We start from the raw sequence: 57,256 nt of genomic DNA on the forward strand, positions 1-57,256 counted from the left end.
TGGCCAACGGGTGCAGCATGCGGTATTTGGCGAAGGTGTGATCCTCAACTTCGAAGGCTCCGGCGCCCAAGCCCGGGTCCAGGTCAACTTTGCCGAAGGCAGCAAGTGGCTGATGCTCGGTTACGCCAAGCTCGAAGCGCTGTAACGCAAAAAATCCTGTAGGAGCGGGCTTGCCCCGCGATGCAATGTGACTTGCACGCCGCAATCGCGGGGCAAGCCCGCTCCTACAGCGTATTCAGATCATTCAGGCAAAAGCTGGAAACATTATGGCGCTGGTCATGTGTCCTACAACCTGTGCACCATGACGCGCGTGCAATCCACAAAACGGGAATACCCTTCTATGCAACGTTTTCTTAGCATCGCTTTGGCGCTGTGCATCGGCCTGACGATGAGTCTCGACGCCAACGCCAAACGCTTCGGCGGCGGCAAGAGCTCGGGCGCCGCGCCGACCCACCAGACCCGTCAGGCGGCCCCGGCTACTCCGGCTGCCTCGCCAACTGCGCCAGGTCGCGCACCTGCCGCTGCCAGCGGTGCTTCGCGCTGGCTCGGCCCCCTGGCCGGTCTCGCCGCCGGTGGCCTGCTGGCCTCCATGTTCATGGGCGACGGCTTCCAGGGCATGCAGATCTTCGACATCCTGATCATGGCGCTGATCGCCTTCCTGGTGTTCCGCTTCATTGCCGCCCGTCGCCGCAAGCAGCAGCCACAAATGGCCGCCGCCGGCCACGCGCCTTTCCAGCGTGAAGTGCACCAGCCTGCCCAGTCGTCGATCTTCGGTGGTTCGGCTGCACCTGCCGCCGCCCGTCCGGTGATCAACGCCCCGGCCTGGTTCAACGAGCAGAGCTTCCTGGCTGCTGCCCGCAACCACTTCCAGTCGCTGCAGCAGCACTGGGATGCCAACGAAATGGACAAGATCGCCGAGTTCGTCACCCCGCAGATGCTGCAGTTCCTCAAGCAGGAGCGTGCTGACCTGGGTGATGCATTCCAGTCCACCTACATCGACGACCTGAACGTGCAGCTCGACGGCGTCGACGACCGCGCCGACAAGACCATCGCCACCCTGACGTTCAGTGGTGTGTCGAAGACCTCGCGCTTCGACCAGGGCGAACCGTTCAGCGAAAGCTGGAACATGGAACGCGCACCGGGCGAGAACCAGCCTTGGCTGGTTGCCGGGATCCGTCAGAACGGCTGATCTTGAGGCATTGCACAAAAAAACCCCGGGCTTGTCCCGGGGTTTTGCTTTTAGCGCAGCAGGCTACTAGGGTATAACGCGCAGCGTGTCGTAAAGGTTAGAGGATAGAACCGTGGAAGAAGTCATCGAACAGCTCCGAGAAGCCAATGAACCGGTACCGGTGCCGCTGGAGTTGCCGGACGAAGACCAACTGGTCGAAATCGAAGAAGAGTTGTTCATCAACATTCCGTTCGTCTTCAAGGAATTCCTGCTGACGGTCAGCGACGTGGTCTACGGCAGCCTGGAGCCGGTCACCGTCACCGACCCGCAGTCGCATACCTACTTGCCGGACGTGGCGGCCAATGCCTGGGATGCCGGCGTGCCGCGTGACCTGATCCCGATCTGCCAGGACGGCGACGACTACTACTGCGTCGAAGAAGACGGCACCGTGGTGCTGTGGTCCGGCGAAGAAGAGATCGTTACCGAAGACAGCTGGGAATCGGTCTGGCACTGGGCGCGGGACGTCTGGCTGGAAAGCTGAATGAGAAATACCCGCATAAAATAATGGCTCTTGGCTATTAATGCTCGTAGAATCGCCACGCCTTCCCGCGCGTGGCGCTTCGCTACCGCTCCATCCCCTCGGACATTCGAACCGCCCCGCGCAGGAAGCGCCTCTTAGTGGTGGTTTTCCTGGTTGTTTTCCAGGGTCTCCAGCAAGGCGATCTGCATGCGTGTATGCACACGGATGAACCAGCGCCACAGCACCGCAACCACCACCGCCGCGACTACCACGATCAGCAACAGCAGCTCGCTGGTGGGCAGAATGCTGGCCGACAGCGCCGACAGCAGCAGGAAAATCACCAGCAGCGACAACAGCGGAATTACCTCGGCAATCACTCGCCGAACCCGCTGGGTATGCCGCCCGGCCATCTCCGGCTTGACCCCCATCTCCGCCAACAGCATCGACAGCGCCTTGAGCTTGCGGTACGCGGCAATCAGGAACGGCAGCGACAGCATCAGCGCCGCCCCCCAGATCAGAGCCTTTTGCTGTCCCACATCGCTGACCCATTCGCTCAGGTAGTCACCGATGCGCGCGGCGAAGTAACCACCGCTGAAGAAGATCGCCACCACCAGCGCCAGGTTCACCCCCACCTGTAGCAGAATCCGCCGGATCATCGACGCCAGCAACGCCCCTTCGCCATGAGGCTGGATGCTGCGCAGCCACTCACCATACAGCGACAGCACCCGCGACAGGCGCCCCGGTACGACCTTGGCCAGCTTCAGCGACAATGGGTCGGCGGCGCGAATCAGGTAAGGCGTGAGCAGCGTGGTAATGGCCGAAACAGCTACCGCCACCGGGTACAGGAAGTCGCTGGTGACCTGCAGGGTCATGCCCAGTGCGGCGATGATGAACGAAAACTCGCCAATCTGCGAAAGACCCATCCCGACCCGCAGCGAGGTCCGTCCATCGTTGCCGGCGATAAAGGCGCCCATGCCGCAGGACAGCATCTTGCCCAGTACCACGGCAATGGTGATGACCACGATAGGCCAGGCGTACTCGACCAGGATCGATGGGTCGATCATCAAGCCGATGGCGACGAAGAAGATCGCGCTGAACAGGTCGCGCACCGGTTCGATCAGGCGCTCAATCTTCAGCAATTGGCGCGACTCGGCCATGATCGCGCCAATCAGAAAGGCGCCCAGGACCATGCTGTATTCAAGCTTGACCACCAGCAGGCAAAAGCCGAAACACAAGCCCAGGACGGTAATCAGCAGCATCTCGTTGCTTTCGAAGCGGGCCACGTAAGCCAGCAGGCGTGGCACCAGCAAAATGCCGATGACCAAGGCAACGATCATGAACAGCGACAGCTTGCCGACCGTGGAAAACACCTCGCCAGAGCTTACTGTGCCACTCACGGCAATACCCGAGAGCAAGGCGATGATGCCTATGCCAAGGATGTCTTCGACGATCAGCACGCCGAAGATCAGCTGCGCAAAACGCTCGTTCTTCATCTTCAGGTCGTTGAGCGCCTTGACGATGATGGTGGTCGAGGAAATCGCCAGGATGGCGCCGAGGAACAGCGAATCCATGGTGTTCCAGCCGAACCAGCGGCCGATCTCGAAGCCGATCCAGATCATCAGCACGATTTCCAGGAACGCGGCGATGAACGCCGTGGCCCCGACCTTGAACAACTTGCGCAGGCTGAACTCCAGCCCCAGGCAGAACATCAGGAAGATTACCCCGAGCTCGGCCAGGGTCTTGATCGTGTCTTCGTCGTGAATCAGGCCAAACGGCGGGGTGTGCGGGCCGATGATGAAACCGGCAACGATGTAGCCAAGCACCACGGGCTGCTTGAAGCGATGGAACAGAATAGTGACCACCCCGGCAACCAGCATGATCACTGCCAAATCCTGAATAAAGCTGATGGCATGCACGGCGTGGGACTCCTTACCTGGTATCCAGAGACAAGCCGCAACTCACCCGATGAATTGTCTGATTGAGTTGCGGGTACATAGCGTTTTAAATGTAGGAAAGCCCACCTTGCATGGGCTTCCTCAGGTTAACACCGCCGCTTGTCGCGAAAAGCCGATGCAATATGAAGAAACAGATCGACCTAAGCATCGCCGCAAATGGCACAAATAGCGTGACGGCAAGGCCGCTGTCAGCGTCCCGTCTACTTAGATGGGAATCGTATTGGGGGAAAGAAGCGTGAACAGCAATCGCCACCCCGCCTCAGCGCAACCTTACCGTGAGCACACTATGGAACCTGGAAACGCCCAGCTGTCGATGACCGTCCTGATGACACCGGACATGGCCAACTTTTCTGGCAACGTCCACGGCGGCACGCTGCTCAAATACCTCGACGAAGTGGCCTATGCCTGCGCCAGCCGCTACGCCGGTCGTTATGTGGTGACCCTGTCGGTCGACCAGGTGGTCTTTCGCGAGCCGGTGCATGTCGGCGAGCTGGTGACCTTCCTCGCCTCGGTCAACTACACCGGCAACACCTCGATGGAAGTCGGCATCAAGGTGGTCACCGAAAACATTCGCGAACGCTCGGTGCGCCACAGCAACAGCTGCTTCTTCACCATGGTCGCCGTCGATGACGACCGCAAGCCGGTTGCGGTGCCGCCGCGCCAGCCTGAAACCAGCGAAGAAAAGCGCCGCTTCCTTCAGGGCAAGCAGCGCCGGCTGATCCGTCAGGAGCTGGAAAAGCGTTACCAGGAGCTCAAGGGCGACGCCCTTTAAACGGCCAGAGGCTGCGCCGCAAAGCGCAGCCGCGGGTGCACGATGCGATCCTGCGCCCGCACCAGCTCCAGCTCGTAGCTGGCACAGGCCTGGGTTTCCAGCAGCACTTCGTGTACTGCGGCGGCGGTGAATTCAAACGCCGCTACCCAGTCATCGCCCAGCAGCAAGCGCGCCAGGAACAAGCCTGAGGTCAGGTCGCCAACGCCTACCGGCTGACGGGCGAATGCCAGCAGCGGGCGGCGGATGTGCCAGCTCCCTTCGCCGGTCACCAGCAGCATTTCGAAATCTTCCGCGCCACGCCCCGGGTACGCCAGGTGCTTGACCAGCACCGCTTTCGGGCCGCGCTCCAGCAGGCTGCGGGCCATGTCGACACAGTCTTGCAGCGACTCGGCACGGCGCCCGCAGAAGCTGTCCAGCTCCAGCTGGTTGGGACACAGTACATCAGCACGGGCCAGCGCTTCTTCGAGCAGAAACTCGCTGACCTCGGCCGGGACGATGCAGCCCTTCTCGGGATGACCCATCACCGGGTCGCACAGGTACAAAGCACGCGGGTTGGCCGCCTTGATCCGGGCCACGCCGCTGAGGATCGCCCGCCCCTGTTCGGCACTGCCCAGGTAACCAGACAACACCGCATCGCAGTTGCCCAGCTCACCGATCGTCGCAATCCCTTCTACCAGTGCAGGTATTTGCGCTGGAGCAAGCACTTCTCCGGTCCACTGGCCATACTGAGTATGGTTGGAGAACTGCACGGTATTGAGCGGCCAGACCTTCACCCCGACCCGCTGCATGGGAAACACCGCAGCGCTGTTGCCGGCATGGCCGAAAACCACGTGGGACTGGATGGCGAGCAGATGCGGTGTACGTTTCATGCAGGTCTTCCGAAAGCGTAGGAATGAAAAACAAGGCGCGCAGTATGGCGCTAAATGCCACCTGTACGACAGACCGGGGAGGCAGTTAAGCTGGGCATACCTCGTTGGAGCATATGTAAATGTTGACCCTGGGAAATCTCTTCGTGCTGATGCTGCTGGCCACGGCAGGCGCCTGGTTGTGGCATAACCACGGCTTGCGTGAAAAGGCTCTGGAGCGGGTCAAGCAGCACTGCGCCAAGCTCGACCTGGAACTGCTCGATGGCAATGTCGCGCTCAAGCGCATCGGTTTTGTTCGCGATGCCAACGGCCGCAAGCGCCTGGCGCGGGTGTACAACTTCGAATTCACCGTGACCGGCGAGCAGCGCCACCCCGGTACAGTCACCCAGTTCGGCGCCCATACCATGCAAATCGAACTGGCGCCCTACCCGTTCGAGATCAAGACGCCTCAACACCACGACAACGTGGTCGAGATGAACCAGTGGCGTCAGGATCATAACCGCTGGCGCAACTAGACGCGGCAGGCCAGCATGACTTGCTTCAACGGTACAGGGTCCTGCGGCGCGGCGAAGATCAGCTCCAGCCGCGAGTCACGGCGCCATTCGCTGCTGGTCCACGACAACGACGCCTGCCCCGCCAGCGCGTTGAGCGACTGCCAGCCGTTCAGGCTGTGGATAACTGCCTTGGCCCGGCGCCAACCCAGGTCTTGCAGAAAAAGCTCCAGGCGAGTGCGATCAAACACCTGGCTCGGGTGCCAACGCCAACCAATGCTCCAACCTTCCGCAGCCTGGTGAATACTGCAAATCGGCTCCTGTGGATTTGTCCACAGGCTACCTGACACCCCGGAAACATTAGCTATTGCCAGCTTATCCACAGCAGCGGGAAGCACTGCCGCATCGCTTTGCACAGGCAGTTCGGACAACGGTAACTGCCCGAAATCAGTCCAGTACAAGCAGGCATCCGCAAGCTGAGAGGTTATCCACAAGCGTTTTTGCGCGTCCAATCCGGCGGATTTGTTCATCACCAGCAGCCCTGCGCTACCCAAGGTCGATTGCTGAGCTTGCGGCAAGGCAACCCCTGCAGCCAACTGCTCGGCATCGAGCACCAGCACTGCCGGTTGTACCGCCAACACGCCTTGCCAGGGCGGTAAACGCAGTTGCTCAAGCAACTGCAACGGATGACCCAACCCGGACGGCTCGATAAAAACCCGATGCGGCCTGGACTTACGCAGCAGGCGACCCAGGCCGACCTGGAATGGCATGCCGTTGACGCAGCACAAGCAACCGCCGGCCACTTCTCCCAGGGCAATCCCATCGTCATCGGTTGCCAGCAGCGCTGCGTCCAGGCCAATCTGGCCAAACTCGTTGATCAGCACCGCCCAGCGCTCATCGGCGGGCCGCTGCGCCAGCAACTGGCGAATCAGGCTGGTCTTGCCGGCACCGAGCGGGCCGGCAATCACGTGGGTAGGAATGTTCTGCAGCATGGGACGGAGCGTGCGCCTGAAATTTTCGCCACTATGCCGTTATATCAGGCCATCCAGTCAAGGCTGAGGATCAAGCGACGTTCGCCGTTGGCCAGTGCCGGCGAGCGATGGACCAACCCGGCGCCCTGATTGCCGAGCCATTTCTCGCCCTTGAGCAAGGCCACCTCACCCTCGGCGAGCTGGCGGATTGCTTTGGCATGCGGCTGATCGCGGGCGAGTTGCGAACGGTCGATTGCACCTTCTTCCAACCATTCACTGCCCGGCCCGGCGTAGGTGCTCAGTAAACGCAAAGGGACGTGGTCGACATGAAATCGCGGGCACATGGCGTTGCCCAGCGCCTGCAAGCGCAGGCCGACTCGCCGGGCGTCGAGCAAGCAGGCGTAGGCAGCCACCAGCCAGGCAACGTCGGTAACAAACGCCACATGGCCTTCCAGGTCGGCATACCCGCCCAGCAAGCCATTGAGGTCCGGTAACTGTTGCTGCTCATCCAGCTCGATGACCCGGCTTTCACTCAGCGGCTGGTTCAGCGACAGCAACATGCGGGCAAAGTCTTCGATCTGAACCGGCAAGCGGCGCTGCCATACCGCGAGATTGACGCCATCCTGCAACGCCTCGGTGAGCACTTGAGGCGATTCGCCGAAGGCCTGGCGCATCACGCCGCGTCCTCGTCAAACCACGGGCCGAACGGGTCGGGCAGTTGCCGCCAAACGTTCACGCCTGCAGCCATTTCTGCATCGTCTAGCAGGCAGCTCGAGAGCTCGGCATCGAGCCGGGTGAAGTCGATGTTCTGGCCGATAAATACCAGCTCCTGGCGGCAGTCACCGTACTCTGCATTCCAGTTCTTGAAGATCTGCGCGCTACTCTGCTCGTCCTGCGGCCAGTGTTCGCGGGGCACAAAGCGCCACCAGCGCCCGGCAAAACCATGACGCATCATGCCGCCGGCCTGCGACCAACTGCCGGCATCCTGGTGCTTGCTGGCGAGCCAGAAGAACCCCTTGGAGCGCAGCAACCGGCCATTGTCCCAGGGCCTGTGGATAAAGTCGTAAAAGCGCTGTGGATGCAGCGGCCGACGCGCTTGCCAGGTGGTCGCGGCAATCCCGTACTCTTCGGTTTCCGGTACGTGTTCGCCGCGCAGTTCCTGCAGCCAGCCAGGCGCCTGGGCGGCGCGCTCGAAGTCGAACAGACCGGTGTTGAGGATCTGCTGCAGCGCTACCTGGCCCATGACCATCGGCACAATCTGCGCCTGGGCGTTAAGGCTGCGCAAGATCGCGCTGAGCTCTTCACGCTCGGCGCTGCTGATCAGGTCGATCTTGCTCAGCAGAATCACATCGGCGAACTCCACCTGTTCGATCAGCAGGTCACTGATCGAGCGCTCATCTTCGTCACCCAGGGTTTCACCGCGGCTGGCCAGGCTTTCGGCGGCCTGATAATCACGCAGGAAGTTCAAGCCATCGACCACCGTGACCATCGTGTCCAGGCGCGCCTGGTCGGCTAAGCTGCGGCCTTGCTCGTCACGAAAGGTAAAGGTCTCGGCGACCGGCAGCGGCTCGGAAATGCCAGTGGACTCGATCAGCAGATAATCAAAACGCCCCTCGCGGGCCAGGCGTGCGACCTCCTCAAGCAGGTCCTCGCGCAAGGTGCAGCAGATGCAGCCGTTGCTCATCTCCACCAGCTTCTCTTCGGCACGGTTGAGGCTGACGTTGCGCTGCACCTCACTGGCATCGATGTTGATTTCACTCATGTCGTTGACGATCACTGCGACCCGCAAGTTGTCGCGGTTTTTCAGCACGTGATTGAGCAGAGTACTTTTGCCGGCACCCAGAAAGCCGGAAAGCACAGTGACGGGAAGACGGTTGGGCATGGGGGCTATCCTCATCGGGGCGAGTGCATTCGAACGATGCATTGCGCAATGTTATATTATAACAATACAATCTCGCCAACCCACTTCGCTCAGAACATGACCAAAGGCCGACCTGGAAGATGAAATCACGTTGCCTTTTTGCCTTCGCTGCTTTGCTGCTGTGCGAATCCGCCGTTGCAAACGGCGCGCCCCTCAGCAACGGCCTGGCGCTTTGTACCCGCAGTGCAACCTTGCTTGCCTGCAGCGATGCCCAGGGCAATTACTACAGCGTACAAACCCAGGGCAGCACCACCTACCTGCGCGGCTTCGAAATGGAGGGCCGCAGGTTGTGGGCGCAAACCAATAGCCGCTATGGCCAACTGACCTTCTTCACAGGCGTGGCGAGCAACGGCGAAACCTGGGTCGGATACAGCCAACGTGTGGGCTGGACCACCTTGAACAAAGTCTCCAGTTCCAGCGGGCAGCGTTTCAATCTGCGCTGCAATCGTCTGAGCGGCTGCCAATAGCCTTCTTGAAAAGTGAACCCCTGATGAGCGCCTTCACCCTCCCTGACATCGCTGCCCAAGCCACCACTTCCCAGTTGCCATTGGATTGGGTCGGCATGTGTGGCATTGCCCTGCCGCTACAAATCAACAGGCAGATTTTACGCGCGAATGCCGACGCTGGTGTCAGCCTTGATGATGGTGCCTCCCGGGGCATTCACATGTCACGCTTGTATCTGGCCTTGGAAGCGCTGGAACACCAAGAGCTGAGCCCGGCCTTACTGCATGGCGTTCTGGAGGGTTTTCTCGACAGTCATGTCGGCCTTTCCGCCAGCGCCTTCTTGACCCTGCGATTCGAACTGATGCTCAAACGCCCTGCGCTAGTCAGCCCATTGGCGGGTTGGAAAGCCTATCCGATTACTCTGGATGCGCAGATAAAAGACGGAGTGTTCCACGTGGAACTATTTGTCGATGTGCAGTATTCCTCCACCTGCCCCTGCTCAGCCGCCTTGGCCCGGCAGCTAATTCAACAGCAATACATTAGCGATTTTGGCAATCGCAACTTGAGCCATGAAGCCGTCCTGAGTTGGCTGGGCAGTGCCGAGGGTATTGTTGCCACGCCCCATAGCCAGCGCAGTGTGGCAAAGCTGCAGGTACGTCTGCGCCCAGGCATCAATGAATTGCCAATAGAGCCGCTGATCAATCAAGTCGAAAGCGCCCTGGGCACTGCAGTGCAAACTGCGGTGAAGCGCGCTGACGAACAGGCCTTTGCCTTGGCCAATGGGCAAAACCTGATGTTCTGTGAAGATGCCGCGCGGCGCTTGAATGTGGCCTTGAAGAGCTTGTCCTGGCTCGCTGGCTTCAACCTGCGTGTGGAACATGCCGAAAGCTTGCATGCCCACGACGCGGTCGCCCATAGCCAATGGCGGTGGTAAGGCGCTTCAGGTTCGCGGTTTGACCGTACCGCAATCATTGCCCAGCCATACCGCACGGGTGTTCATGCTGCCCTGTTGCTGCACACCGGACGCATTGAAGGTGCCGTTAACCTGGGTGGTGAACTCTCGGTCGCTGAGGAAGGTCGCTTCACCGTTGCCCTGAGCTTTGGGACAACTGAAGGTGAACTTCCAGACATTGCCGTTGCGCTCGGTAATCTTTTGGTTACAGCCAGATTTTGGATCTTGCAACGGGATGTCGTTGGTTTTCACCTGCTCCGGCGTCAGGCAGGACCGCACACCTTGACCGGCGACGCTGATCCCTTGCTTGGCCAGGCCACCTTCGATCATCGCCCTTTGCTCCGGCGGCAGGTTCTTCAACTGACCGAGCATGAAGCCCATGTCTGGAAGCGGCTTGCCATCAACCTGCATGTTGCTGGTGGTCAGCTCCCACAGCCCAGGTTGCAACATCTGCGCATGCACCATGGGGCTTGCCAGACCCAGCATCAGTGCCAGCAGCGACAGACGATTTTTCATGTAGTGACTCCTCGAAACTCCAGCCCCAAGCTGGAACACAGCTTAGACGTCAATTTGTGCTTTCGGTTGCAAGTGCTGCCATGAACATGCTCTGTTAGGGGTAGAGCCTTCGGACAGCAGGATGCGTATGGATTACCACAGCCCCTACTTCTTCGGTTACCTCATTGGCGTGATACACCTGCTGGGTGCAATCGCCGCCCTGCACGCAGTGTTCACCGTGCGTACGGCCCAGGGTGCAATCGCCTGGGCATTGTCGCTGCTGTTCATTCCCTACTTCACCCTCATCCCCTACCTGGTGTTTGGCAGCCGTACCTTCGACGCCTACATTCAGGCCCGGCGCCAAGCCAACCGTGAAATGCACGTGGCCATGGCCGATCTCAACTGGCGACCCTGGGTCGAGGAAGCCCTGGCAGCGCGCAATTCGGAATCTTATGGTGCGCTGCGGGCAATGCCCAAGCTGGGGCGCATGCCGTGCCTGGCCAACAACCAGGTACGTCTGCTGGTCGACGGCAAGGCCACCTTCGAGGCAATCTTTCGCGCCATCGCCAGCGCGCGAGATACGGTGCTGGTGCAGTTCTTCATCATTCACGACGATGACCTGGGCCGACAACTGCAAGCGCTGCTACTGAAAAAAGCCGCCGAGGGCGTGAAGGTCTACGTGCTCTATGACAGCGTCGGCAGCCACGCCCTGCCCTCCGCCTACACCCACAAACTGCGCGAAGGCGGCGTCAACATCCGCGCCTTCGCCACCCGCCGCGGCTGGTTCAATCGCTTCCAGGTCAACTTTCGCAACCACCGCAAAATCGTTGTGGTCGATGGCTTGCAGGGGTTTCTTGGCGGGCACAACGTGGGCGATGAGTACCTCGGCGCCACCCCCAAGCTGTCGCCCTGGCGCGATACCCATGTCCAGGTCAGCGGGCCGGTGCTGGCCTGCCTGCAGGAGTCGTTCGCCGAAGACTGGTTCTGGGCGTCGCGAAAACTGCCGCCGCTGATCCTGCCGGACACCTACCCGGAAGACGGAGTGCTCTGCCAAGTACTGGCCAGCGGGCCAGCCGACCCGCAGGAAACCTGTTCGCTGTTCTTCGTTGAAGCCATCCACTCGGCGCGCGAACGCCTGTGGATCACCAGCCCGTACTTCATCCCTGACGAAGCGGTGTTCGCTGCCCTGCGCCTGGCGGTATTGCGCGGGGTGGATGTGCGCATCCTGATCCCATCGCGACCAGACCACCGCATCGTTTACGCCGCCTCCAGCTTGTTCGCCTTCGAAGCGGTGCGCGCCGGGGTGAGGATGTTTCGTTTCGAGCCAGGGTTCCTGCATCAGAAGGTGGTGCTGATCGATAACGAGATCAGCGCCATCGGCAGCGCCAACCTCGACAACCGGTCGTTCCGGCTCAACTTCGAGATCATGCTGCTGACCGTCGACCGCGCATTTGCCGATCAAGTCGAAGCGATGCTCAGCCATGACTTCGAGCGGTCCCGGGAGATCACTGCCGAAGACACCCGTGATACGCACCGCCTGCAACAACTGGGGATGCGTATCGCCCGGCTGATTTCACCGATCCTGTAAGGCACCTTAGCGGTAGAAGTCTTCGCGGGTCAGCGGCAGGTCATGGCTGCCATCGGCGAAAGGCTTCACCGCCAGGATCTGGTGCAGGTTGATCCAGCCCTTGGCAAAGGCATAGGAGCAACCCGCCAGGTACAGGCGCCAGATGCGTAGGGCCTTCTCCGGTACCAGCGCGCCCGCCTTGTCGAGTTGCGCTTCGAGGCGGTTGCTCCAGTGCTCGAGGGTGCGCGCGTAATGCAGGCGCAGGCTCTCGACGTCGACGATCTCCAGGCCTGCTTCACTGATCCGTGCACTGATCATCGACAAGTGCGGCAGCTCGCCATGGGGGAACACGTAGCGCTCGATGAAACTGCCGGCACCGCGCCCGACCGGTCGCCCGTCGGTGTGCCTGGAGGTAATGCCGTGGTTCATCACCAGGCCGCCCTCGCGCACCGCACCAAACAGACGTTGGCAATACAGCGCCAGGTTGGCGTGGCCAACGTGCTCGAACATGCCGACACTTACTACCTTGTCGAAGCGGCCGTCCTGGGGCAGGTCGCGGTAATCGAGAATCTGCAGCTCCACCTGCCCTTCCAGGCCATCGGCCTTGACCCGCTCACGGCCGAGCTTGAGCTGCTCTTTGCTCAGGGTGATGCCGAATACCTTGGCGCCGAACTCCCGGGCCGCATAACGCGCCAGCCCGCCCCAGCCACAGCCGACATCCAGCAGGTAGTCACCTTTTTTGAGGCGCAGCTTGCGGCACAGGTGCTCGAACTTGTTTTGCTGGGCTTGCTCGAGGGTGTTGGTGGGCGATTTGAAATAGGCACAAGAGTAGGCCATGTCGCTGTCCAGCCACAGCTGGTAGAAGGCGTTAGACAGGTCGTAGTGGTAGGAAATCGCTGCCGCATCGGTAGCCTTGTCATGCTCGGTACGCACCGGCTGGTCGTCTTCTTCATCCTTGAGCAGGGCCACGCTGAGTTCATCACAGACGCGGATCACCTCACCGATGGAGCCCTCCAGTTCCAGCTTGCCTTCAACGAACGCCGCGCCCAGCTCATCCAGGCTCGGATGAGTCAACTGGGTGATCAGTTGCGGATCCTTGACCAGGATGGTGACCTGCGGTTTTGGACCCAGATCGAACTCATGGCCATCCCAGAGCTTCAGTCGCAGTGGCAGTTGCAGGCTTTGCAGAACAGGTGGAAGTTGCGCAAGCATGAAATGAGCCTCCTTTTTTCATCGGACGTCTGTCGAAAAGGGTAGTTCATCTACAGCAAGTTTCAGCTAATGCAGACCATAGTCTGAGCCTGTCTGGCCCATTCCAGACCTTGCGCTGGGGGCTGGAACCTACGATTCATTGTATACAATCGAGCAATTTGCAGATTAGTCTTGGCGCCATTGTCGATTCTTCATCCTGGAGTACAACAATGAAAACCTATGATGTAGTAATCATCGGCGGTGGCCCCGGCGGCTATAACGCAGCTATCCGTGCCGGCCAACTGGGCCTTAGCGTCGCCTGCGTGGAAGGTCGTTCGACCCTCGGTGGCACCTGCCTGAACGTCGGCTGCATGCCATCCAAAGCCCTGCTGCATGCCTCCGAATTGTATGAGGCGGCGGTTGGCAGCGAGTTCGCCAACCTCGGCATCGAGGTCAAACCGACCCTCAACCTTGCGCAGATGATGAAGCAGAAGGACGAAAGCGTCAGCGGCCTTACCAAGGGCATCGAGTTCCTGTTCCGCAAGAACAAGGTCGACTGGATCAAGGGCTGGGGCAAGCTTGATGGTGTCGGCCGGGTCAAGGTGACCGACGACCAGGGCGCGGTAACCGAGTTGCAGGCCAAGGACGTCGTCATTGCCACCGGCTCCGAGCCGACGCCGCTGCCTGGCGTGACCATCGACAACCAGCGCATCATCGACTCCACCGGCGCCCTGGCCCTGAGTGAAGTGCCCAAGCACCTGGTGGTAATCGGCGCCGGGGTCATCGGCTTGGAGCTGGGTTCGGTATGGCGCCGCCTGGGCAGCCAGGTGACTGTGGTCGAGTACCTCGATCGCATCTGCCCCGGTACTGATGAAGAAGCGGCAAAAACCCTGCAACGCGCCCTGGCCAAGCAAGGCATGAAGTTCAAGCTCGGCAGCAAGGTCACCCAGGCGAGCGCTTCGGCGCAAGGGGTGAACCTGAGCCTGGAGCCTGCTGCAGGCGGCAGCGCCGAAACCCTCGAAGCCGACTACGTACTGGTTGCCATCGGCCGGCGCCCCTACACCCAGGGCCTTGGCCTGGAAAGCGTCGGGCTTGAGACCGACAAGCGCGGCATGCTCGCCAACCAGCACCACCGCACCAGCGTCCCGGGCGTGTGGGTCATTGGCGATGTCACCTCCGGGGCGATGCTCGCGCACAAGGCCGAGGATGAAGCGATCTCCTGCATCGAGCAGATTGCCGGCAAGGCCCACGAGGTCAATTACAACCTGATCCCGGCGGTCATCTACACCCGTCCGGAACTGGCCAGCGTCGGCAAGACCGAAGAGCAACTGAAGGCCGAAGGCCGCGAGTACAAGGTCGGCAAGTTCCCCTTCAGCGCCAACAGCCGGGCCAAGATCAACCACGAGACCGAAGGCTTCGCCAAGGTCCTGGCCGACGCCCGCACCGATGAAGTGTTGGGCGTACACCTGGTTGGTCCAAGCGTCAGCGAGATGATCGGTGAATATTGCGTGGCCATGGAGTTCAGCGCTTCAGCCGAAGATATCGCCCTCACCTGCCACCCGCACCCGACCCGCTCCGAAGCCCTGCGCCAGGCGGCGATGAACGTCGACGGCAAGGCGATGCAGGTCTGATCAGTCAGTCTGGTCGAACTGATGAAGCCGGCCTTCGAGGCTGAAGGCCGGTTTATCCACAATCAGGCCAGGGCCGCCTGCTTGTTTTCCACAGCCAGCAGGTCAAAACGCTCGGCCAGGAACGGGGTGATATCCAGCGGCAGGGTTTCCTGGTGCACGACCTTGTCGATCAGCACCCCGGTGATGGCCGAGGTGAGGATGCCAGTACGAAAGTGTCCACAGGCATTCACGTAGCCGCTGACTTCAGGCACCGGCCCCAGAATCGGCAGCTCGTCCGGTGAGCCCGGACGCAAGCCAGCCCAGGTGCGCTTGAGGTTGATCTGCGCCAGCTCCGGCACGCAGCGAACCGCGCCCTGAACCAGGCCGTTGATCTCCGGGAAGGTGTTGCTGACGTCGAAGCCTTTGTCTTCGGTAGTGCTGCCGATCAGGATCTCGCCGTTGTCCTTCTGCGCCATGTAGCAGTCGCTGGTGGTCAGGCAGCCTTGCAGCAGCTTGGGCATGCGCTCGGTGAGGATGATCTGGCCTTTGACCGGCTTGACCGGAATCCGCAGGCCGGTGGCCCATTCGCTCAGGTCTGCGGCCCAGGCGCCAGCGGCGTTGATCAGGGTATCGCAGTGAAAGGTGCCCTCTTCTGCGGTTTGCACGCCGCTGACCCGCGAGCCCTGGTGCAGCACGCCGGTGATGTTGGTGTTGTGGAACAGGTCGACGCCGTTCTGGCGCGCCGCTTCCATATAGGAATCGGCCAGGCGGAACGGGCTGACCTGGTGATCGCAAAGGAACTCCAGAGCGCCATGGGCCTGATGGCTGACTGCCGGCTCCGCCTGGCGCAGGGCGTCGCGGTCGAGCCAGCGCACCTGGTCGGCCAGGTGCGGAATCTGCGCGACGATGTGCTCGGCATAGAGGCGGTCTTCATCGTCGTAGATCACGTATTTGAGGCCCGTGCGCTCAAACTTGAAGTCCATGCCGTGGCGCTCGATCAGCTCGCTGTGCAGCTGTGGATAAAGTGCGTTGGACTGCAGGGCAAAGTCGAAGAACGACTGCGGCAGGATATGCGGCGTGCTCGAATCCACCGCCACTGCCGCGCCATGGGCCTCGCGCTTGTGCTTGGCCGACATCATGCGAAAGAAGATCACCCCGCAGCCCAGGCCCACCGATTCACCGATTGCCCACAGGCCGCCGGCCGACGCGCGGGTGGCGTTGCCCGGGCGCTTGGCATCGATCAGGGCGATCTTCAGGTTCTTGCGTTTGGACAGCTGGTAGGCGCACGAGGCACCGATCACACCACCACCGGCGATGACCACATCATAGGTTCTGTTCATGCTTCAGGCTTCCGTGCCGAGTTGCTGGAATGCGGAGAATGGAATCGGGTCGATCGGGAAACGCGGCCGCAACCAGCCGACATCGGCGCGTCCGGTCGCTTCACGCAGGCGATCGCTGCAATAGCCGACGCACATGCGCCCCTGGCAGTCCCCCATGCTCACCCGGGTGCGCATCTTCAGCCCGGCCATGTCTTCGACGCCCTGCTCCAGGGCGCGGTCGATGTCGCTGCGGGTCACATGCTCGCAACGGCAGATAACGGTGTCGGGCTGCGGCAGGTCGATCTGTTTGGTACCGCGATGGGTGTAACGCTCTACACCGGCGCGAAAACGTTTGATCGCCGCCAGCTGGCCGAGGTATTTCTCACGCAGTTCGATGGCCTGTTCAGCGTTGAGCACTTCACGCTGGAGCAGGATCGAGACGGCGGCGATACGCCCGGTGATCATCGCCGCCTCACCTCCACGAATGCCGCCCATGTCGCCGGCCAGGTGGATGTGTGGCTGGCTGCTTTGCTGCCAGACGTTGCATTCTGCGCGCAGGTAGCCGTCTTCGTTGAAGCCGTGGTCCAGGCCCAGTTGCTGGCTGAGTTGCGTGCGCGGGATAAACCCGTAGCCCACCGCCAGGGTTTGCGCCGGTTCACGCTGGGCCCGGGAGAGGTCCGGTTGCCAGTCTTCACCGTAGGGTGCCACGGTCACCTCTGCCAGTTCGCCTTCCCCCTTGGCTTCGACAACGCCCCAGCCGTAGTACATGGGGATGCCGTTGAGCTTCATGTAGCCGAGCATGCTCAGGCCATCGAGAAACAGCTGTGGCTTGTTCATCAGCGCCAGGCTTTCGCGGGCAATCTTGCTGAACGCGCAGGCTTCATAGACACCGGCAACTTTCGCACCGGCGGCGTGCAGCTGGCAGGCCACCAGCGGCAGCAAGGGCCCGGTACCAGCGATCACGGTACTGCCCAGGGGTTTGACCACACCGCTCTTGATCTGCAATTGCAACCCGCCAAGCAGCATAACCCCCGGCAAGGTCCAGCCGGCGAAGGGTACGTTGCGCTCGTGGCAACCGGCTGACAGCAGCAGGTGGGAATAGTCGATTTCGTGCAGTGTTTCTTCGGCATCGAGGACCATCAGGCGCTGCTCGTCACCACCGACCACGCGACTGTTCAGGCGCAGGTCAATGCGATCGCCGCAGGCGGCAAAATCCTTGTGCAGTTTCTTTAGCGCCTTGCTGTAACGCGAGCCCAGGTAGCCCAGGTCAACGCCGCTGCGCAGCGGCCCGCGAAACACCACGCCACCCGGGCGCGAGGCTTCATCGAACAACAGGCTGGCGACACCGTGTTTGGCCAGCTCGATTGCTGCAGCCATACCCGCTGAACCACCGCCGACAATCACTGGACGCAAGCTCATGGTGCCTCCTGCCCGGCAAAACGGTTAGTCCCGGTCTCAACCTGCATGCCCGGCTGTACTACGGTCTGGCAGGCGCGGCGCTTGGGCCGGCCATTGATCGACACCAGGCAGCAATGGCACACGCCCATGCCGCAGAAGGCGCCGGTCAGTTGATGGTGATCATTAAGCGCCACCTGGCGCAGGCCCACGGCGTTAAGCACGCTGAGCACGGTTTCACCGGCGGCGACATCAATTGCCTGGCCGTTGAGTTCGATGGTCATGTCCGCCCGCGACAGGGGCTGGATATCTAGCTTTCGCTCCAGAGTCTGCATAGCTTTTCGTCCGTGAAAAAGAAACATGGACTGCGCACACTATGCCAAGCACGTAACTGGACTATTGATCCAGGCCAGCTAATGGGTCTGTTTGCCAGACAAGCCGACAAAACAGGGCAGATGGCCTGTGCTGATCTGACCGAAACGGAAGAGGCGCTGGTCAGTCTGTTTTTTTACTCGTGCTCGAAGTTGATGGCGCGAGGGGCTTCTTTTCGGTCTGACCTTTGTCGTGACTGTGCTCCTTTTTGAATCTTTGGTGCCATCGCTCCAATGCCTCTGCACCATCTGAAGCTTGGCTAAGCGGGCTGAGGAGCAAGAGAGCAAGCAGGATTGAGCTAACCAGTTTCATGAGGACCTCACTTTTTTACTTTGAACGTGTCCGTACTGCCCCAACAACCAGGCCAAATCATCGAAGATCGCAGCGAAATGCATCGCCCCAAGCCGACGCAATGAATTTGCGGTTCGGTGTGATTGAAGGATCATCCGGGGGTAGCTTTGTAGGGAGCGAGCGAGGCGGCTCAAACCAGCGCCTATGATCTGCGCGATCGGGTCTTGAGGGTCAAGATGCTTCAGGTCGGCATGCACCCGCCGCAGTTCACGCGCTAGTTGCAGTGACAATCTGCCCAGGTACTCGTGTTGATGCTGGCTATCGAGTGTTGCTGGGGCCAACGCAGCCAACGAGGCGAGACGGTGCTGCTGGCGCACCTGCCATGAGTGATCACTACCGGCGGCACCCTGTCGAAGCAATACCAGGGTCTCGCGATGAAGGGCGTTAACTAGCCCATCGAAATTCCTGTCATTTCGTTTTGGCAGTAGCTGGTACGCAAGCAGACAGATACCCAAAGCGATGATCCATGAGGCTGACTGATTCGCGAAGTCGTTGAAGTCATACGCGGGTACGAGAGTGGTTGAAACCAATGTGTTGAAGGCGATCAGAAAAGCTACCCCTTGGAAAGCGCGGGAAGGCAATGTAGTCGCGTGAATGCCGAACGCCCAGAAAATGCTCAGGCTGACCAGGAGCAGTGGCAGACCATTGATCTGCGGCAGGATGAGGAACTTGCAAACGAGCGCTGCGGGAATCGCATACAGCGTCCCACGTAGAAAGCTTTCGGTGCCTTTTTCTGGAGTGGGCATTGCAGCGATCAGCGTGCAATAGGGCCCCAGAACTGCCAGCAAAACAGGGCCTTGGTCCCAGCCACTTATGTACCAGACAGCACCTGCCAGCAAAGTTGCCAGAAGGGCTCTGATCCCGTTACGCAGGCCGTCGGCGTAATGGCGATGAAAGCGAAATGGGCGATGAACATGAGCAGTTTCTTGCTCCAGGGAAGAGAAGCCTTCCAGGGCCAGAGCGAACGCTTCCAACTGCTCGTCCAAGCGCCTGAACGCAAGGAGGGTACGTTGCTCTGGATGACTCGATTGAGGAGCCGAAGCTACTTTGCTTGCTAGCTCGTCACGAATGTTTCGAACTCGAACCTTGGCCTCTGACAGGCTCAGAGAGTGTTCGCTTAATGCCGTGCTTAGCGAAGCTAGCTGAAGGCCCGTTGCCGAAACTGCATCTGTTGATTCCATTACGGACAAGTCGGCAGGCAACTCATGTTCCAGCAGTGCCGATTGCAGGTAAGCCGAGCCAGACCTGATGGCTTTCAAATTGTCACTGATGACCCAGGATTCACCTCGACCCAGGCCAAGGAGATCGTCCACCTTGTTGATCTCTGCCGCGAGGACAAGGCGTTTGCGATGCGCCTGCTCATCTGCAGGTTGGGTGTACTTCCCTGCAATCAATGCTGCGGTATTGGCACACAAGTTAATCACTGTATCGCGTATGCGAGCCTCAACTTTCTTGCGACTGAAAAGAACGGTAACCAGGGTCAGACTAATAGCCCCGACCACCACCGCAGTGGCACGGGAGACAATGTGCTCAAAGCTGATCTGAGGTTCGACGATGGCAGGCCCCAACGCCAGGCAGACGGTGTAGCCGGCCACTACGGCGGTCGTTGCGTAGTAATGCCGAACTACCGACATAGCGGCTACACATAGCCCAAGCCATATACCAATGCCCACTATCAACAGGAGCATTTGCTGGGCGAAACACGCCACCAGAACGAATGCGGCTACTGCACCTACCAGTGTGCCGGCGATACGATGCAGACCTTTGCCCACCACAGCTCCCTGAACGGGATTGACCAGCAGGAGCACGGTAGAGGCCGCAGAGAATGGCGAGTCCAGATGCAGATAGAGACCTACGCACAATGCCAGAGCTGCTGCCATGCAACTGCGCAAGACATACAGGCTTGAAGAAGAAGTAAAGGGCAACGGCAATGCGCCAAACCATTTACCTATAGCTACGGCGCCCATTACAGAAACTCCTGGAGCCAATGAGTCAGACGCCGATGGTTTCGTACCTCAGGCTGGTCCACCTCAATACTTGCTGTCATGCCTGCTGCAAGCTCCACGCCCTCCGGGATGTGGTCAATTTCAATACGCACCGGCAATCTCTGGGCCAGTCGAATCCAGCTGAACGTCGGGCTCACCTGAGGTAAACCGTTCTGCGCCCGGACTTCATTGGTATCGGAGACTCCCCGACCTATGCTCGACACATGGCCGCAGAGCAGTGGCGAGAACCCCATGAGCTTGACCTTGGCATTAGCTCCGAGAGGAATATTTGTGAGTTTGGTCTCCTCGAAATAGCCGGTGACCCAGAAGCTCTTGCTGTCGACAACGAACATGTTGGTGCCACCTGCAACGGCATAATCTCCGGGTTGCAAACGCAGTTGGGTGACGTAGCCATCTACGGGCGCAAAGATCTTGGTGCGTTGTAGTTCCAGTTGAGCCTGTGCCAACTGGGTCTGTGCAATGTTCAGCCGAGCTTTGGCGATTGCACTGGAGCGTACAGCGTTATCGATCTCTTCCTTGGGCACTACACCTACAAGCAGCTTGCGGCGGCGTAGCTCTTCGTTGCGCTGCTGGAACACCTCCTTGACCTCGGCCAGTTCGGCGGCTTTTTGATCGACTGCCAGGGCATAGCTTCGAGCATCGATGCTGTACATCAGATCGCCTTTCTTCACCCACTGGTTATCACCGACCCAAACCCGCTCGATGCTGCCCGATACCTCGGGAGCGATTCGGATGACCTGAGCACTAATGCGGCCATCTCGGGTCCATGGTGCCAGTACATAGGTATTCCAAAGTGACAGGCAGAAATAGAGGGAAAAGGCACCAACAACCAGGGTGGCCAGGAACTTGAACAATCTCACTACGTGATTCATCGACGCCTCTTCAGAATTTGATGACCAGCAGAGAAAGCAAGGACACCGACAGGAAGAATCGGAGCAGGCTGGGATGCCACATCAGGTCCAACCAACGTCGCGTCATCCTTTCCAAAATGAGATAGAGCACCGTTGCTACCAGCAGGTAGATGAACAGTGGCGGGAAGTACACGTTGGCAAAGGAGAACTCGCTGAGCATGGATCGCACCTGTTGCTGGCCAAGTCAGCGCATCGTAGAAAATGCAGCTTGAATCCGATATGGACTATTAAGACAATAAATAATCAAATTCAGACAGGGGTGGCACTGGATGGCTACAACCGCTTTCCCTCTGGATCTTCATGATCCTGATGCGCTCGCGCAGCCGGCTGTGGCCTTGCTGATCGAGTCTCAACAAAACGACACAGAAGTACCTGTGCACTACCACCGCAAGGGCCAACTGATCGTGGCATTGAAAGGGGGAAACGTGTGCACCATCGAAGATGGCTTATGGATGGTGCCGACAGGGTTTGGTGTATGGGTCCCAAGTGGAACGGTTCATAGCAATCGCGTTACGGCCAACGGCAAGATCTGCCTGCTGTTCATAGAACCTGGTATCGCTCAGCTTCCGGAGCATTGCTGCACCCTGGCATTGAGCCCACTGATCCTGGAGTTGGTTTTGTATCTGGCAGGTGGCCCTAACGATTATCCTGCCGCTGGCCAGATTGCGCGGCTTGCTGGGGTGCTACTTGAGCTTCTGGAACAAGCACCTGCTGAGCGTTTTTATCTACCGCTTCCGAAGAGCCCGCAAGTGCGGCAGATTGCTAGCGCCTTGGCTGCGGCCCCTGCTAGTCGAGTAACAGTGGCTGAGTGGGCAGACAGGGTTGCCATGAGTGAGCGGACCCTTGCGCGGCTGATCAAAAACGAGACGGGCCTTACCTTCGGACATTGGCGTAAGCAATGGCAGATAATCGTTGCATTGCAGCACTTGGTCGAGGGCGCATCGGTGCAGAGCACCGCCGAAGCGTTGGGCTATGAGTCCGTCAGCTCGTTCATCAGCATGTTTCGCAAAACGCTTGGAAACTCACCAGCTCGCTATGTTCGTGAAGCGATCGTGAGTCGAAAACTGAGATAGCGCACAGGCTAAAGCATGAAGAAGGGAGCCAGTGGCGGCTCCCTTCTTCAGCGACAGTTTTAATTCTCTAAAACCATCCGGACTTTACCGCAGCAATGGTTACTCGACAGTCACCGACTTCGCCAGGTTACGCGGCTGGTCGACGTCGGTGCCCTTGAGCACTGCCACGTAGTACGACAGCAGTTGCAGCGGGATGGTGTAGAGGATCGGCGCCAGGGCGTCGATGATGTGCGGCACGGCGATCACGTGGGTGCCTTCGCCATTGCTCATGCCTGCCTGTTCGTCGGCGAAGACGATCAGCTCGCCGCCACGGGCGCGGACTTCCTGCAGGTTGGACTTGAGCTTTTCCAGCAGCTCGTTGTTCGGCGCCACAGTGACTACTGGCATGTCGCTGTCGACCAGCGCCAGCGGGCCATGCTTGAGCTCACCGGCCGGGTAGGCTTCGGCGTGGATGTAGGAGATCTCTTTGAGCTTCAGCGCACCCTCCATGGCCACCGGGAATTGCGCGCCGCGGCCCAGGAACAGGGTGTGGTGCTTGTCGGCAAACAGCTCGGCGGTCTTCTCGACGATCGCATCCATGGCCAGGGCTTCGCCCAGGCGAGTTGGCAGGCGACGCAGCTCTTCTACCAGCTCCGCTTCGACGCCTGCAGCCAGGGTGCCGCGCACCTGGCCCAGGGACAGGGTCAGCAGCATCAGTGAAACCAGCTGGGTGGTGAAGGCCTTGGTCGAAGCCACGCCAATTTCCGGGCCGGCCTGGGTCAGCAGGGTCAGGTCCGACTCACGCACCAGCGAACTGATACCGACGTTGCAGATTGCCAGGCTGCCGAGGAAGCCCAGTTCCTTGGCGTTGCGCAGGGCGGCCAGGGTGTCAGCGGTTTCACCCGACTGCGAGATCGAGACGAACAGGGTGTCAGGCTGCACCACCACCTTGCGGTAGCGGAACTCGCTGGCGACTTCGACCTGGCAAGGAATACCGGCCAGGCTTTCCAGCCAGTAACGGGCAACCATACCGGCATGGTAGCTGGTGCCGCAGGCAACGATCTGCACATTGCGCACCTTGGCAAACAGCTCGGCAGCTTGCGGGCCGAAGGCCTGGACCATGACGTGGTCCTTACCCAGGCGGCCTTCCAGGGTACGTTGCACCACGGTTGGCTGCTCGTGGATTTCCTTGAGCATGAAGTGGCGGTAGGCGCCCTTGTCAGCGGCTTCGGCACCTTCGTGATACTGCACGGTTTCGCGCTGGACAGCAGTACCGGCAACGTCCCAGATGGTGACCTGGTCGCGACGGATTTCGGCGATATCGCCCTCTTCCAGGTACATGAAGCGGTCGGTGACCTGGCGCAATGCCAACTGGTCGGAAGCCAGGAAGTTCTCGCCGTGGCCCAGACCGATCACCAGCGGGCTACCGCTGCGGGCGGCCAGCAAACGGTCTGGCTGCTTGGCGCTGATCACCGCCAGGCCGTAGGCGCCATGCAGTTGCTTGACGGTCGCCTTGAGGGCATCGCCCAGGTCCGGCAAAGTTTTGAGAGTGTGCGCCAGCAGGTGAACGATCACCTCGGTGTCGGTCTCGGAGCTGAAGATGTAACCCAGGCCCTTGAGCTGTTCACGCAGCTCTTCGTGGTTCTCGATGATGCCGTTATGCACCACGGCCAGTTCAAGGCCAGAGAAATGCGGGTGGGCGTTGTGTTCAGTTGGCGCGCCGTGAGTCGCCCAACGGGTGTGGGCGATACCCAGGTTGCCGGCCAGCGGTTCGGCGGCAACGGCGGCTTCCAGTTCGCTGACCTTGCCGATACGGCGGCGGCGCTCAAGGTTGCCCTGCTGGGTGAAGACGGCCAGACCTGCGCTGTCATAGCCGCGGTATTCGAGGCGCTTGAGGCCTTCGATCAAAATGGTTGTGATGTTACGTTCGGCGACGGCACCAACGATTCCACACATTATTCATGCTCCTGGGTGATAGCGGCGCAAATCACGTTGATGCCGCGGGCTTCAATCTGTACGCGTGCCTCATGGGGCAGGCGCTCATCGGTAATAAGGGTGTTGACGCTGCTCCAGGGCAGCTCAAGATTGGGAATCTTGCGCCCGACCTTGTCGGACTCGACCATGACGATCACTTCCCGGGTGACTTCAGCCATCACCCGGCTCAGGCCCAGCAGTTCGTTGAACGTGGTGGTGCCGCGCGCCAGGTCGATGCCATCGGCGCCAATGAACAGTTGGTCGAAGTCGTATGAGCGTAGTACCTGCTCGGCCACCTGGCCCTGGAACGATTCGGAATGCGGGTCCCAGGTGCCGCCAGTCATCAGCAGTACCGGCTCGTGTTCCAGCTCGCTGAGGGCACGGGCCACATTCAGCGAGTTGGTCATGACCACCAGACCGGGTTGATGACCCAGCTGCGGGATCATCGCGGCGGTGGTGCTGCCACTGTCGATGATGATCCGTGCGTGTTCGCGGATGCGACCTACAGCGGCTTTGGCGATGGCTTGCTTATAGAGGGAGACCGGTTGGCCCTGATCAGTAAACAGTTCCTGCGGCAGCGTTACCGCACCGCCATAGCGACGCAACAGCAGGCCGTTGGCTTCGAGGGCTGCCAGGTCCTTGCGAATGGTCACTTCTGAGGTTTCGAAACGTTTGGCCAGTGCGTCGACGCTCACCTCCCCCTGCTCATTGAGCAAAGCCAGGATGTTATGGCGTCGTTGAGGGGTGTTACGTTTCGACATGGCGTCTTTAAGTTTCGATTCGAAAGATAATGATGCCAATCAAAACCTATAGTGGTTGATGCGTCAAGGACGTCGGGAAAAAATTCTTGCTGTGTATAAGTTTCCTCACAGCGATCTTTTATCCACAGAATGAAAAAGGCCGACTTATGCACAATCCAGTCGGCCTTTTCTATCAGCTGTGGGTAACTCAGCTTTTCTTGATTTTCTCCGGCCGCTTCCAGCCATCGATGTTGCGCTGACGTGCGCGACCGACAGCGAGTTGCGCCGCTTCGACATTCTGGGTGATGGTCGAACCGGCGGCAGTGGTGGCCCCGTCGAGGATATCCACAGGCGCGACCAGTGAGTTGTTCGATCCGATGAACACGTCTGCGCCAAGTACCGTCTTGAACTTGTTGGCGCCATCGTAGTTACAGGTGATGGTGCCGGCACCTATGTTGGTGCGTGCGCCTACCTCGGCATCGCCCAGGTAGGTCAGGTGGCCAGCCTTGGCGCCTTCACCGAGGTGAGCGTTTTTCAGTTCGACAAAGTTACCCACATGGGCGCGAGCGTCGAGCACGCTGCCAGGGCGCAAGCGGGCAAACGGGCCGGCATCGCTACCCTCGCCCATGATTGCGCCTTCCAGGTGGCTGTTGGCTTTGACCACTACGCCTTTGCGCAAGGTGCTGTTCTTGATCACGCAGTTCGGGCCGATGACCACGTCGTCTTCGATCACCACGCGGCCTTCGAGGATCACGTTGATATCGATGAGCACATCGCGACCAACGCTTACTTCACCGCGCACATCGAAGCGCGCCGGGTCACGCAGGGTCACACCCTGGGCCATCAGGCGGCGGCCTTCACGCAACTGGTAGTGACGCTCCAGCTCGGCAAGTTGACGACGGTCGTTGGCGCCCTGCACTTCCATCGGGTCCAGCGGCTGCTCGGTAGCGACCACCAGGCCATCGGCTACAGCCATGGCAATGACGTCGGTCAGGTAGTACTCGCCCTGGGCATTGTTGTTCGACAGACGGCCTAGCCAGTCAGCCAGGCGCGCGCCCGGGACGGCGAGAATTCCGGTGTTGCCTTCGTTGATAGCTTTCTGTGCGTCGCTGGCATCCTTGTGCTCGACGATCGCCGCCACCTGGCCCTGGGCATCGCGAACGATGCGGCCATAGCCGGTCGGGTCATCCAGAGTCACGGTCAGCAGACCGAGCTGCTGCGGGGTAACCTTGGCGAGCAGGCGCTTGAGGGTATCGACTTCGATCAGCGGCACATCGCCGTAGAGGATCAGCACGGTTTCGGCGCTCAACGCCGGCAGGGCCTGGGCGACGGCGTGGCCGGTACCCAGTTGTTTGTCCTGGAGGACGAAGCTCAGGTCATCAGCGGCCAGTCGTTCGCGTACCAGCTCTGCACCGTGCCCGATCACCACATGAATGCCCTGCGGCTGTAGCTGGCGGGCGCTGTGGATAACATGGCCGAGCATGGAGTCGCCGGCCACCGGGTGCAGTACCTTGGGCAGCGCCGAGCGCATGCGGGTACCTTGGCCGGCGGCGAGAATAACGATATCGAGAGACATTGACTGGCTACCAATCCTGGAAGGTCAGCGCTGTGACCAGAAGAAGAATTTCGGAAAAAGAAAAAGGGTAGCCGAGGCTACCCTTTAACTCAATCGCAACAGAAAGTGATCGGCGAGTGCCGGTTACTTCATTTTGCGGATTTGCTGGACGGTACGCAGCTGGGCTGCGGCCTCGGCCAGACGTGCGGCAGCGGCGCCGTAATCGAACTCCGCGCCTTTTTCGTTCAGGGCGTTCTCGGCAGCCTTGAGGGCTTCCTGAGCCTGAGCTTCATCCAGGTCGCTGGCACGTTGCACGGTATCGGCAAGCACCTTGACCATGTTCGGCTGGACCTCGAGGAAACCACCAGAGATGTAGAACACCTCTTGGGCGCCACCCTGCTTGGTCAGCGTGATCGGACCTGGCTTCAGATTAGTGATCAGCGGGGCGTGGCCTGGAGCGATACCAAGATCACCCAGGTTGCCGTGCGCAATCACCATCTCGACCAGACCGGAGAAAATTTCCCCTTCCGCGCTGACGATATCGCAATGGACTGTCATAGCCATCTGCTTGCCTCAACCTGATTAGCGCCCCTTGCGGGGCGCCGGGATTACAGTTTCTTGGCTTTCTCGACGGCTTCTTCGATGCTGCCGACCATGTAGAACGCTTGTTCTGGCAGGTGGTCGTAGTCACCTTTGAGGATGCCGCTAAAGCCTGCAATGGTGTCTTTCAGGGAAACGTATTTGCCTGGAGAACCGGTGAAGACTTCGGCCACGAAGAACGGCTGGGACAGGAAGCGCTGGATCTTACGAGCGCGCGATACCAGCTGCTTGTCGGTTTCGGACAGTTCGTCCATACCCAGGATGGCGATGATGTCCTTCAGCTCTTTGTAGCGCTGCAGAACATACTGAACGCCACGAGCGGTGTCGTAGTGCTCGTTGCCGATCACGTTCGGGTCCAGCTGGCGCGAAGTCGAGTCCAGTGGATCGACCGCTGGGTAGATACCCAGGGAGGCGATGTCACGGGACAGTACGACGGTGGCGTCCAAGTGGGCGAAGGTGGTCGCTGGCGACGGGTCGGTCAGGTCGTCCGCAGGTACGTAAACGGCCTGGATCGAGGTGATCGAACCTTCCTTGGTCGAAGTGATACGCTCTTGCAGAACGCCCATCTCTTCAGCCAGGGTCGGCTGGTAACCTACTGCCGAAGGCATACGGCCCAGCAGTGCGGATACTTCGGTACCGGCCAGGGTGTAACGATAGATGTTGTCGACGAACAGCAGAACGTCGTTACCTTCGTCACGGAACTTCTCAGCCATGGTCAGGCCGGTCAGCGCTACGCGCAGACGGTTTCCTGGTGGCTCGTTCATCTGACCGTAGACCAGCGCTACTTTGTCGAGAACGTTGGAGTCCTTCATCTCGTGGTAGAAGTCGTTACCCTCACGAGTACGCTCACCCACACCGGCGAACACGGAATAACCGCTGTGCTCGATGGCGATGTTACGGATCAGTTCCATCATGTTTACGGTTTTGCCTACACCGGCACCACCGAACAGACCAACTTTACCGCCCTTGGCGAACGGGCAAACCAGGTCGATAACCTTGATGCCGGTTTCCAGCAGGTCGTTGCCGCCTGCCTGGTCAGCGAACGAAGGAGCGTCGCGGTGGATACCCCAGCGCTCTTCTTCACCGATCGGGCCAGCTTCGTCGATTGGGTTACCCAGGACGTCCATGATCCGGCCCAGGGTCGCTTTACCGACTGGTACGGAGATGGCTGCGCCGGTGTCTGCAACGTCCAGACCGCGCTTCAAGCCTTCGGTCGAGCCCATCGCAATGGTACGAACCACGCCGTCGCCCAGCTGCTGCTGAACTTCCAGGGTGGTTTCCGCGCCTACTACTTTCAGCGCGTTGTAAACACTCGGAACGCTGTCACGTGGGAATTCCACGTCGATGACGGCGCCGATGATTTGAACGATACGTCCGCTACTCATAGCTGGATCCTCTGAATATTTGAACCGTTAAACCGCGGCAGCGCCGCCGACGATTTCCGAGATCTCTTGGGTGATCGCAGCCTGACGCGCCTTGTTGTAGATCAGCTGCAATTCGCTGATCAGGTCACCGGCGTTGTCGGTGGCGTTCTTCATCGCGATCATCCGGGCAGCTTGTTCAGCTGCGTTGTTCTCGACCACCGCCTGGTAGACCTGCGACTCCACGTAACGCACCATCAGGCCGTCCAGCAGCTCTTTGGCGTCAGGTTCGTAGAGGTAGTCCCAGTGGTGCTTGAGTTCTTGATCCGGGGTTGCAACCAACGGAATCAACTGCTCGACCGTTGGGGCTTGCGTCATGGTATTGACGAACTTGTTCGATACCACGGACAGACGGTCGATACGACCATCCAGGTAAGCGTCCAGCATGACCTTGACGCTGCCGATCAGATCGTTGATCGACGGCTCTTCGCCCAGGTGGCTGATCGCGGCTACGACGTTACCGCCGAAGCTGCGGAAAAACGCCGCACCCTTGCTGCCAACCACGCAAAGATCGATCTCGATACCTTGCTCGCGGTTGATCGCCATGTCCTTGACCAGGGCCTTGAACAGGTTGGTGTTCAAGCCACCGCACAGACCACGGTCACTGCTCACGACGACATAACCGACGCGCTTTACTTCGCGTTCGATCATGAAGGGGTGGCGGTATTCCGGGTTGGCGTTGGCCAGATGACCGATAACCTGGCGGATACGCTCCGCGTAAGGACGGCTAGCAGCCATGCGCATTTGTGCCTTGCGCATTTTACTGACCGCCACTTTTTCCATGGCGCTGGTAATTTTTTGCGTGCTTTTGATGCTCGCAATCTTACTGCGAATCTCTTTTGCGCCTGCCATGTAACACCTATCAGGTTAGCAAGCGGGGGCCGCAAAGCCCCCGCTGCGGCTTACCAGGTTTGGGTGGCCTTGAACTTCTCGATACCGGCTTTGATGCCAGCGTCGATTTCGTCGTTGAAGTCACCCTTCACGTTGATCTTCGCCATCAGTTCGGCGTGATCACGGTTGAAGTAAGCGATCAGTGCTTGTTCGAAGCTACCGATCTTGGCGATTTCAACGTCGGTCAGGAACCCACGCTCAGCGGCATACAGCGACAGCGCCATGTCCGCGATGGACATTGGAGCGTATTGCTTCTGCTTCATCAGCTCGGTAACACGTTGGCCGTGTTCGAGTTGCTTACGGGTGGCTTCGTCCAGGTCAGAAGCGAACTGGGCGAATGCCGCCAGTTCACGGTACTGAGCCAGAGCGGTACGGATACCACCGGAGAGCTTCTTGATGATCTTGGTCTGAGCGGCACCACCCACACGGGATACCGAAACACCGGCGTTCACTGCAGGGCGGATGCCCGAGTTGAACATGGCCGATTCCAGGAAGATCTGACCGTCGGTGATGGAAATCACGTTGGTCGGAACGAACGCGGAAACGTCGCCAGCCTGGGTTTCGATGATCGGCAGTGCGGTCAGGGAACCGGTCTTGCCAGTTACAGCACCGTTGGTGAACTTCTCGACGTACTCTTCGGAAACGCGCGATGCACGCTCCAGCAGACGGGAGTGGAGATAGAACACGTCACCTGGGTACGCTTCACGTCCTGGTGGACGGCGCAGCAGCAGGGAGATCTGACGGTAGGCAACGGCCTGCTTGGACAGGTCATCGTATACGATCAGCGCGTCTTCACCGCGGTCACGGAAGAACTCGCCCATGGTGCAACCGGCGTATGGCGCCAGGAATTGCAGTGCGGCGGATTCCGAAGCACTGGCAACCACCACGATGGTGTTGGCCAGGGCGCCGTTTTCTTCCAGCTTGCGAACGATGTTGGCAACGGTGGAACGCTTCTGGCCGACAGCAACATAAACACAGAAAATACCGGAGTCTTTCTGGTTGATGATGGCGTCGATCGCCATGGCGGTCTTACCGATCTGACGGTCACCGATGATCAGCTCGCGCTGGCCACGGCCGACCGGGATCATGGCGTCGACAGATTTGTAGCCAGTCTGTACAGGCTGGTCTACCGACTTACGCCAGATCACGCCCGGAGCAACTTTCTCGACCGCGTCGGTCTCGGTGTTGCCCAGTGGGCCTTTGCCGTCGATTGGGTTGCCCAGTGCGTCAACAACGCGACCCAGCAGTTCCTTACCAACTGGAACTTCGAGGATGCGGCCGGTGCACTTGGCGCTCATGCCTTCAGCGAGGGTGTCGTAGGCGCCCAGTACTACCGCACCAACGGAGTCTTGCTCCAGGTTGAGGGCCATACCGAACACGCCACCTGGAAACTCGATCATTTCGCCGTACATTACGTCGGCCAGACCGTGAATCCGCACGATACCGTCAGAAACGCTGACGACGGTACCCTCGTTGCGGGCTTGGGAGGTCACGTCGAGTTTCTCGATGCGACCCTTGATGATTTCACTAATTTCGGAAGGATTGAGTTGCTGCATTGCTCTGCTGCCCCTTCAAACTCAAGATTTCAATGCTTCGGCCAGTTTCGCGATTTTGCCGCGAACCGAGCCATCGATTACCAGGTCGCCGGCGCGGATCACGACACCACCGATAAGGGTGGCATCCTCCGACGCATGCAGGCGCACTTCCCGGCTGAGCCGTGCACTGAGAACCTTGGCGAGTTTGTCTTGCTGTTCTTGGTTCAACGCAAAAGCACTGGTGACTTCCACGTCCACGGATTTCTCTTGTTCAGCCTTGTACAGGTCGAACAAAGCCGAAATCTCCGGCAACAGCAGGAGACGGTCGTTTTCCGCGGCAACATGAATGAAATTCTGTGCCTGTGCATCGAACTTGTCACCGCACACGTCAATAAACGCGGCGGCCTTTTCTGCGCTCGTCAGTCGCGGGGCCTTGAGCAGGCGCTGCATCGTGTCGTCTTCCGACACTGCAGCAGCCAGGCCGAGCATGGCTGACCAATTGGCCAGTTGCTGATGGGCCTGGGCGTGCTCAAAGGCCGCCTTAGCGTAAGGTCGGGCCAACGTGGTCAGTTCTGCCATGATCGCCCTCGCTTAAATTTCAGCGGCCAGTTTATTAACCAGCTCCGCATGCGCGTTTTGATCGATTGTGGCGCCAAGGATCTTTTCAGCACCGCCAACAGCCAGCAGACCCACTTGGGCACGCAGGGCGTCTTTGACACCGTTAATTTCCTGTTCGATCTCGGCCTGAGCCTGAGCCTTCACACGGTCAGCTTCGACGCGGGCCTGATCACGGGCTTCCTCGACGATCTGAGCACCGCGCTTCTTGGCTTGCTCAATGATTTCGGCTGCCTGAGCTTTCGCTTCGCGCAGTTGCTGACCCGCTTTGTCTTGGGCCAACTCCAGGTCGCGAGCTGCTCGGTTGGCAGCGTCCAGTCCATCCGCGATCTTCTTCTGACGTTCTTGCAATGCCGCGATGACCGGAGGCCACACGAACTTCATGCAGAACAGCACAAAAATGAAGAACGCAACGGACTGACCAATCAGGGTTGCATTAATGTTCACGCCAACACCTCGCTCGTTCTTTGTCCATCACACCAAACCACTCGAGAATTCGAGTGATTAGCCGGCGATTTGACCAACGAAGGGATTAGCGAAGGTGAAGAACAGAGCGATACCAACACCGATCATGGTTACGGCGTCGAGCAGACCGGCAACGATGAACATTTTAACTTGCAGCATTGGAACCATCTCTGGCTGGCGAGCAGCGCCTTCCAGGAACTTGCCGCCCAGCAGGCCGAAACCAATGGCGGTACCCAGGGCACCCAGGCCGATCAGCAGAGCAACAGCGATAGCGGTAAGACCAACTACAGTTTCCATCTTTCCTCCCGACTTTTACGTCGTATTGGTTAGGTTTTTTAGTTTGAAGCGGTAAAACAAAATCGTTTGGTACAGCTGCCCTTGCGGACTTTTTCGACCCTCCCCCATACCGGCGAAAGGGTCATCAGACACGCCAGGCGGTCTTAATGGTTATCTTCGTGAGCCATCGACAGGTAGACGATGGTAAGCATCATGAAGATGAACGCTTGCAGGGTGATGATCAGGATGTGGAACACAGCCCACGCCCATTGCAGCACCACGCCCAGGCCGCTGAGCCAGAGCAGGCCGCTGCCGAACATCACGGCAATCAGGATGAACACCAGCTCGCCGGCGTACATGTTGCCGAACAGACGCAGGGCCAGCGAGATTGGCTTGGCAATCAGGGTGACGAATTCGAGCAGGAAGTTGACCGGAATCAGCAGGATCTGAACGAAGATGTTCTTGCTGCCGAACGGGTGCAGGGTCAGCTCGCCGAGGAAACCGCCCAGGCCCTTGACCTTGATGCTGTAGAAAATGATCAGGGCGAACACGCTGAAGGCCATGGCCAGGGTCGCGTTCGGGTCGGTGGTCGAAACGGCACGGAACGGAATGTGCGGATCACCGGAGATCAGGATGGCCAGCTGTGGAATCCAGTCGACCGGGATCAGGTCGACGGCGTTCATCAGGAAGACCCAGACGAAAATGGTCAGCGCCAGCGGGGCGATCACCGGGCTGCGGCCGTGGAAGCTGTCCTTGACGCTGCCGTCGACGAACTCAACCAGCACTTCTACGAAGTTCTGCAGGCCGCCAGGCTGGCCGGAAGTCGCCTTCTTGGCTGCCATGCGGAACAGGAATACGAACAGCAGACCCAGTGCGACCGACCAACCCAGGGTGTCCAGGTGGAAAGCCCAGAAGCCCATTGCCTTGGCTTCTGCTGCGGAATGGGCAAAGCCCCAACCGCCGTCTGGTAGTTGACCGAAGGTCAGGTTCTGCAAGTGGTGCTGGATATAGCCCGAAGCGGTTTCTGCTGCCATGGTTGCCTCAAACGCCCTAAGGTCTCGAAAGTCTTATATTCATCAGCAGGGGCGCGAACCAGCTGACCAACTGGGTCAGCAGAAAGACACCGAAGACTGCTAACGGCGCCAATGGCTTCACTCCTGCAAACGTCAGTGCAAAAAGCACTGCCGTCAAAATCAATTTGCCTGCCTCGCCAGCGTAGAACGACTTGACGATGGCCTGCGCTGCCCTGGCTCCCGTGTAACGAAAAGCCTTCCAGGCGAAATACACATTCGGCAGCCAGGCAATCAGCCCTCCGCAGAGTGCCGAATATCCACTGACCGCCCCGTGCCACTGCCACAACGCCAAAGTTGCCAGCAGAAACACGACACATTGAGCCAACAGTACCGGAAAAACCGCCCAGCGATGGAAAGGCAAGCGGTTTGGCGTGCGGGTTTCCATCACAACTGCTCCTCGAAAGTCGACCAACCAGTCAGCTATGACTTGGCATAATTTGTGCCGACAAAATGCGCGCAGAGTATAGGGGCGGTTTAACCCCTATTCAACTGCCGGGTAGTGATTTCCGACTGCGCGCTACAAAAGGAATTGTTTCAGCGGATGTGAGCAAGGACACCTTGCAACTCATCTAATGAGTTGTAACGGATAACTAACTGGCCCTTGCCCTTGTTACCGTGGCGAATCTGTACTGCCGAGCCCAGACGCTCTGCCAGACGCTGTTCAAGGCGGGTGATGTCCGGATCCGGCTTGGCCGGTTCCGCGGCCTCGGGTTTACCGTTGAGCCACTGGCGAACCAGTGCTTCAGTCTGGCGCACGGTCAGACCGCGTGCGACAACGTGACGCGCCCCATCGACCTGCTGTTCATCCGGCAATCCAAGCAGTGCCCGGGCGTGACCCATTTCCAGGTCACCGTGGGACAACATGGTCTTGATCACCTCCGGCAACGAGATCAGGCGCAGCAGGTTGGCCACGGTTACCCGCGACTTGCCCACGGCGTCGGCGACCTGTTGCTGGGTCAGCTGGAACTCCTGCTGCAGGCGCTGAAGGGCGATGGCCTCTTCCACCGGGTTGAGGTCTTCGCGCTGGATGTTCTCGATCAGGGCCATGGCGATGGCCGCTTCATCGGGCACGTCGCGGACCATGGCCGGGATAGTGTCCATGCCGGCCTGCTGGCTGGCGCGCCAGCGGCGTTCACCGGCGATGATCTCGAATTTGTTGTCAGCGATCGGGCGCACCACGATCGGTTGCATCACACCCTGGCTCTTGATCGAGTGGGCGAGTTCTTCCAGTGCCTGCGGGTCCATGTCCCGGCGCGGCTGGTACTTGCCGCGCTGGATCAGGTCGAGCGGCAGGTGTTGCAGTTCCTTTTGGTCGACCTGGACAGCCTGCTCTTCGAGCGCGCTGACGGTCGGACCACTGAGCAGTGCATCCAACCCACGTCCGAGACCCCGTTTCTTAACGGCCATGCGGATTCCTTAAGTTGTCTGTGCAGTGCGGGTTTGACGACGTTGGCGACGAACCAGTTCCCCGGCCAGGGCCAGGTACGCCAGGGCGCCACGCGATTGCTTGTCGTAGGCCAGGGCCGGCATGCCGAAGCTCGGGGCCTCGGCCAGGCGGATGTTGCGTGGAATCACGGTGTCGTACAGCTGGTCGCCGAAGTGTTCCTTGAGCTGCGCGGACACATCATTGATCAGGCTCAGGCGCGGGTCGTACATGGTCCGCAGCAGGCCTTCGACCTTGAGCTGCGGGTTCAGGCGCTCGCCGATCCGCTTGATGTTATCCACAAGGTCGCTCAAGCCTTCCAGGGCAAAGTATTCACATTGCATCGGAATGATCACGCCATCGGCAGCGACCAGGGCGTTGAGGGTCAGCATCGACAGCGACGGCGGGCAGTCGATCAGGATGTAGTCGTAATTCTCGCGGATCGGCGCCAGCGCGGTGCGCAGGCGGCTCTCCTTCATCTGCATTTCCAGCAGAACCACTTCGGCGGCGGTCAGATCGCGGTTGGCCGGCAGCAGTTGGTAGCCGCCGTGTTCGGAGAAGTGCATGGCCTGGGCCAGGTCGCACTCGCCGATCAACAGGTCATAGACCGAATGTTCCAGGACGTGTTTATCCACACCGCTACCCATGGTGGCGTTGCCCTGTGGATCGAGATCGATCAGCAGCACGCGGCGCTTGGTTGCCACCAGCGATGCTGCGAGATTGATACAGGTGGTGGTTTTGCCCACACCACCTTTCTGGTTCGCGATAGCGAATACCTTAGCCATTCTTGCTTGTGTTCCCAATCATGCCGTGCGGCGCAGTATCAGCAGATGGCGTTGGCCTTGGCAACCCGGAACGGTCAAGGCCTGCTCGCTATCCACTCTGAAATCTGCCGGCAATGCTACCAGCTCATCGGCAGGATGCAGCCCTTTCATTGCCAGCCACTGCGTCTGGGCGTCGCCGAGGTGGCGCGTCCAGTTGGTGAAGTTCTCCATGCTGCTGAAAGCACGGGAAACAATTCCGGTGAAAGGCAGCTCCGGTTGGAACTCCTCGACCCGCTTGTGGATAACTGTGAGGTTATCCAGTTTGAGCTCCAGTTTTACCTGGGTCAGGAAACGGGTTTTCTTGCCGTTGCTGTCGAGCACCGTGACTTGCTTGTCCGGATGCAGGATAGCCAAAGGAATGCCCGGCATGCCACCGCCGCTGCCAACGTCCAGCCAGCGCTCGCTGTGGATAAACGGCATGACGCTGAGGCTGTCGAGCAGATGGCGCGACACCATCTCGTCCGGATTGCGCACGGCAGTCAGGTTGTAGGCCTTGTTCCACTTGATCAGCAAGGCCAGGTAGGCCAGTAGTTGTGCTTGCTGGGCCTCGCTCAGCTCGACACCGAGCTGGCGGGCACCTGTGGACAACTCTTCGGCGTGTTGAGGGGTGACCTGAGAACTCAAGCGCTTTGCTCCAACTCGCGGCCTGCGCCGCGTTTTTTCAGATGAATCAGCAACAGGGAAATCGCCGCCGGGGTCACGCCGGGGATACGCGAAGCCTGGCCCAGGGTCTCGGGCCGGGTCTGGCCAAGCTTGCCCTGGATTTCCTTGGACAGCCCGGAAATACCGCTGTAGTCGATATCGTCGGGCAGGCGGGTATCTTCGCTGGCACGCAGCCGGGCGATTTCTTCCTGTTGCCGGTCGATGTAACCGGCGTATTTGGTCTTGATCTCGACCTGTTCGGCCACCTGCGGGTCGATATGCGAACCGCCAGTGACTTCCATCAGCCCGGCGTAATCGATTTCCGGGCGGGTCAGGAGGTTGAGCAGGTTGTATTCATGGCTCAACGGCGTGCCGAATTTATCGGCAATGGCCTGGCCTTGCGCGGTGTCCGGACGTACCCAGGTCGACTTCAGCCGCTGCTCTTCCAGAGCGATGCCTTCGCGCTTGGCACTGAACGCAGCCCAGCGCGCGTCATCGACCAGGCCCAGCTCGCGGCCTTTTTCGGTCAGGCGCAGGTCGGCGTTGTCTTCACGCAGGATCAATCGGTACTCGGCCCGCGAGGTGAACATGCGATACGGCTCCTGGGTACCCAGGGTAATCAGGTCATCGACCAATACGCCGATGTACGCTTCGTCGCGGCGCGGGCACCAGCTTTCACGGCCCTGGGCGCGCAAAGCGGCGTTAGTCCCGGCAAGCAAACCCTGGGCGCCAGCTTCTTCGTAGCCAGTGGTGCCGTTGATCTGGCCGGCAAAGAACAGGCCGCCAATCACCTTGGTTTCCAGGCTGTATTTGAGGTCACGCGGATCGAAGTAGTCGTATTCGATGGCGTAGCCCGGACGCACGATGTGGGCGTTTTCCATGCCGCGGATCGAACGCACGATCTGCAACTGCACATCGAACGGCAAGGATGTGGATATCCCGTTCGGGTACAGCTCGTGGGTGTTCAAGCCTTCGGGCTCGATGAACACCTGATGGCTTTCCTTGTCGGCAAAGCGGTGGATCTTGTCTTCGATCGACGGGCAGTAGCGCGGGCCGATGCCTTCGATGACCCCGGAATACATCGGCGAGCGATCGAGGTTCGAGGCAATGATCTCGTGGGTACGGGCGTTGGTGTGGGTAATCCAGCAACTGACCTGACGCGGGTGCTGTTCCTTGGAGCCCATGAACGACATCACCGGGATTGGCGTGTCGCCGGGTTGCTCGGTCATTACCGAGAAATCCACCGAGCGGCCGTCGATGCGTGGCGGCGTGCCGGTTTTCAGCCGGCCAACACGCAGCGGCAGTTCCCGCAGGCGGCGCGCCAGGGCAATCGAGGGAGGATCGCCGGCACGGCCACCGGAGTAATTCTGCAAACCGATGTGGATAAGTCCGCCGAGAAAGGTCCCGGTAGTCAGTACCACGGAGTCGGCGAGAAAACGCAGACCCATTTGTGTCACCACGCCGCGTACCTGGTCCTGCTCGACGATCAGGTCGTCGCACGACTGCTGGAATATCCACAGGTTGGGCTGGTTCTCGAGAATCTCGCGCACCACCGATTTGTAGATGGCGCGGTCGGCCTGGGCGCGAGTAGCGCGCACGGCTGGGCCTTTGCGGTTGTTCAACACACGGAACTGGATACCGCTCTTGTCAGTGGCCAGTGCCATGGCACCGCCGAGCGCATCGATTTCCTTGACCAGGTGGCTCTTGCCGATGCCACCGATGGCCGGGTTGCAACTCATATGACCGAGGGTTTCCACGTTGTGGGTCAGCAGCAGGGTTTTTACACCCATGCGTGCAGACGCAAGCGCAGCCTCGGTACCGGCATGGCCGCCGCCGATGACGATCACTTCAAAACGGGAAGGGAAATCCACCACGCACCTCGTGCCTGTTTCGGGAATAGATAGGGATAACGCACAAGTATAGGGACTTACCCCCCTCTAAAGGAACCTTTTGCACAAAATTTAACCAGGCTGTGGATGAGTGGCGTGTAATAGAAATTAAAAGAGAGAAATTTATTAAAGCTTTGTTTTTATGTTTATTCTTAGTCAGGCACCTTTCTGTGGATAAGGTTCTGCAGGCCTTTATTTACCTTATGTACAGAGATTCAAAACCCTGTGGTCTACCGGGGATGAGCACTCTGGATAAGCGCTTTAAGCCTGTGGATGAAATGGCCAGTTACCCACAGGGGTAGTTATCTCCAACCTTGAAGGGCAGTTATCAACGGAGCTGAAGGTGGGTTTTCCACAGGGCTTATTTCAGTGAAGTGTGGATAGGCGCGCAGGAATCAGCGCAGCACGGGCACTGTGGCTGTACTGACCAAGGGAGAGGATTGGAGAAAACTGCTGCTGCAGTCGGGTCCGTTGCAGACCCGACTGTGGATAAAAGCGCTTATTTGCCGATGCAGAAGCTGGAGAAGATCCGCCCCAGCAAGTCGTCAGAGCTGAATGCCCCGGTGATCTCGCCCAGGGCTTGTTGAGCCTGGCGCAGATCCTCTGCCAGCAATTCACCGGCACCAGCCAGAGTCAGCTGGGCGCGGCCGTGCTCAAGGTGCGCACTGGCCTGGCGCAATGCTTCCAGATGGCGCCTGCGAGCGCTGAAGCTGCTCTCGGCAGTCTGTTCATAACCCATGCAGGCCTTCAGGTGCTCGCGCAGCAACTCAAGGCCCATGTCGCTGTCCTTGGCACTGAGGGTGATGGTGACATGGCCATCTTCACTCTGTTCCATGGCAATGGCTTCGCCACTCAGGTCCGCCTTATTGCGAATCAGCGTGACCTTGGCCGGATCCGGACGCAGATCGAGGAATTCCGGCCACAGGGCAAACGGATCACTGGCTTCCGGCGCTGTGGAATCCACTACCAGCAACACCCGATCGGCTTCATTGATTGCCTTGAGGGCGCGCTCCACGCCGATCTTTTCCACATGATCGTCGGTATCGCGCAAGCCTGCGGTGTCGACCACGTGCAGCGGCATGCCGTCGATGTGGATATGTTCGCGCAGGATGTCCCGAGTGGTGCCGGCGATATCGGTAACAATCGCCGCCTCACGGCCCGCCAGTACGTTAAGCAAGCTCGACTTGCCGGCGTTTGGCCGCCCGGCAATTACCACCGTCATGCCGTCACGCAGCAAGGCGCCCTGCCCGGCTTCACGCTGTACTGTGGATAAATTGTTACGCACATCATCGAGCATGTTCAGCACATGACCGTCGGCAAGAAAGTCGATTTCCTCTTCGGGGAAGTCGATGGCAGCTTCCACATAGATACGCAGGCTGATCAATTTCTCGGTGAGGTTATCCACACGACGGGAAAATTCGCCCTGCAGCGAGCGCAAGGCATTACGAGCAGCTTGTGCAGAACTGGCTTCGATCAGGTCGGCGATTGCCTCGGCCTGCGCCAGGTCGAGCTTGTCGTTGAGGAACGCACGCTCGCTGAATTCACCCGGGCGCGCCAAGCGGCAACCCAGTTGTACACAGCGCTGCAGGAGCATATCCAGCACCACCGGACCACCGTGGCCCTGCAGTTCCAGTACATCTTCGCCGGTGAAGGAGTTGGGCCCGGGGAAAAACAGCGCAATACCTTCATCCAGCACCAGGCCATCTTCCGCGCGGAACGGGCCGTAATGGGCGTGCCGCGGCGTCAGCGCTTTTCCACAGATGGCCAGCCCGGCTTGTTTGGCCAGGGGGCCGGAAAGCCGCACGATCCCCACGCCCCCACGTCCCTGGGCGGTAGCGATGGCGGCAATGGTTTCACGCACAGTGTTCATGCTCGAAGGCCTCACGACAAAAACGACAGATAGCAAAACGCCCCACGAGGGGGCGTTTATCCACAGGTTAGCTGGCTAACCCGTCAAGCAGCGGCTTTCTTGGTAGCCTTTTCGATGCTGCGGGTGATGTACCACTGCTGTGCGATCGACAAGCAGTTGTTCACAACCCAGTACAGCACCAGACCTGCAGGGAACCACAAGAAGAAGAAGGTGAAGATGATTGGCATCAGCTTCATCACCTTGGCCTGCATCGGATCCGGCGGAGTCGGGTTCAGCTGCTGCTGGATGAACATGGTCGCGCCCATGATGATCGGCAGGATGAAGAACGGATCCTTGATCGACAGGTCAGTGATCCAGAACATCCACGGCGCCTGACGCATCTCGACGCTTTCCAACAGAACCCAGTACAGCGAGAGGAAGACCGGCATCTGCACCAGGATCGGCAAGCAGCCGCCCAGCGGGTTGATCTTCTCTTTCTTGTACAGCTCCATCATGGCTTGCGACATTTTCTGCCGGTCATCGCCATGCTGCTCTTTGAGGATTGCCAGTTTTGGCGCCACGGCACGCATGCGCGCCATCGAACGGTAGCTGGCAGCCGACAGCGGGAAGAACAGACCTTTGATCAGCATGGTCAGGACAATGATCGACCAGCCCCAGTTGCCGAGAAGGCTGTGGATATGTTGCAGCAGCCAGAAGATTGGCTGGGCAATGAACCACAGGATGCCGTAGTCGACGGTCAGTTCCAGACCTGGGGACAACTCTTTGAGCTTCTCCTGGATCTTGGGGCCGGCGTACAGCATGGTGCTGGTTTCGCCTTTACCGCCAGCGGCAACGTTCAACGCCGGGCCGGTGAAACCGATGATGTAATTGCCCTGGCTGTCTTTACGGGTCTGAACGATGTTGTTTTCAGACTTGTTCGGAATCCAGGCAGTTACAAAGTAGTGCTGCAGCCAGGCTACCCAGCCGCCGGTAACATTTTCTTTCAGATTTCCCTTGTCGATGTCTTTTATCGACACCTTTTTGTAGGGCTCCGAACTTGTCCACAGGGCCGCACCGAGATAAGTCGCGGTACCGGTTGCGGTGCTCGAAGAAGGATCCGAGCTGGCGTCGCGCTTGAGTTGCGCGAACAGGTTACCGGTCCAGGGCTGTGCGCTCTGGTTGTCGATCAGGTAGGTGACGGTCAGGTCGTACTCACCGCGCTTGAAGCTGAAGCGCTTGATGTAGTTGACGCCGGCATCGCTGAACTTCAGGTCAACGACCAGTTGGTCCTGACCATCGGCCAGTTGGTAGCTTTTCTGATCAGCGGCATACAACGGACGGCCAGACGAACGCGCATCAGGTCCGTTGGCGCCAGTCAGACCGCTCTGTGCCAGGTAAGTACGCTCACCACCGTTATCGAACAACTGGAACGGAATGTCCGGATGGTCCTGGCGGCGTGGGTATTTCGGCAGCGTCAGCTGTGCGATGTCACCACCGTTTGGATCGATAGCCAGATCGAGGACATCAGTCTTGACCCGAATCAGGTCCTTGCTGACCACTACCGGGGCAAGTTCTGCTGGGCTGGATTCAGCGTTGGCGCTCGGTACATCGGCGCTGGCGCCAGTGTTACCGGCCTGCGCGGTGTCCGGCAGGGCCGGGGCAACGTTGCTGGCAGCAGTATTCTGAGTCGGCAAGGCAGCCTGGCCATAGTCCTGGTTCCAGTTAAGGACCATGACATAGGACACGATTGCCAGGGCGACGATCAGGATCGTGCGTTTAATATCCATGATTACTCGGCTATCGAAGAAGTACGGGAAGAGGAGGCAGGTGGAACCGGGTCAAAACCACCGGCATTCCACGGATGACAACGCCCCAGGCGACGAACGGTAAGCCACCCGCCGCGTAAAAGGCCATGTGTTTCGATGGCTTCGTACGCATAGCAGGAGCAACTGGGGTAGAAACGACAGTGACTGGCCATCAGTGGACTAATGGCATAACGGTAAAACTGGATCGGAACGAGCGCCAGTTTACGCATCTTGACTGTCTACCCCCACAGAGTCGGTGTTAACCACTGGAGCGGGCCGACTGCGTGCAAGGCGCTTCCAGAGCTTGCCAAAATGTTGGTGCAATTCTGGGTTTTCAATCTCGCCCAACCCTTTGCGCGCGACGATCACGATATCCCAACCAACAAGCGAATGTTGGTTCAGGCGAAACGAATCGCGCATCAGGCGTTTCAGGCGATTGCGTTGAACGGAGAGCTTGACGCTCTTTTTCCCGATCACAAGCCCCAGGCGGGGATGATCAAGACCGTTCTCGCGAGCAAGGATCAGCAGGCATTTCCCTGGAACCTTGCCGGTTGGGGAGTCGAAGACCGCTTTGAAGTGTCGGGGAACAAGCAGACGCTTTTCCCGACTGAAGTCCTGACTCACCACCAGTGCCGAAAAATCAAACTGCCAGGCGCTTACGGCCTTTGGCACGGCGACGCGACAGAACGGCACGACCGTTCTTGGTGGCCATACGGGCACGGAAACCGTGAGTGCGAGCGCGCTTGATGGTGCTTGGTTGGAAAGTACGTTTCATGGCGTGTTACCTGGTTCGTCGACAACGGGCCGGAATGGCCCCCGTTTTAAGAGACCGGCGATTCTAGAGAAAGCAGGGCCGTAGGTCAATTTCCAACCAGCTTTTCCTTATAAACGGAAAATCGGCTTCATTCGGGGGATCGGTCGGAGCGGGCTGACAGGTAGCGAGTAACGGATCTCTTAAACATAGAAAAAAAGAGAGGACTTATTTAAAGCTTTTTAGTGAATCTTGTAAAGCTTATGTGGACGATTTCTGTGGATAACAAGCTGCAGCCCTTTAAATACCTCATGTACAGAGAAAAGAAAGTCTGTCGAGAAGAGGTGCTCTGACTGTGCTGTAGCCTCGGAAAAGCTGTGGATCAAATGGGCTGTTATCCACAGGCAGGTTATCAACAGATTTCGACCCCCAGTTGTGCAAAGACCTCAGGCGTGGTTATCCACAGGGCTTATTCACAAGCCCTAAACGACATTTTGGTCAGTAAACTGCTGATTTATCGCCACCCTCGACGCACCTGCATGTGGATAACTGCGCTGGCGCTGGGTACAATGGGCGCTTGTTTTTGCCTCACCGGCTTTCAACTCAGGGGATATCCGTGTCAGTGGAACTTTGGCAGCAGTGCGTGGAGCTTCTGCGCGATGAACTGCCTGCCCAGCAATTCAACACCTGGATCCGTCCGCTACAGGTCGAAGCCGAAGGCGACGAGTTGCGCGTCTATGCGCCCAACCGTTTTGTTCTCGACTGGGTCAATGAAAAGTACCTGAGCCGTCTGCTCGAGCTGCTGGGTGAACACGGCAACGGTATTGCGCCTGCCCTTTCCTTATTAATAGGCAGCAGACGTAGTTCGGCGCCGCGTGCCGCACCCAACGCACCGCTCGCCGCGGCTGTCGCCGCATCCCAGGCCCAGGCTGCACAAACCGCAGTGGTCAGCGAACCGGTAGCCGCACCTGTTGCAGCACCGGCACCTGTAGCTGAAGTCGAGCAAGCGCCTTCGCGTGACAGCTTCGATTCCATGGGCGAGGCCAATGCCGCTCCGGCGCCAAGTGGTCGTACCGAACAACGCACCGTCCAGGTCGAGGGTGCGCTCAAGCACACCAGCTACCTGAACCGCACCTTTACCTTCGAGAACTTCGTCGAAGGTAAGTCCAACCAGCTGGCCCGCGCTGCGGCCTGGCAGGTTGCCGACAACCCCAAGCATGGCTACAACCCGCTGTTCCTGTATGGCGGCGTGGGCCTGGGTAAAACTCACTTGATGCACGCTGTGGGTAACCACCTGCTCAAGAAGAACCCGAATGCCAAGGTGGTGTACCTGCACTCCGAGCGTTTTGTCGCCGACATGGTCAAGGCGCTGCAGCTCAATGCCATCAACGAGTTCAAGCGCTTTTACCGTTCGGTCGATGCGCTGCTGATCGATGACATTCAGTTCTTTGCCCGTAAAGAGCGTTCCCAGGAAGAGTTTTTCCACACCTTCAACGCCCTGCTCGAAGGCGGCCAGCAGGTCATCCTGACCAGCGACCGTTATCCGAAGGAGATCGAAGGCCTGGAAGAGCGCCTGAAGTCGCGGTTCGGCTGGGGCCTGACCGTTGCGGTAGAGCCTCCGGAGCTCGAAACCCGGGTAGCGATCCTGATGAAGAAGGCCGACCAGGCCAAGGTCGACCTACCGCACGATGCTGCTTTCTTTATCGCCCAGCGTATTCGCTCGAACGTGCGTGAACTCGAAGGCGCCCTGAAACGGGTGATCGCTCACTCGCACTTCATGGGCCGCGACATCACCATCGAGCTGATTCGCGAATCGCTCAAGGATCTTCTGGCACTGCAGGACAAGCTGGTGAGTGTGGATAACATTCAGCGCACCGTTGCCGAGTACTACAAGATCAAGATCTCCGATCTGTTGTCCAAACGTCGTTCGCGTTCGGTAGCCCGTCCGCGGCAGGTCGCCATGGCCTTGTCCAAAGAGCTGACCAACCACAGCCTGCCGGAAATCGGCGACGTTTTCGGCGGCCGCGATCACACCACCGTGTTGCATGCGTGCCGCAAGATCAACGAACTCAAGGAATCCGACGCGGATATCCGCGAGGACTACAAGAACCTGCTGCGGACTTTGACGACTTGATGAACGTCAGCGCAGCTTATTAAAGGCAAGGGACTAGACCATGCATTTCACCATTCAACGCGAAGCCCTGTTGAAACCCCTGCAACTGGTCGCAGGCGTCGTCGAGCGCCGCCAGACCTTGCCGGTACTGTCCAACGTACTGCTGGTGGTACAGGGTCAGCAATTGTCGCTGACCGGTACTGACCTGGAAGTGGAACTGGTAGGCCGTGTGCAACTGGAAGAGCCGGCCGAGCCAGGCGAAATCACCGTGCCGGCGCGCAAGCTGATGGACATCTGCAAAAGCCTGCCCAACGACGTGCTGATCGACATCAAGCTCGATGAGCAGAAGCTCGTGGTCAAGGCTGGCCGCAGCCGCTTCACCCTGTCGACCCTGCCAGCCAACGACTTCCCGACGGTGGAAGAAGGTCCGGGCTCGCTGACCTGCAATCTGGAGCAAAGCCGCCTGCGCCGTCTGATCGAGCGCACCAGCTTCGCCATGGCCCAGCAGGACGTGCGCTACTACCTCAACGGCATGCTGCTGGAAGTGTCCACCGACACCCTGCGCGCTGTCGCTACCGACGGTCACCGTCTGGCCATGTGCTCGATGCGTGCTGATATCGGCCAGGCTGATCGCCACCAGGTCATCGTGCCGCGCAAAGGTATCCTCGAGCTGGCGCGCCTGCTCACCGAGCCGGATGGCATGGTCAGCATTGTGCTGGGCCAACACCACATTCGCGCCACCACCGGTGAGTTCACCTTCACCTCGAAGCTGGTCGATGGCAAGTTCCCGGACTATGAGCGCGTGCTGCCCAAGGGCGGCGACAAGCTGGTAGTCGGTGACCGTCAGGCACTGCGCGAGGCCTTCAGCCGTACCGCAATTCTGTCCAACGAGAAGTACCGCGGCATCCGTCTGCAACTGGCAAATGCCCAGTTGAAGATCCAGGCCAACAACCCTGAGCAGGAAGAAGCGGAAGAAGAAATCAGCGTTGAGTACAACGGTAGCTCGCTGGAAATCGGCTTTAACGTCAGCTACTTGCTCGACGTCCTGGGTGTCATGACTACTGAGCAGGTTCGTCTGATCCTGTCGGACTCCAACAGCAGTGCCCTGCTGCAGGAAGCTGACAACGACGACTCCGCTTACGTTGTCATGCCGATGCGTCTGTAATTTGTCCAGCAGACTCTAGATGTCCCTCAGTCGCGTTTCTGTCACCGCGGTGCGTAACCTGCACCCGGTGACCTTCTCTCCCTCCCCCCGCATCAATATCCTGTACGGCGCCAACGGCAGCGGTAAAACCAGCGTGCTGGAAGCCGTTCATCTGTTGGGCCTGGCCCGCTCCTTTCGCAGTACTCGTCTGACTCCGGTCATTCAGTATGAGCAATTGGCTTGTACCGTTTTCGGCCAGGTCGAATTAAGCGAAGGAGGTTCGAGCAACCTGGGAATTTCGCGGGATCGGCAAGGTGAGTTCACTATTCGCATCGACGGGCAGAACGCCCGTAGCGCCGCGCAGCTTGCGGAGATTCTGCCGCTGCAACTGATCAACCCGGACAGCTTTCGTCTGCTCGAAGGAGCACCGAAAATACGCCGGCAGTTCCTCGATTGGGGTGTGTTCCACGTGGAACCCCGCTTCATGGCCACATGGCAACGCCTGCAGAAGGCTTTGCGGCAGCGGAACTCATGGTTGCGGCATGGTACACTTGACGCTGTTTCGCAAGCGGCTTGGGACCGGGAACTGTGCCTGGCCAGTGCGGAAATAGATGAATACCGTCGCAACTACATCAAGGCCTTGAAGCCCGTCTTTGAGCAAACCCTGAGCGATTTGGTCGAGCTCGAAGGGCTGACCCTGAGCTATTACCGTGGCTGGGACAAGGATCGCGAACTCAGTGAAGTGCTCGCCTCCTCCTTGCAACGTGATCAGCACATGGGCCACACCCAGGCCGGCCCACAACGTGCAGACCTGCGCCTGAGACTCGGCGCCCATAACGCGGCTGACATTTTGTCTCGCGGCCAGCAAAAGTTGGTGGTCTGTGCATTGCGTATTGCCCAAGGCCATCTGGTTAGCCAGGCGCGTCGCGGCCAATGTATTTATCTGGTGGATGACTTGCCGTCGGAACTCGACGACCAGCACCGCCGCGCACTTTGTCGCTTGTTGGAAGACTTACGCTGCCAGGTGTTTATTACCTGTGTAGATCAAGAATTATTGAGGGAAGGCTGGCAGACGGAAACGCCAGTTGCTTTGTTCCACGTGGAACAGGGCCGTATCACCCAGACCCACGACCATCGGGAGTGAAGGCATGAGCGAAAATCAAACGTACGACTCCTCCAGCATTAAGGTGCTGAAAGGGCTAGATGCCGTGCGCAAGCGTCCCGGTATGTACATTGGCGACACCGATGATGGTAGCGGCCTGCACCACATGGTGTTCGAGGTGGTCGATAACTCGATCGACGAGGCACTCGCCGGCCACTGCGATGACATCACCGTAATTATTCACCCGGACGAATCCATCAGTGTTCGCGACAACGGTCGCGGCATTCCGGTCGACGTGCACAAAGAGGAAGGCGTATCCGCTGCTGAGGTCATCATGACCGTCCTCCACGCCGGCGGTAAGTTCGACGACAACTCCTATAAAGTATCCGGCGGTCTGCACGGTGTAGGTGTGTCGGTGGTTAACGCCCTTTCCGAGCAGTTGATCCTCACTGTTCGCCGCAGTGGCAAAATCTGGGAACAGACTTACGTCCACGGTGTTCCGCAAGCACCGATGAAAATCGTGGGTGAAAGTGAAACCACCGGTACCCACATCCACTTCAAGCCATCGGCTGAAACCTTCAAGAACATCCACTTCAGCTGGGACATCCTGGCCAAGCGGATTCGTGAACTGTCCTTCCTCAACTCCGGCGTCGGCATCCTGCTGAAGGATGAGCGCTCGGGCAAAGAAGAACATTTCAAATACGAAGGCGGTCTGCGAGCGTTCGTCGAGTACCTGAACACCAACAAGACCCCGGTCAACCAGGTATTCCATTTCAGCGTTCAACGTGAAGACGGCGTGGGTGTGGAAATCGCCCTGCAGTGGAACGACAGTTTCAACGAGAACCTGTTGTGCTTCACTAACAACATTCCGCAGCGCGACGGTGGTACCCACCTGGTCGGTTTCCGCTCGGCGTTGACCCGTAACTTGAACAACTACATTGAGCAGGAAGGCCTGGCCAAGAAGAACAAGGTTTCGACCACCGGCGATGACGCCCGCGAAGGTCTGACCGCGATCATCTCAGTGAAGGTGCCGGATCCGAAGTTCAGCTCGCAGACCAAAGACAAGCTGGTGTCCTCGGAAGTGAAAACTGCCGTGGAACAGGAGATGGGCAAGTATTTCTCCGACTTCCTGCTGGAGAACCCGAACGAAGCCAAGGCGGTTGTCGGCAAGATGATTGACGCCGCGCGTGCTCGTGAAGCTGCACGTAAAGCGCGGGAAATGACTCGCCGCAAAGGCGCGCTGGATATCGCCGGCCTGCCGGGCAAACTGGCGGACTGCCAGGAGAAGGACCCTGCCCTTTCCGAACTGTACCTGGTGGAGGGTGACTCCGCGGGTGGCTCGGCCAAGCAAGGTCGTAACCGCAAGACTCAAGCGATCCTGCCGCTCAAGGGCAAGATCCTCAACGTTGAGAAAGCACGCTTCGACAAGATGATCTCGTCCCAGGAAGTGGGCACGCTGATCACCGCGCTGGGCTGTGGTATCGGCCGCGAAGAGTACAACATCGACAAGCTGCGCTATCACAACATCATCATCATGACCGATGCTGACGTCGACGGTTCGCACATCCGTACCTTGCTGCTGACCTTCTTCTTCCGTCAGTTGCCGGAGCTGGTCGAGCGTGGCTACATCTACATCGCTCAGCCGCCGCTGTACAAGGTCAAGAAAGGTAAGCAAGAGCAGTACATCAAAGACGACGACGCCATGGAAGAGTACATGACCCAGTCGGCCCTGGAAGATGCCAGCCTGCACCTGGACGAGTCCGCACCACCTGTTTCCGGCGTTGAGCTGGAGCGTCTGGTCAACGAATTCCGTACCGTGATGAAGACCCTCAAGCGTCTATCGCGCCTGTACCCGCAGGAGCTGACCGAGCACTTCGTCTACCTGCCGGCGGTATCGCTGGAGCAGTTGGGCGACCACGCTGCCATGCAGGAATGGTTGGGCAAGTTCGAAGAGCGCCTGCGTACCAGCGAGAAGTCCGGCCTGCTGTACAAGGCCAGCCTGCGCGAAGACAAAGAGCGCAACGTCTGGCTGCCGGAAGTGGAAATCACCTCCCACGGCCTGGCCAGCTACGTCACCTTCAACCGTGACTTCTTCGGCAGTAACGACTACCGCACCGTCACCGCCCTTGGTGCACAGCTGACTACCCTGCTGGGTGAAGGCGCCTACGTGCAACGTGGCGAGCGTAAAAAAGCCATCACCGAGTTCAAGGAAGCACTGGACTGGCTGATGACCGAAAGCACCAAGCGTCACACCATCCAGCGATACAAAGGTCTGGGTGAGATGAACCCGGATCAGCTGTGGGAAACCACCATGGACCCAACCGTGCGCCGCATGCTCAAGGTGACCATCGAAGACGCGATCGCTGCCGATCAGATCTTCAACACCCTGATGGGCGACGCCGTTGAGCCTCGTCGTGAGTTCATCGAGAGCAACGCCCTGGCGGTGTCCAACCTGGACTTCTGATCAGGTGTAGGTTCACAAAGAAGCTGCCAGTTTTAACAAATAGATGACCGGCCGGCCCAGTGGCACGTCTCCTCCGGTCATCGTCAAAGCCCGCGCTCGCGGGCTTTTTTTTTGCCTGAAATTTCTGTGCCAGCCCTTCTCTCCCTAAAGCCGGCAGCCTAGTGAGGAGCATGTTCCATTGGCTCAGGGTCATTTCAAATACTATCCAGACTTACGGGTTTTCCTTGCTGATGCAAGTCTCATTTTTGGCTCAAGCACGGAAAGGTGATTTGGGTTTAGATTGGAGGTTGCTTCTCCTCACCGTGCTCCGTATCCATGTGACTTTAGGGCGTCACGGGAACCCCTTGTTTTCTTCCTCCTCCCTGGGCTCCGCCAGCATCAACGGCCCATATTTACTTGACTGTGAGAGATTTACTACAAAGAAATCATCCACATTTCATGGAACGTGGACGATTGCTTTTTATGTGGTTTCTAGTAGTCAACATTTTTTATCTTTTCGGATGAAGTGGAGTGCATTCAAGCGTGGTACTCCTAGCGCGTGCGCGTTGGACGACTTATCGCTACTGCTTTCAGGGCTAAAACAGAGATTTTTCTTGACTATTGAATGCGCACCGACAGAATAGTGTCCATGATTTATAGAATGTGGACGGGTGGAGAAGAGGCCGTTATGAAGAGTCAAGACATTTTGCTGCTTTTCAAAATGACCAGTCTTCACGCTCAAGAGGAAAACCTATTTGGGCGTATGGAATCTGAATCCACCTCTGAGCTAGTGAAGAATATGCTGAAGCCAGAGATCCGTGGGTTAATGGTTGCCGGCGGTCCGGTCGGTCGGGCGTTGTCTGAGCTACCGGTCAGTGACGAAGACACGGAATTTCGGCCGCAAGAACTCGATGCGCCAATGGGCGACTCCGATCGATGGGAGGGCTGGTCGGATGTGGTGCCGTCGACGCCGGTAACGAGCTGGAACGAAAAATATTCCTTGCGGGCGCTCTCTGCATCGCTTGGCCTCAGTAAAAGTGAAGTCTCTAACGCCATGGTGCGTTGCCGCAATGCCGGACTTCTTACCAATGATTATGAAACCGGCCTCCCAAAGGTGAATTGCCGCGAGCTGCTCAAGATTACCGAGCATGCGCTGAAATACTTTTTCCCCGTCAAGCCAGGTGCGATTGTCCGTGGCATCCCTACAGGCTTTGCTGCGCCAGCCCTTTCGAAAAGTCTAAAAAGTGCAGGCGGACTGATACCCGTCTGGCCCGACCCGCTGGGCAGCGAGCGGGGCCAGTCGATTGAGCCCCTCTACAAGACAGTGCCCGAAGCAGTAAAAAAAGACAGGACCCTTTATCATTATCTCGCGCTTGTAGACGCGATCCGCGTTGGCGGCCCGAGGGAATGTGGCGTGGCTGTCAACATACTGAAGGCAGGGATGGGGTTGAAGTAATATGGCATCGAATGCGGACCATAACTACGAGCTTATCTCGTTTGTGGCTGATGGTTTGGGCGACGAGTTTCTCGCTGAGTGCGCCTTTGTCGGTGGATGTACGACCGCTATGTTGGTTACCGATAGCGCAGTGCTGGACGACATCCGATTCACCGACGATGTCGACCTGGTTATCGAGCTCGCAGGCATTTCTGCCTGGGAAAAGCTCACAATGCGCCTTGCAGCAAAGGGCTTCAAGATCACTGGTGACGATGACGTGAACTGCCGGTTCAGGTTCAACGATGTCATCGTCGATGTGATGCCAAGCGACGCATCGATTCTCGGCTACGCAAACCGCTGGTACGTGGAGGGGCTGGTTCAGGCGGTACCATTCGAGCTTCCTAGCGGCCGGACAATTCGAATCTTCAAGCCAGCGTATTTCTTGGCAACGAAGCTCGAAGCCTTCAGTGGCCGAGGTGAAGGCGACCCGTACCACAAAGACGTAGAGGACATCATCATCCTGCTTGACGGACGCCAAGAGCTATTGGCGGAGGTCAGTGAAGCCAGCGAAGAACTCAGGCAATACATTGCCGCGGGTATCGGCGCCTTGGCAAAACTCAGCGGTATCGATTATGCAATTGAGAGCTCAGGCTCTGTTCGGGCGAACCCTGGGCGTGACAAGCTCATTCATCAACGCATGAAGGACCTGAGCGCGCTCGCATGAGATATCAAACGAGGACCGTAAAAGGGCATGAGCGAGCAGTGAACCACGATTTCGCAGTCGCGGAAATCGATGGAACACGAGGCTTTTTCGTCATTATGGATGGCACCTCGAAGCCGGGCAGCGGCCAGCTTGCTCAAGGCTTGGCTCAGGGTGTGATCAGGGCCTATCAGAGCCGTATTGCCCTGGGCGCAGAGGACTCCAGCCCAGACTTGGTCGAACAGTTGCTCAACAGCATTCTGATGGATATGCACCGGCAGTTGTTCACCAACCAGACTGGAACCACGAGCTACCTGATTGGTGTCGCATCGCAAGGCCAACTCACCCTCGCGTATGAAGGTGATTGCGCCTGTGGGATAGCTGGAAGCGATGGCAAAATCGAATGGCTTACTCCTCCGCACTGCAAAGCAAACTGGAAACGGGACCGAGCGCACCGCGAATTGGCGCTTGATCCTGCACGCAACCTGGTTACCCGCAGCCTCAGGGCAACCCGAGCTCCGAATCCAGACTTTGTACGCCAGTTGGCACCGGCTGGGACTCGTTTTGTCTTCGCCACTGATGGGTTCTGGGCTGAGCTCACTGAATCGCAACAAGCTGCTGCGATCAATGAGCCAGCTGGTGACATTGCTGTTGTGAGCGATGATGTCACTTGGATTGACGTTAGGCTGTGAGGCCTGCAGAGCCAGCTATTGTGTGAATCGGGTACTTTCCACTATCCCAGACGATTTGTGGCCATGTTCCCTCGCCTGAAGCTCGTCGCCTAGTCGTCGTAGTGCTGTGCACGCCGAACTCCAGGTCTTTGCTTCGGCCAAACGTCGCTCAGATAACTGCATGCTCTCCGATTTGATAGTCAGGTCAACGCGACCATTGCTGTAACCCTCGCGCACTACAGAAAGGCCCGGCATGCTCAATGCGGCAGCCAAGAATGCGGCCAGTTTTTCTTCATCATCTACCGTCAAGTGGCGTGCCTCAGCCTCCATTCGCTGCACACACTCCTCGAAGTGACGATCCAGAAAATCATCAGTAACCGTCCGGCCAAGTCATCTACCCAGCCCCGCAAAGCCAAGACATGGTGTGCACTTAAATTTAAGTGGGCACCAGTTCTAGCCTTTTAAGCGGGTATTTCATGCAGCCAACACGCCGTTCCTATTCCAAATCCTTCAAGGCTCAGGTCATTCAAGAGTGCGCCCAGCCCGGCGCTTCGATTGCCAGCATCGCACTCAGCCATAGCCTCAATGCAAACCTCGTCCATAAATGGATTCGGGTACACGCGCAGAAAAGTACGGCGCTGCAACCTGCATTTATTCCGCTCCCCCTGCAACTGGCCGGGGCAAACTCGCACGCAGCATCATCGAATATCTGCGTTGAAGTCCAGCACCCGCGCGGCACCGTCAAAGTGAACTGGCCAACTGAAAATGCTGCTGCCTGCACGACCTTTCTTCGAGACCTCCTGCGATGATTCGCATCGACTCCATCTGGCTCGCGACCGAGCCGATGGACATGCGCGCAGGCACCGAAACCGCGTTAGCCAAGGTGATTGCCGTGTTCGGTGCGGCGAAGCCGCACTGTGCTTATTTGTTCGCAAACCGCCGCGCCTCTCGGATGAAAGTTCTGGTGCATGACGGCTTCGGGATCTGGCTGGCTGCTCGCCGATTGAATCAAGGCAAATTTCACTGGCCTGGCATTCGTCATGGCTCTGAAATGGAACTGGATACCGAGCAGCTTCAGGCATTGGTGCTGGGTCTGCCATGGCAACGTGCAGGTTCTGGAGGTTCGATCACACTGCTTTAACGGCTGCCATTAGCCCATTGACCTATCGCCGCAAATTGCCTGCTCTGGCAAAATCGGCACCATGATTTCGCCCCTCAATCTCGATCACCTGACCCCTGAACAACTGCGCGCCTTGGCGGCGCAGTTGATGCAGCGTGTCGAGACGCTCGACCATCAAGTCGACACACTGGGCAAGACGGTCGAGACCATGGGCAAGAAGATCAACTGCGACCAAACGGTGATCGAGAAACTGACCCACGAAATCGCACAGCTCAAGCGCTTGAAGTTTGCCAAGCGTAGTGAGCAGATAAATCCCGAGCAGGCCAGCTTGCTCGATGACCTGATCGACACCGATATCGCAGCGATTGAAGCCGAGCTTCAAGCCTTGCAAACCGCGCCAGCGGCGACCGAGAAAAAGCAGAAGCCCAAACGCACTGCATTACCGGCTGAGTTTCCACGCACGCTGATCCATCACGAACCGGACAATACTCACTGCCAATGCGGATGCGTCCTCAAGCGCATCGGTGAAGACGTCAGTGAAAAGCTGGACTACACGCCCGGCGTGTTCACCGTCGAGCGCCATGTTCGTGGCAAATGGGTCTGCGATGACTGCGAAACGCTAATTCAGGCACCCGTTCCGGCGCAGGTCATCGACAAGGGTATCCCGACCGCCGGGTTGCTGGCCCACGTCATGATCGCCAAGTTTGCCGACCATCTTCCGCTTTACCGTCAGGAATCCATTTTCGGTCGAGCGGGCTTGGCTATTCCACGTTCAACCTTGGCTCAATGGGTGGGCGCAACCGGCGTGCAGTTACAGCCTCTAGTCGACGCGCTACGCGACGTAGTGCTCGGGTAACAGGTTATCCATGCGGATGAAACACCCGTGCAGATGCTCGCGCCGGGTACGAAGAAAACCCACCGTTCTTATGTCTGGGCCTACGCCATCAGCCAGTTCTCGGACTTGGCGGCGGTCGTTTACGACTTCAGCCTCAGCCGTGCCGGAGAGCATGCTCGCAACTTTCTGCAAGACTGGAAAGGTAAGTTGGTCTGCGATGATTTTGGCGGCTACAAGGCCAGCTTTGAACTCGGCGTGACCGAGATCGGGTGCATGGCCCATGCCCGGCGTAGGTTCTTCGAACTGCACGCCACCAACAAGAGCATGCTCGCCGAACAGGCCCTGCGCTACATCCAATTACTGTACGACATTGAACGCGAAGCACGCGTCCTGGAGCCGGACTTAAGACGCCAAATACGGCAGGAAAAAGCCGTCCCGGTGATGGACATGCTGCATGCCTGGATGATCGCCCAGCGCGATCTTGTGCCCGAAGGCTCAGCCATCAGCAAAGCACTCGATTACAGCCTGAAACGCTGGGCAGCGCTGTCGCGCTACCTCGATGACGGGGCTGTACCCATTGATAATAATTGGGCAGAGAACCAGATCCGACCGTGGGCTCTGGGACGCAAGAACTGGCTCTTCGCTGGGTCGATACGCAGCGGAAAACGGGCGGCGGCGATCATGAGTTTGATCCAGTCTGCACGGCTGAATGGACATGATCCGTATGCTTACTTAAAGGACGTCCTCACGCGCCTGCCGACGCAGCGGGCGAGTGAGATCGGGCAACTGCTTCCGCATCAGTGGGTGGGGGCAGAAACCACGTAAGCCCCCGATGCTTTTAGCTTATAAGGAGGGCGCAATTAACGGAGTAGTCATAACGATGATTTTGGTTGTTGAAGGTATCAGCGCCAGCGGGAAAACCACTTGGTGCGCTAAGCATGGAGGGCAACATGTCATTCCTGAAAACGGCCGTTTTGAAAACGAGCCGGATCGGATAAAGGATCCAGCCGGAGCAGCAGCTTTTTGGGCAGAGCGAAACGTGGATCGCTGGCAAACGGCGCTGGCCATGGAGGACATTTCTTCGTGGGCTTTGTGTGACAGTGACCCCCTCAAGCTCCACTACATTTGGAGTCTTTGGCAGATCGGCGAGGCGAGCGAACACGACTGGCGAATAGAGTTGGACGCCACAAGAGAAACGATCGCACAAGGACGTATTGGCTTTGCTGACTGTTACCTTGTTGGCCGCATAGATCCTCAGCTCGCGCGCGAGCAAGCCAAAGCCGACACCACCCGCCGACGGAGTAGATTCGAGCTACACGTGCGCCTCCAACAAGCTCTGCTGACCTGGTACTCGGCTATAGATGAAGTGCTTCCCGGCAGAGTGCGATTCGGTTTTCCTTCAGAAATGCCGACCTTGAAAAGCCTTGATGGCAGATATGCGGTAGCGGCCTTTGATCAAATGATCGCATCGCTCCCACGACCTATGCACACCTCTTAGCGAGACGAAGTTTTACTAGCAGTGGAAGCGGATCGATGAGAGGGCGAAGTAAAGATGTGTTCGCCATCCGCTTACAATCATCAAACTCTTTCTCTGTTTTTGCCTGAAACAGCTTCCGCAAAACCGGGAACCAATGAACAATGTTGTCAGACTATCACCCACGCATATTTCCCCTAGCATCTTGAAGAGTCCATCGGATTGACAGACGCTCTGCCCAATCGCCTTCCTCTTGGTGTGCAGACGCCAAGCAACTCACCTCGTCGAAATCCATCGATAGGCGGTTCGCAGAGGCGCCCAATTGAAGAAACTCGCGACGAAAAATACCCACGTCGTTGGTAGACAGCACGTTCAAGATTGGCAACAAGAAATTGCTGACCGTTTGATGCCCTCTGTCACACACTGATAGCCTACAAGCTACGAGGTTTGCGACCTCTTCAGCGGCAGAGGCTTCTAAGCGGTGACCGATTCCACACTGGTGGCAAGATTACGGGCTGAGAATGCGCGACTTATAGCCTTGCTTGAAGCGCATGGCGTTGAGTGGCAGCTTCCAGCTGAGCCTATATGTATCCCGGTTGGGGAGAGTAAGCCACCCTCAAACCTTGATACTGACGGCAAGCTCGCTCTTTTCCGTAGCTTGTTCAAAGGCCGCATCGACACCTACTCGTTGCGGTGGGAAGGTAGAGGCGGCAAGTCTGGCTACGCACCGGCCTGTGCCAATGAATGGCGACCCGGAATTTGCGAAAAGCCACGCATCAAATGCAGTGATTGTGGACAACGTCAGCTACTACCGGTGACCGACGAGGTCATTTATCGCCACCTGGCAGGCGCCATTGTGGCTGGGGTCTATCCGTTGCTTTCGGATGATACGTGTCACTTCCTTGCTGTCGATTTCGATGAAGCTGATTGGCGGGAGGATGCACTGGCGTTTGTGCATGCTTGCCGCGCTCTCGATGTTCCCGTGGCGCTGGAAATCTCGCGTTCTGGTAATGGGGCGCATGTCTGGATTTTCTTCGAAAACAAAGTGTCCGCGAGCGATGCTCGCCGTTTGGGTGCCGCGATCATCAGCCATGCTTGCGAGCGCACCCGACAACTATCACTTAGCTCGTACGACCGGCTCTTCCCCAATCAGGACTATATGCCCAAGGGTGGGTTCGGAAATCTGATTGCTCTGCCACTGCAAAAACGAGCCAGGGCTAACAACCACAGTGTTTTTGTCGATGACACGCTGGAACCGTATTCCGATCAATGGGCATTCCTCGCGTCTGTTCGACGGATGAGTCCGGAAAGCATCCAGCCGGTTATCAGTCAAGCGATGGGCAATCGCGACCCGCTAGGTGTTGCCTTTGTCGATGAGCAGAACGAAGCCGAGCCTTGGAAACAACGCGAGCCAACGTCCCGGTCGTTGACCTGCCCTTTGCCAGCGACCCTTAGCGTCACGCAGGCAAACCTGATTTACTTTGAAAAATCTCAACTGCCTCAGCCTTTGGCCAACCAGCTAATCCGACTCGCTGCTTTTCAAAATCCCGACTTTTACAAGG

Annotated in this window: 55 protein-coding genes and 1 pseudogene (2 of these 56 cut by a window edge); 22 read left to right on the forward strand and 34 right to left on the reverse strand. The window is 58.5% G+C overall.

Features of this window, described 5'->3' with window-relative positions:
• From uvrD to ABIE20_RS13905, 3 genes are all read left to right on the forward strand, one after another.
• Positions 1-145 carry the 3' end of a DNA helicase II gene (uvrD, locus tag ABIE20_RS13895; RefSeq protein WP_045199464.1) on the forward strand. The gene continues 2,039 nt to the left of window position 1, outside the view, so 145 of the gene's 2,184 nt are visible here — the last part of the coding sequence; the start codon falls outside the window, past its left edge; it ends in the stop codon at positions 143-145.
• A 195-nt stretch (positions 146-340) separates the two neighbouring features.
• Complete coding sequence (locus ABIE20_RS13900; protein WP_429505567.1) at positions 341-1,189, forward strand: Tim44 domain-containing protein; 849 nt, start codon at positions 341-343, stop codon at positions 1,187-1,189.
• A 112-nt stretch (positions 1,190-1,301) separates the two neighbouring features.
• The gene (locus ABIE20_RS13905; RefSeq protein ID WP_010222784.1) at positions 1,302-1,709 is read left to right on the forward strand and encodes an SMI1/KNR4 family protein; all 408 of its coding nucleotides are present in this window, start codon (positions 1,302-1,304) and stop codon (positions 1,707-1,709) included.
• Between the two features lie 134 nt (positions 1,710-1,843).
• Here ABIE20_RS13905 and ABIE20_RS13910 read toward each other — a convergent pair whose 3' ends face one another.
• Positions 1,844-3,604: a cation:proton antiporter gene (locus tag ABIE20_RS13910; RefSeq protein WP_429505568.1), complete on the reverse strand. Its 1,761-nt coding sequence runs from the start codon at positions 3,602-3,604 to the stop codon at positions 1,844-1,846.
• A 325-nt stretch (positions 3,605-3,929) separates the two neighbouring features.
• Between ABIE20_RS13910 and ABIE20_RS13915 the strand changes: the two genes are divergently transcribed.
• Positions 3,930-4,415 carry an acyl-CoA thioesterase gene (locus ABIE20_RS13915; RefSeq protein WP_010222782.1) on the forward strand — a complete coding sequence of 162 codons (486 nt, stop codon included), beginning with the start codon at positions 3,930-3,932 and terminating at the stop codon, positions 4,413-4,415.
• On the opposite strand, the gene pdxY is transcribed toward ABIE20_RS13915, so the two are convergent.
• Positions 4,412-5,284 (reverse strand): pyridoxal kinase PdxY, encoded by an 873-nt coding sequence (gene pdxY, locus ABIE20_RS13920; protein WP_429505569.1) that lies wholly within the window; start codon positions 5,282-5,284, stop codon positions 4,412-4,414. The genes ABIE20_RS13915 and pdxY overlap by 4 nt on opposite strands.
• Before the next feature lie 119 nt (positions 5,285-5,403).
• On the opposite strand from pdxY, the gene ABIE20_RS13925 reads away from it, so the two are divergent.
• On the forward strand, positions 5,404-5,796 hold the full coding sequence (locus ABIE20_RS13925) for a DUF3301 domain-containing protein (protein ID WP_010222780.1): 393 nt from the start codon (positions 5,404-5,406) through the stop codon (positions 5,794-5,796).
• Here ABIE20_RS13925 and ABIE20_RS13930 read toward each other — a convergent pair.
• Genes ABIE20_RS13930 through zigA form a run of 3 tightly spaced genes read right to left on the reverse strand, consistent with a single transcriptional unit; the run spans position 5,793 to position 8,625 of the window.
• Positions 5,793-6,764 (reverse strand): CobW family GTP-binding protein, encoded by a 972-nt coding sequence (locus tag ABIE20_RS13930; protein WP_429505570.1) that lies wholly within the window; start codon positions 6,762-6,764, stop codon positions 5,793-5,795. The genes ABIE20_RS13925 and ABIE20_RS13930 overlap by 4 nt on opposite strands.
• 44 nt (positions 6,765-6,808) lie before the next feature.
• Positions 6,809-7,417, reverse strand: a complete 609-nt coding sequence (locus tag ABIE20_RS13935; RefSeq protein WP_429505571.1) for a DUF1826 domain-containing protein — start codon at positions 7,415-7,417, stop codon at positions 6,809-6,811.
• The gene (gene zigA / locus ABIE20_RS13940) at positions 7,417-8,625 is read right to left on the reverse strand and encodes a zinc metallochaperone GTPase ZigA (RefSeq protein WP_429505572.1); all 1,209 of its coding nucleotides are present in this window, start codon (positions 8,623-8,625) and stop codon (positions 7,417-7,419) included. The genes ABIE20_RS13935 and zigA overlap by 1 nt, the downstream gene beginning before the upstream one ends.
• Positions 8,626-8,744: 119 nt before the next feature.
• Between zigA and ABIE20_RS13945 the strand changes: the two genes are divergently transcribed.
• Together ABIE20_RS13945 and folE2 are read left to right on the forward strand one after the other, a co-directional pair.
• On the forward strand, positions 8,745-9,131 hold the full coding sequence (locus ABIE20_RS13945; RefSeq protein ID WP_045199449.1) for a hypothetical protein: 387 nt from the start codon (positions 8,745-8,747) through the stop codon (positions 9,129-9,131).
• A 23-nt stretch (positions 9,132-9,154) separates the two neighbouring features.
• On the forward strand, positions 9,155-10,042 hold the full coding sequence (gene folE2, locus ABIE20_RS13950) for a GTP cyclohydrolase FolE2 (protein WP_429505573.1): 888 nt from the start codon (positions 9,155-9,157) through the stop codon (positions 10,040-10,042).
• Between the two features lie 6 nt (positions 10,043-10,048).
• Here folE2 and ABIE20_RS13955 read toward each other — a convergent pair whose 3' ends face one another.
• On the reverse strand, positions 10,049-10,576 hold the full coding sequence (locus ABIE20_RS13955; protein ID WP_429505574.1) for a DUF3617 domain-containing protein: 528 nt from the start codon (positions 10,574-10,576) through the stop codon (positions 10,049-10,051).
• 127 nt (positions 10,577-10,703) lie between these two features.
• On the opposite strand from ABIE20_RS13955, the gene cls reads away from it, so the two are divergent.
• The gene (cls, locus tag ABIE20_RS13960; RefSeq protein WP_429505575.1) at positions 10,704-12,143 is read left to right on the forward strand and encodes a cardiolipin synthase; all 1,440 of its coding nucleotides are present in this window, start codon (positions 10,704-10,706) and stop codon (positions 12,141-12,143) included.
• A gap of 6 nt (positions 12,144-12,149) precedes the next feature.
• Here cls and cfaB read toward each other — a convergent pair whose 3' ends face one another.
• Positions 12,150-13,334 carry a C17 cyclopropane fatty acid synthase CfaB gene (gene cfaB / locus ABIE20_RS13965; RefSeq protein WP_401290920.1) on the reverse strand — a complete coding sequence of 395 codons (1,185 nt, stop codon included), beginning with the start codon at positions 13,332-13,334 and terminating at the stop codon, positions 12,150-12,152.
• Between the two features lie 209 nt (positions 13,335-13,543).
• Between cfaB and lpdA the strand changes: the two genes are divergently transcribed.
• The gene (gene lpdA, locus ABIE20_RS13970; RefSeq protein WP_429505576.1) at positions 13,544-14,944 is read left to right on the forward strand and encodes a dihydrolipoyl dehydrogenase; all 1,401 of its coding nucleotides are present in this window, start codon (positions 13,544-13,546) and stop codon (positions 14,942-14,944) included.
• Between the two features lie 62 nt (positions 14,945-15,006).
• Here the strand turns inward: lpdA and hcnC are convergent, their stop codons facing one another.
• The 6 genes from hcnC to ABIE20_RS14000 form a co-directional block, all read right to left on the reverse strand.
• A complete protein-coding gene (gene hcnC / locus ABIE20_RS13975; RefSeq protein ID WP_429505577.1) occupies positions 15,007-16,263 on the reverse strand; it encodes a cyanide-forming glycine dehydrogenase subunit HcnC in 1,257 nt (418 codons plus the stop codon).
• A gap of 3 nt (positions 16,264-16,266) precedes the next feature.
• The gene (gene hcnB, locus ABIE20_RS13980) at positions 16,267-17,661 is read right to left on the reverse strand and encodes a cyanide-forming glycine dehydrogenase subunit HcnB (RefSeq protein WP_429505578.1); all 1,395 of its coding nucleotides are present in this window, start codon (positions 17,659-17,661) and stop codon (positions 16,267-16,269) included.
• Positions 17,658-17,972 carry a cyanide-forming glycine dehydrogenase subunit HcnA gene (hcnA, locus tag ABIE20_RS13985; protein ID WP_429505579.1) on the reverse strand — a complete coding sequence of 105 codons (315 nt, stop codon included), beginning with the start codon at positions 17,970-17,972 and terminating at the stop codon, positions 17,658-17,660. The genes hcnB and hcnA overlap by 4 nt, the downstream gene beginning before the upstream one ends.
• Positions 17,973-18,317: 345 nt before the next feature.
• Entirely contained in the window at positions 18,318-20,327 is a 2,010-nt protein-coding gene (locus ABIE20_RS13990; RefSeq protein ID WP_429505580.1) for an FUSC family protein, read from the reverse strand.
• Positions 20,327-21,238: an efflux RND transporter periplasmic adaptor subunit gene (locus ABIE20_RS13995; protein ID WP_429505581.1), complete on the reverse strand. Its 912-nt coding sequence runs from the start codon at positions 21,236-21,238 to the stop codon at positions 20,327-20,329. Before ABIE20_RS13995 ends, ABIE20_RS13990 begins: the two co-directional genes overlap by 1 nt.
• A 10-nt stretch (positions 21,239-21,248) precedes the next feature.
• A complete protein-coding gene (locus ABIE20_RS14000) occupies positions 21,249-21,437 on the reverse strand; it encodes a DUF1656 domain-containing protein (RefSeq protein WP_429505582.1) in 189 nt (62 codons plus the stop codon).
• Between the two features lie 109 nt (positions 21,438-21,546).
• Here ABIE20_RS14000 and ABIE20_RS14005 point away from each other — a divergent pair, with 109 nt between their 5' ends.
• Entirely contained in the window at positions 21,547-22,350 is an 804-nt protein-coding gene (locus ABIE20_RS14005; protein WP_429505583.1) for an AraC family transcriptional regulator, read from the forward strand.
• Positions 22,351-22,449: 99 nt separating this feature from the next.
• Here ABIE20_RS14005 and glmS read toward each other — a convergent pair whose 3' ends face one another.
• The 21 genes from glmS to rpmH all read right to left on the reverse strand — a co-directional run bounded on the left by glmS (position 22,450) and on the right by rpmH (position 42,681).
• Positions 22,450-24,285, reverse strand: coding sequence for a glutamine--fructose-6-phosphate transaminase (isomerizing) (gene glmS, locus ABIE20_RS14010; RefSeq protein WP_429505584.1), 1,836 nt, complete (start codon positions 24,283-24,285; stop codon positions 22,450-22,452).
• A complete protein-coding gene (locus ABIE20_RS14015; protein WP_429505585.1) occupies positions 24,285-25,064 on the reverse strand; it encodes a DeoR/GlpR family DNA-binding transcription regulator in 780 nt (259 codons plus the stop codon). Before ABIE20_RS14015 ends, glmS begins: the two co-directional genes overlap by 1 nt.
• Positions 25,065-25,251: 187 nt before the next feature.
• The gene (gene glmU / locus ABIE20_RS14020; protein WP_429505586.1) at positions 25,252-26,619 is read right to left on the reverse strand and encodes a bifunctional UDP-N-acetylglucosamine diphosphorylase/glucosamine-1-phosphate N-acetyltransferase GlmU; all 1,368 of its coding nucleotides are present in this window, start codon (positions 26,617-26,619) and stop codon (positions 25,252-25,254) included.
• A gap of 123 nt (positions 26,620-26,742) precedes the next feature.
• A complete protein-coding gene (locus ABIE20_RS14025) occupies positions 26,743-27,162 on the reverse strand; it encodes a F0F1 ATP synthase subunit epsilon (protein WP_045199415.1) in 420 nt (139 codons plus the stop codon).
• Positions 27,163-27,206: 44 nt separating this feature from the next.
• Positions 27,207-28,583, reverse strand: a complete 1,377-nt coding sequence (gene atpD / locus ABIE20_RS14030; RefSeq protein ID WP_115084568.1) for a F0F1 ATP synthase subunit beta — start codon at positions 28,581-28,583, stop codon at positions 27,207-27,209.
• Between the two features lie 27 nt (positions 28,584-28,610).
• Entirely contained in the window at positions 28,611-29,471 is an 861-nt protein-coding gene (gene atpG, locus ABIE20_RS14035) for a F0F1 ATP synthase subunit gamma (protein WP_429505587.1), read from the reverse strand.
• Between the two features lie 50 nt (positions 29,472-29,521).
• Entirely contained in the window at positions 29,522-31,066 is a 1,545-nt protein-coding gene (gene atpA, locus ABIE20_RS14040; protein ID WP_038997914.1) for a F0F1 ATP synthase subunit alpha, read from the reverse strand.
• A 21-nt stretch (positions 31,067-31,087) separates the two neighbouring features.
• Positions 31,088-31,624 carry a F0F1 ATP synthase subunit delta gene (locus ABIE20_RS14045; protein ID WP_429505588.1) on the reverse strand — a complete coding sequence of 179 codons (537 nt, stop codon included), beginning with the start codon at positions 31,622-31,624 and terminating at the stop codon, positions 31,088-31,090.
• A gap of 12 nt (positions 31,625-31,636) precedes the next feature.
• Entirely contained in the window at positions 31,637-32,107 is a 471-nt protein-coding gene (locus tag ABIE20_RS14050) for a F0F1 ATP synthase subunit B (protein WP_010222733.1), read from the reverse strand.
• 57 nt (positions 32,108-32,164) lie between these two features.
• Positions 32,165-32,422, reverse strand: a complete 258-nt coding sequence (gene atpE / locus ABIE20_RS14055) for a F0F1 ATP synthase subunit C (protein WP_003097235.1) — start codon at positions 32,420-32,422, stop codon at positions 32,165-32,167.
• Positions 32,423-32,565: 143 nt separating this feature from the next.
• Positions 32,566-33,435, reverse strand: coding sequence for a F0F1 ATP synthase subunit A (gene atpB / locus ABIE20_RS14060; RefSeq protein ID WP_115084564.1), 870 nt, complete (start codon positions 33,433-33,435; stop codon positions 32,566-32,568).
• A 16-nt stretch (positions 33,436-33,451) separates the two neighbouring features.
• The gene (locus ABIE20_RS14065) at positions 33,452-33,859 is read right to left on the reverse strand and encodes a F0F1 ATP synthase subunit I (protein ID WP_010222722.1); all 408 of its coding nucleotides are present in this window, start codon (positions 33,857-33,859) and stop codon (positions 33,452-33,454) included.
• Between the two features lie 149 nt (positions 33,860-34,008).
• Complete coding sequence (locus ABIE20_RS14070; RefSeq protein ID WP_045199401.1) at positions 34,009-34,881, reverse strand: ParB/RepB/Spo0J family partition protein; 873 nt, start codon at positions 34,879-34,881, stop codon at positions 34,009-34,011.
• Between the two features lie 9 nt (positions 34,882-34,890).
• Complete coding sequence (locus ABIE20_RS14075; protein ID WP_010222720.1) at positions 34,891-35,682, reverse strand: ParA family protein; 792 nt, start codon at positions 35,680-35,682, stop codon at positions 34,891-34,893.
• A gap of 18 nt (positions 35,683-35,700) precedes the next feature.
• On the reverse strand, positions 35,701-36,345 hold the full coding sequence (rsmG, locus tag ABIE20_RS14080; protein WP_115084562.1) for a 16S rRNA (guanine(527)-N(7))-methyltransferase RsmG: 645 nt from the start codon (positions 36,343-36,345) through the stop codon (positions 35,701-35,703).
• Positions 36,342-38,234: a tRNA uridine-5-carboxymethylaminomethyl(34) synthesis enzyme MnmG gene (mnmG, locus tag ABIE20_RS14085; protein ID WP_429505589.1), complete on the reverse strand. Its 1,893-nt coding sequence runs from the start codon at positions 38,232-38,234 to the stop codon at positions 36,342-36,344. Before mnmG ends, rsmG begins: the two co-directional genes overlap by 4 nt.
• Positions 38,235-38,751: 517 nt before the next feature.
• Entirely contained in the window at positions 38,752-40,122 is a 1,371-nt protein-coding gene (mnmE, locus tag ABIE20_RS14090) for a tRNA uridine-5-carboxymethylaminomethyl(34) synthesis GTPase MnmE (protein ID WP_429505590.1), read from the reverse strand.
• Between the two features lie 83 nt (positions 40,123-40,205).
• Positions 40,206-41,888: a membrane protein insertase YidC gene (gene yidC, locus ABIE20_RS14095; RefSeq protein ID WP_429505591.1), complete on the reverse strand. Its 1,683-nt coding sequence runs from the start codon at positions 41,886-41,888 to the stop codon at positions 40,206-40,208.
• Between the two features lie 2 nt (positions 41,889-41,890).
• Positions 41,891-42,136: a membrane protein insertion efficiency factor YidD gene (yidD, locus tag ABIE20_RS14100; RefSeq protein ID WP_080764817.1), complete on the reverse strand. Its 246-nt coding sequence runs from the start codon at positions 42,134-42,136 to the stop codon at positions 41,891-41,893.
• A complete protein-coding gene (gene rnpA / locus ABIE20_RS14105; protein ID WP_213604342.1) occupies positions 42,129-42,533 on the reverse strand; it encodes a ribonuclease P protein component in 405 nt (134 codons plus the stop codon). The genes yidD and rnpA overlap by 8 nt, the downstream gene beginning before the upstream one ends.
• Before the next feature lie 13 nt (positions 42,534-42,546).
• Complete coding sequence (gene rpmH / locus ABIE20_RS14110; protein WP_002551315.1) at positions 42,547-42,681, reverse strand: 50S ribosomal protein L34; 135 nt, start codon at positions 42,679-42,681, stop codon at positions 42,547-42,549.
• Positions 42,682-43,273: 592 nt separating this feature from the next.
• Here rpmH and dnaA point away from each other — a divergent pair.
• The 12 genes and pseudogenes from dnaA to ABIE20_RS14170 all read left to right on the forward strand — a co-directional run.
• The gene (dnaA, locus tag ABIE20_RS14115; RefSeq protein ID WP_093377769.1) at positions 43,274-44,791 is read left to right on the forward strand and encodes a chromosomal replication initiator protein DnaA; all 1,518 of its coding nucleotides are present in this window, start codon (positions 43,274-43,276) and stop codon (positions 44,789-44,791) included.
• 40 nt (positions 44,792-44,831) lie between these two features.
• Positions 44,832-45,935, forward strand: coding sequence for a DNA polymerase III subunit beta (gene dnaN, locus ABIE20_RS14120; RefSeq protein WP_038997897.1), 1,104 nt, complete (start codon positions 44,832-44,834; stop codon positions 45,933-45,935).
• A gap of 19 nt (positions 45,936-45,954) precedes the next feature.
• Complete coding sequence (gene recF / locus ABIE20_RS14125; RefSeq protein WP_010222707.1) at positions 45,955-47,058, forward strand: DNA replication/repair protein RecF; 1,104 nt, start codon at positions 45,955-45,957, stop codon at positions 47,056-47,058.
• 4 nt (positions 47,059-47,062) lie between these two features.
• Positions 47,063-49,480, forward strand: a complete 2,418-nt coding sequence (gyrB, locus tag ABIE20_RS14130; RefSeq protein ID WP_429505592.1) for a DNA topoisomerase (ATP-hydrolyzing) subunit B — start codon at positions 47,063-47,065, stop codon at positions 49,478-49,480.
• 640 nt (positions 49,481-50,120) lie between these two features.
• On the forward strand, positions 50,121-50,915 hold the full coding sequence (locus ABIE20_RS14135; protein WP_429505688.1) for a MarR family transcriptional regulator: 795 nt from the start codon (positions 50,121-50,123) through the stop codon (positions 50,913-50,915).
• A 1-nt stretch (position 50,916) separates the two neighbouring features.
• On the forward strand, positions 50,917-51,618 hold the full coding sequence (locus tag ABIE20_RS14140; RefSeq protein ID WP_429505593.1) for a hypothetical protein: 702 nt from the start codon (positions 50,917-50,919) through the stop codon (positions 51,616-51,618).
• Positions 51,619-51,656: 38 nt separating this feature from the next.
• A complete protein-coding gene (locus tag ABIE20_RS14145) occupies positions 51,657-52,286 on the forward strand; it encodes a serine/threonine protein phosphatase (RefSeq protein WP_429505594.1) in 630 nt (209 codons plus the stop codon).
• A gap of 455 nt (positions 52,287-52,741) precedes the next feature.
• A complete protein-coding gene (tnpA, locus tag ABIE20_RS14150) occupies positions 52,742-53,074 on the forward strand; it encodes an IS66-like element accessory protein TnpA (protein WP_429505595.1) in 333 nt (110 codons plus the stop codon).
• Positions 53,071-53,406 (forward strand): IS66 family insertion sequence element accessory protein TnpB, encoded by a 336-nt coding sequence (gene tnpB, locus ABIE20_RS14155; protein WP_429505596.1) that lies wholly within the window; start codon positions 53,071-53,073, stop codon positions 53,404-53,406. Before tnpA ends, tnpB begins: the two co-directional genes overlap by 4 nt.
• A gap of 61 nt (positions 53,407-53,467) precedes the next feature.
• Positions 53,468-55,045: pseudogene (tnpC, locus tag ABIE20_RS14160) on the forward strand (IS66 family transposase).
• Positions 55,046-55,100: 55 nt separating this feature from the next.
• Entirely contained in the window at positions 55,101-55,718 is a 618-nt protein-coding gene (locus ABIE20_RS14165; RefSeq protein WP_429505597.1) for a hypothetical protein, read from the forward strand.
• 457 nt (positions 55,719-56,175) lie between these two features.
• Positions 56,176-57,256, forward strand: the 5' portion of a protein-coding gene (locus ABIE20_RS14170; RefSeq protein ID WP_429505598.1) for a TOTE conflict system archaeo-eukaryotic primase domain-containing protein. The gene runs 1,292 nt beyond the window's last position; the window shows 1,081 of its 2,373 coding nt (coding positions 1-1,081); the start codon lies at positions 56,176-56,178; the stop codon falls past the right edge of the window.

Origin of the sequence: Pseudomonas sp. 2835 (assembly GCF_050435905.1) — a bacterium.
Classification (GTDB): Bacteria; Pseudomonadota; Gammaproteobacteria; order Pseudomonadales; family Pseudomonadaceae; genus Aquipseudomonas.

Coding starts and splice junctions, on each gene's coding strand:
- ABIE20_RS13900 (WP_429505567.1), top strand. CDS start 341: ATGCAACGTTTTCTTAGCATCGCTTTGGCGCTGTGCATCGGCCTGACG.
- ABIE20_RS13915 (WP_010222782.1), top strand. CDS start 3,930: ATGGAACCTGGAAACGCCCAGCTGTCGATGACCGTCCTGATGACACCG.
- pdxY (WP_429505569.1), bottom strand. CDS start 5,284: ATGAAACGTACACCGCATCTGCTCGCCATCCAGTCCCACGTGGTTTTC.
- ABIE20_RS13925 (WP_010222780.1), top strand. CDS start 5,404: ATGTTGACCCTGGGAAATCTCTTCGTGCTGATGCTGCTGGCCACGGCA.
- ABIE20_RS13930 (WP_429505570.1), bottom strand. CDS start 6,764: ATGCTGCAGAACATTCCTACCCACGTGATTGCCGGCCCGCTCGGTGCC.
- ABIE20_RS13935 (WP_429505571.1), bottom strand. CDS start 7,417: ATGCGCCAGGCCTTCGGCGAATCGCCTCAAGTGCTCACCGAGGCGTTG.
- zigA (WP_429505572.1), bottom strand. CDS start 8,625: ATGCCCAACCGTCTTCCCGTCACTGTGCTTTCCGGCTTTCTGGGTGCC.
- ABIE20_RS13945 (WP_045199449.1), top strand. CDS start 8,745: ATGAAATCACGTTGCCTTTTTGCCTTCGCTGCTTTGCTGCTGTGCGAA.
- folE2 (WP_429505573.1), top strand. CDS start 9,155: ATGAGCGCCTTCACCCTCCCTGACATCGCTGCCCAAGCCACCACTTCC.
- ABIE20_RS13955 (WP_429505574.1), bottom strand. CDS start 10,576: ATGAAAAATCGTCTGTCGCTGCTGGCACTGATGCTGGGTCTGGCAAGC.
- cls (WP_429505575.1), top strand. CDS start 10,704: ATGGATTACCACAGCCCCTACTTCTTCGGTTACCTCATTGGCGTGATA.
- cfaB (WP_401290920.1), bottom strand. CDS start 13,334: ATGCTTGCGCAACTTCCACCTGTTCTGCAAAGCCTGCAACTGCCACTG.
- lpdA (WP_429505576.1), top strand. CDS start 13,544: ATGAAAACCTATGATGTAGTAATCATCGGCGGTGGCCCCGGCGGCTAT.
- hcnC (WP_429505577.1), bottom strand. CDS start 16,263: ATGAACAGAACCTATGATGTGGTCATCGCCGGTGGTGGTGTGATCGGT.
- hcnB (WP_429505578.1), bottom strand. CDS start 17,661: ATGAGCTTGCGTCCAGTGATTGTCGGCGGTGGTTCAGCGGGTATGGCT.
- hcnA (WP_429505579.1), bottom strand. CDS start 17,972: ATGCAGACTCTGGAGCGAAAGCTAGATATCCAGCCCCTGTCGCGGGCG.
- ABIE20_RS13990 (WP_429505580.1), bottom strand. CDS start 20,327: ATGGGCGCCGTAGCTATAGGTAAATGGTTTGGCGCATTGCCGTTGCCC.
- ABIE20_RS13995 (WP_429505581.1), bottom strand. CDS start 21,238: ATGAATCACGTAGTGAGATTGTTCAAGTTCCTGGCCACCCTGGTTGTT.
- ABIE20_RS14000 (WP_429505582.1), bottom strand. CDS start 21,437: ATGCTCAGCGAGTTCTCCTTTGCCAACGTGTACTTCCCGCCACTGTTC.
- ABIE20_RS14005 (WP_429505583.1), top strand. CDS start 21,547: ATGGCTACAACCGCTTTCCCTCTGGATCTTCATGATCCTGATGCGCTC.
- glmS (WP_429505584.1), bottom strand. CDS start 24,285: ATGTGTGGAATCGTTGGTGCCGTCGCCGAACGTAACATCACAACCATT.
- ABIE20_RS14015 (WP_429505585.1), bottom strand. CDS start 25,064: ATGTCGAAACGTAACACCCCTCAACGACGCCATAACATCCTGGCTTTG.
- glmU (WP_429505586.1), bottom strand. CDS start 26,619: ATGTCTCTCGATATCGTTATTCTCGCCGCCGGCCAAGGTACCCGCATG.
- ABIE20_RS14025 (WP_045199415.1), bottom strand. CDS start 27,162: ATGGCTATGACAGTCCATTGCGATATCGTCAGCGCGGAAGGGGAAATT.
- atpD (WP_115084568.1), bottom strand. CDS start 28,583: ATGAGTAGCGGACGTATCGTTCAAATCATCGGCGCCGTCATCGACGTG.
- atpG (WP_429505587.1), bottom strand. CDS start 29,471: ATGGCAGGCGCAAAAGAGATTCGCAGTAAGATTGCGAGCATCAAAAGC.
- atpA (WP_038997914.1), bottom strand. CDS start 31,066: ATGCAGCAACTCAATCCTTCCGAAATTAGTGAAATCATCAAGGGTCGC.
- ABIE20_RS14045 (WP_429505588.1), bottom strand. CDS start 31,624: ATGGCAGAACTGACCACGTTGGCCCGACCTTACGCTAAGGCGGCCTTT.
- atpE (WP_003097235.1), bottom strand. CDS start 32,422: ATGGAAACTGTAGTTGGTCTTACCGCTATCGCTGTTGCTCTGCTGATC.
- atpB (WP_115084564.1), bottom strand. CDS start 33,435: ATGGCAGCAGAAACCGCTTCGGGCTATATCCAGCACCACTTGCAGAAC.
- ABIE20_RS14065 (WP_010222722.1), bottom strand. CDS start 33,859: ATGGAAACCCGCACGCCAAACCGCTTGCCTTTCCATCGCTGGGCGGTT.
- ABIE20_RS14070 (WP_045199401.1), bottom strand. CDS start 34,881: ATGGCCGTTAAGAAACGGGGTCTCGGACGTGGGTTGGATGCACTGCTC.
- ABIE20_RS14075 (WP_010222720.1), bottom strand. CDS start 35,682: ATGGCTAAGGTATTCGCTATCGCGAACCAGAAAGGTGGTGTGGGCAAA.
- mnmE (WP_429505590.1), bottom strand. CDS start 40,122: ATGAACACTGTGCGTGAAACCATTGCCGCCATCGCTACCGCCCAGGGA.
- yidC (WP_429505591.1), bottom strand. CDS start 41,888: ATGGATATTAAACGCACGATCCTGATCGTCGCCCTGGCAATCGTGTCC.
- yidD (WP_080764817.1), bottom strand. CDS start 42,136: ATGCGTAAACTGGCGCTCGTTCCGATCCAGTTTTACCGTTATGCCATT.
- rpmH (WP_002551315.1), bottom strand. CDS start 42,681: ATGAAACGTACTTTCCAACCAAGCACCATCAAGCGCGCTCGCACTCAC.
- dnaN (WP_038997897.1), top strand. CDS start 44,832: ATGCATTTCACCATTCAACGCGAAGCCCTGTTGAAACCCCTGCAACTG.
- recF (WP_010222707.1), top strand. CDS start 45,955: ATGTCCCTCAGTCGCGTTTCTGTCACCGCGGTGCGTAACCTGCACCCG.
- gyrB (WP_429505592.1), top strand. CDS start 47,063: ATGAGCGAAAATCAAACGTACGACTCCTCCAGCATTAAGGTGCTGAAA.
- ABIE20_RS14135 (WP_429505688.1), top strand. CDS start 50,121: ATGTGGACGGGTGGAGAAGAGGCCGTTATGAAGAGTCAAGACATTTTG.
- ABIE20_RS14140 (WP_429505593.1), top strand. CDS start 50,917: ATGGCATCGAATGCGGACCATAACTACGAGCTTATCTCGTTTGTGGCT.
- tnpA (WP_429505595.1), top strand. CDS start 52,742: ATGCAGCCAACACGCCGTTCCTATTCCAAATCCTTCAAGGCTCAGGTC.
- tnpB (WP_429505596.1), top strand. CDS start 53,071: ATGATTCGCATCGACTCCATCTGGCTCGCGACCGAGCCGATGGACATG.
- ABIE20_RS14165 (WP_429505597.1), top strand. CDS start 55,101: ATGATTTTGGTTGTTGAAGGTATCAGCGCCAGCGGGAAAACCACTTGG.